The following is a 50,212-nucleotide window of genomic DNA, read 5'->3' on the forward strand; positions in this document are numbered from 1 at the left end:
TCACATAAGCCACTGCATTATTGGGTTTTAGCTTTATCGATTTATCAAAAGCCTCAATGGCCTCATCAAGCATATTCAATGCAAATAAAGAATAGCCCTTTTCAAAATACACTTCGGCATAAGTTGGGTCGAGGGCCAGTGCCAGGTCATAATCTTTGATGGCTTCGGCATTCTTTTGCAACTGCGATTTACAAACCCCAAGCAAATAAAAAATTTCAGGATTCTTCTGATCTTTATCAGCGGCCTTATTTAAATAATCAATGGCCTCCTGATATTCACCGAGCTCATAATTTCTATGGCCGATGTCTATCAGCTCCTGAGTGGTTTGACCATAGCAGAATGTTGAAATACTAATAAGTAGCAGAGAGTAAATTGTACGCATGGCTCAAAACTAGCTTAAATATTCAAAACTCTAAATCCACTCTTGATTTTCAACAGCTCGTTCAAATGCTACTTCACCTGTATGCTTGGTGGCTGCAGGTTCGAAAAGCATTACCCAAACCTCTTCCCCATTCAGCGTATGCGGATTATGCTCAACTCCTTTGGGTACAATGATAATTTCTCCTTCATTAACAATTTCTTTCCTGTCCCTGAATTCCATAACCAATGACCCTTTCATTACCATGAAAAATTCATCCTCGTTTTCATGACTATGCCACACAAAGTCATCTTTCAACTTTGCCAGCTTTACCAATTGACCGTTAAGTTCTCCCAAAATTCTGGGTGACCAGTGATCATTAAACAACCCGAATTTCTCTTTTATATTAATCACATTCATGATTTCATCATTTTATATTGTCTCCTTACTTTAAACTGTGACAAGCGATTGGAGATTTCTCTAAAGTTAAATCTGATATTCAATCGCTTGTTGACGAAAAATTTTGTAAACAGAAATTTTTGTCAAGTTTAATCCAGACATCCGCCTTTTAGCGGATCGTCTGCCCAAAGGGCAAATTATTAATAATTTGGATTAAAATAACATCAATTCAGTCAGATACAGTAGCCCAGTGCCGATTAAATAATTTAATTGGAAACTTATCAATATTTGATCGTCCGGCTGTTAATTTTTTCACAAATTGAATGCTACAAACCTAAATTACTTGAATATGTCCTTTAACCGAGTTTTCAGAATAGTTGTTGCACTTTTAGTGCTATTAGTAGGTGTTAATATTACCAATGCACAAAAGCTGACAGAAGAAAAACTGGATGCAATGGCTGCCAAATATGCACTGCAGTCCTTCCCCATGCTTAAAGACCTATTGAGTATCCCCAACGATGCCATATACCCTGAGGATATAGAAAAGAACATAAAGTGGTGTGAAAAAGCATTTGGCGACAGGGATTTCACTACTACCCGAATAGAGACTTCTACCGTACCCTTGCTACTTGCAGAACGCAAAGTAAAGAAGCCTAAAAAGACCGTGCTTATCTATTTGCAGATTGACGGGCAGCCTGTTGATACCTCAAGATGGTTTCAGAAAGACCCTTACATTCCAGCTTTAAAAATGAAAAATGCTGAAGGTGAGTGGGAAGAAATGGATTGGAGCAAAATCGGGAATTATGATGATGACTGGCGTGTATTTGCCAGATCAACTTCTGATGCTAAAGGACCAGCGGCAATGTTTTTAGCGGCTATCGATGCCATTGATGACAATAAGATCAGTACGAATTTTGATATGAAAGTGATCATGGATTTTGAAGAAGAGCTGGGATCTCCAAGGTTGCCTCAAGCAGTAATTGATAACAAGGAACTCTTGAAATCAGACATGCTAGTGATATTTGACGGGCCAATGCACATCACCAACAAACCAACATTAGTGTTTGGTGCCAGAGGCATAGCTACTATTCAGCTGACCACCTACGGACCAATAGCGCCACAGCACAGCGGGCATTATGGTAACTATGCACCAAACCCCGCTTTCAGACTGTCACAGATTTTGGCTTCTATGAAAGATGATGATGGCAGAGTAACGATACCCGGCTATTATGACGGCATCACTATAGATGCTGAGACCGAGAAAATATTAAGAGCAGTGCCTGATAATGAAAAGGAGATTCAGGACAGGCTGCAAATAGGGAGTACTGATAAAGTTGGCAGGTATTATCAGGAGTCTATTCAGTATCCTTCATTAAACATCAGAGGGATGCAGTCGGGCTGGATTAATGAAAAAGCCAGGACTATAGTTCCTGACTGGGCACGTGCTGAGCTTGACTTACGACTGGTGTTGGAGTCAGACCCTGAAAGACTGATCAGTCTGGTGAAAAAGCACATTGAAGGCCTTGGATATTACGTTACAGAGGATACCCCAACCAAAGAAGAGCGCATGAGCCATGAAAAAGTGGCCTCGTTTACTTATGAAATCTCCTACCAGTCTTTCAGAACGGATTACAATACAGAGATTGGTATCTGGTTGAAAGAAGCACTTAAAAATGCCTATGGTGCAGACCCGATTATGGAAAGAATGGCTGGTGGCTCCATCCCTATCTCTCCGTTTGTGACCACTTTGGACATCCCTGCGGTATCAGTACCAACAGTAAACCGAGACAACAACCAGCACAGCCCGAATGAGAACATCAGGCTGGGAAATTACAGGGATGGTATTAAAACAATGATTGCTATATTGGGGCAGAAGCTTTGATTTATTATTTAAAGAAATCTATTTTCATTCTTCAAAAGAATTATTTTCAACTTATTAATAAACAACGAACTCGGTTGATATTAGTCGGGTGCTTACTTTTTTATTAACATTTCAAATGACGAATAACCCTTATGTAAACATCTGGTTCAATACAAATGAGACAATTGAAAAAATTCTAAAGAATGAAATTAGATTTAATTATCACATTCCTGTTTTATTAACAGTTATAGGAGGCTCAGTAGCTAGCGCCAAGGATATCTACTTCGTGGTTGAAGATATGTTCTTGACAGTAATTGTATCTATAATATTTATTTTTTTAGCTTATTTAGCTCTTCTTAGACTTTTCCCTTGGCTAATAAAGAAAACAGGTGGAATATGGAATGGTAAGAGCGACATTAATGAATTAAGAATAGTAATAGGACTAGCTCAAATTCCGGCACTAATTCTTTTGGCTGAACAAATAATATTTTTAGGATTCGGCCAGCTCGTTCCCGAAATGGAAACAAATATAATTCTACAATGGCTGGTCTGGATTTTCTATATGCGAATTTTAATTCTTGGAACAGCAAAAGTTCAAGGATTTAGTATCATGGTAACATTTTTGAATTTGGTTATTTCTGTGCTACCATTATTTTTATTACGAATGATTTTTATATAACTATAGCATTCTAGTCATTCCAGATTTACAATCTACCCCCAGCTAGCGCTCGTTTCAAAAACGAGTGCATTCACTATAATCAATCATTAGACAATTCCAGATTCACAACCTGATATCATTATAATATGATCTGTGATCCTGGCTTATAAATGAATTAAAAATATTTCATATTTTTTTCAACATTGAAAAACCTACTGACATAGGGTTGTCACTATGCCCATCTAGATTTATAAAAAAACCATAATTCAAAAGAATCGAAAATGAGCAAGATTAATTTAAGAGGTGTGGCAACCATTAGTTTTTATGCCGATAATCATGAAGCAGCAAAAAAGTGGTATAGTGAGGTTTTAGGCACTGATCCATATTTCAATGCTCCGGGTTATGCGGAGTTTCGTCTTGGGGACTACCAACACGAACTGGGCATTATTGATAGCAAGTACGCTCCTGAAGGTGCTTCCGGGCAAGTTGGCGGAGCTATAATCTACTGGCATGTTGATGATCTGGAGGCCACATTTGAACTATTCACTTCCAAAGGCGCCAGGTTATATGAACCTATCACGGACAGAAGTGGTGGCAAAATGGCCTTTGTCACAGCATCCCTGGTTGATCCCTTTGGCAATATTCTAGGCATCATGACTAATTCACATTATATGGAAACCCTTAACCGCAAAACCTCTTCATAATGGAAATGAAAGATGGAAAACCAGCAATCTATTGCAAAACAAGGCATGAATGGCGCAACTGGCTAAGTGCAAACTGCGAAGCAGAAAAGTCTGTTTGGCTCATTCTTCATAAGAAAAACAGCAAAGCAAAATGTGTAAGTCTTATTGAAGCCACAGAAGAAGCATTATGTTTTGGCTGGATTGATAGCTTGTGCAAAAAGCGGGATGTGGAAAGTTTTTACCTAACCTTCTCACAGCGCAACATAAAAAAGAGCAACTGGAGCGCCAGAAACATAGAGCGTGCAGAACGGATGATTCAAGAGGGACTGATGACCCAGTTTGGGCAAAAACATATTGACATGGCCAAGGCAAAAGGTAAATGGAATGAGGCCATTCTGGAATATATTTAAAGAAGTAGTGAGTGAAATTTTGCTCTCCAAAATTCGCAAGCTGTAAGTACTATAATTACTTCAAATCACGATTTATCAGAAATCCCCTTATTACGAGTGGGAGACTTCTCATCCGATAGCTATCGGATCGTGCCTCCCTAGAAGTGACGATGCTTTTTAGTTTTTAGTCGCCTCGAATCCCTTTTGGGTGAGAGGTCTCATAATTGGTAACAACCAAGCATTAGGTCTCCTTTATCGATGAGGAGACTTCTCATTCCGCTGCGCTTCATATCGAAGTGACGTTAGATTTGTCCGCTACCGACATATAGACCGAAAAGCGCTGCAAGCCAGCACCTTGCTTCGAATATTATTGTAATTTTTGCCCATTAACAGAAATCACAACACTCATTCTCCATGACGAGCAAAGACCAGCTAATCGCCTATGTACAAAACTTTGTGACCCTAACTCCCGAAGAGGCTGAGCAGTTTGCATCTTACTTCGAAGAGGTCAGAGTGCGAAAGCGCCAGTTTATCGTGCAGCCTAACTTCACCAACAAGCATCGTTCATTTGTTATAAAAGGTGCTTTCAGGTCTTATGCCGTGACTGATGATGGCCAGGACCATACCGTGCAGTTCGCAATAGAAAACTGGTGGGTGTCTGACTTTAACAGCTACATCTATCAGCACCCGGCTACACTTTTTATTGTGGCCATTGAAGACAGCATTTTACTGCAGATCGAGTACAACAAAGAGCAAGAGCTCAAGCAGGCGAACCATAAGTTCGAGACCTTTTTCAGGATCATAGCCGAGAAGGGGCTGGCCTTTGAGCACCGCAGAATCCTCTTTAACCTCACCCACTCTGCCGAGGCGCGTTATGAAAATTTCCTCCTCAACTTCCCCAACTTCGTGCAGCGCGTACCGCAATACGCCCTGGCCTCCTATCTGGGCATGACCACAGAATTCCTTTCCAGAATAAGAAACCGCAAGGCCCGAAAAAGTTGATCTAGTTCAACCTCCTTTCTTAAACTACATCATATTTATCGGCTGCCGATTGCTGGACTTTTGCATTGTTAATTTTTTAAAAACAAGTAAAAATGGAACAATCATTAAATGAGATCTTTTCCGCCAAAAACGAGATGGTGAAGAAAGGACAAATTGTGGAAGCCACTGAAAAGTACTTCGCACCCAATGTCAGGACCATAGATTTTGATGGTACTGTAGCTAACGGCAAAGCAGCAATGCTTGCCAAGATGGAGGGCTTTGCCGGAGCCATTGCCAAGGTCAATAACATAGAGCTGCACAACACTGCCCTTAGTGGCGATGTGTCTTTTGCCGAGTTCACCTTTGACTTTGACATGAAAGATGGCAGTAAAATCTTATGGCACGAGACCCTCAGAACCGTTTGGGAAAAAGGCCTGATAGTAGAAGAACAATACTTCAAAGCTTAAAAAAACAATCATGAAATTCGTAACTAAAACAATACACGCTTATCTGGACTACCCCGTGGCCGTGGCGCTAATGGCCATGCCTTTTATCCTCGGGCTGGGCACCAGCAACATTATGGCGCTAAGGCTATCTGTATTCACCGGAGTGGCTGCATTTATCCTCACCATTTTGACTGACCACCACCTAGGGATTTTTAAAATCATACCCTATGCGGGGCACCTTATTGTAGATGCCATGGTGGGTTTTGTATTCGTACTTGCACCGTTTGTACTCGGGTTTGAAGGCATAGACGCCTACTACTACTGGGTAAACGGGGCCGCAGTGCTTACCGTGGTGAGCCTGCACAAACCAGAAGAAAGTAATATTAAAGTAAACGCTAATTAAAAATTTAAAACAATGAACAAGTTAATTCAACTAACCGTAATACTATTCGCATTTTTGGGCACTAACGCAATGGCTCAAAACAAAGCAGCCAACAACATTGATGACAGCAAAATAGCCCTGCAGGGTTACAGCCCCGTATCGTACCTCGATTTGGGCCTTGCCCAAAAAGGAGTGAAAGAATACAAAGCCACCTATGATGGCATTGCGTACTACTTCACTAGTGCTGATCAGAAAAAGACCTTTGAAGCCAACCCTAAAAAGTACTTGCCGCAGTATGGTGGCTACTGTGCCTTTGGTGTTTATGTTGGTGCCAAGTTTAGGGTTGACCCTAACAAGTTTGTGGTGAAAGATGGTAAATACTTCCTGTACCTGTACGACTTGGAAGTGGACGCGCAGCAGCTATGGCTGGATGGCAACCACAAAGAGCTGGTAAAAAAGGCCGATGACAACTGGACCTCGCTAAGCAAAAAGTAAAGGTTGGTTTTCCTGTAAATCAAAAGCACCTGGAGCATCGCTTCAGGTGCTTTTTTATGTATTCAAAATAATCTTGTATTTATTATATAAAATGAGGTATATTCATGGCGCTTTGTAAAATATTAATTGTGTTACTGTTAATTCACATTTCACAACACTCAAAATAGCCCAGTTAATCCCTAAAATCACTTTAAATGAGGAAATCAATACCAGTACTATTATTCAGTTCCATCTTCTTAACTGCTTTCTTACAAACAAAGGAAGTTATTTTCAAGTCGGTATTTCAACCAAATAAAGTTTATGTAACCAAGATGGAATCCATCTCAAAATCCGAGATTGATTTTACAGGACCAGAAGATAAAATTCAACAACTCAAGTCAAGTGGTTTGGAGCTTCCTATGATAATTGAAGGTTCAAACGCAGTAACTACTGTCACTCAAACTTTTGATTTAAATCCTGATGGTACCTTCCAAGCAAAGATTGCGTATGGCAATGTTCAAGCTTATCAAGTTCAAAATGGGAAAAAAACGAAAAGTGAAAGCCCAATTTCGGGAATGCTAATTGAAGGTATATATGACTCCGAAAATAAGTTTAAAGTTAATAACCTAGTTAGTAATAAAGTTGATGAAACCGTTAAAAAGACATTAAGGTACACTCTTGAAAATGCTCAAGAAAACATAAATTTTCCTGATCGCCCTTTAAAAATTGGAGACTCTTTCGAGCAAGAGATTCCAATGACAATTCCAGTTGCAGGCATTAGCAATGTGGAGATCATCATCAACACAACCTACAAACTAAAAGACATTAATGGTGATATGGCTAAATTTGACATGAACCAATCCATAAAACTTAATATGAATGTGAAGGAGGTTAAGATGTCTGCAACTGGTGGAGGTAAAGGAGAATCTATATTTGATATTTCAGAAAAGTTATTAACGAAATATGAATCTGATCTAACAATTAAGCTAAATATGAAAGTTGAGGATATGGTGATTGATGCTAAAATAAATGCGAAATCGTCTCAAAACATAACAGTAAAATAAAACCTGCTATTCCAGATTTATAATCTGGAATTACTATCGTAGGATCTGTGATCCGCAAACAAAAAACGGATTGAAAATCCTACGATCATCCCTTTGTAATTACAAATTCCGAAGAGCATTGGTATTAACAGCAATTAGTTGATATGAGAATAATTATTATACTATTACTACTTATTGGCCTTCAATCAATAAGTTCTGCTCAATCAGAATTTCTTGAGAAGCTCAAGTCAATTGGCCCGGGTAGTAAAATACCGCAAGAATTTGCAGAGGAATTCTTAGGAGCATCCAAGAACTCCTATAGAGATTATGACACCTATAGACTACAATATATTGGAACTAAATGCGGTGATTCGATTCTATTTATTTACACACATGGACATCCCGTTGGATCACTTAGTTATCTTACCGTAATGAAAATTGATGGTAGTAAAGAATATAATTCATATGTTATTGATGAACAATCAGACCATGATGGAGCAATTGCGGTTTATAAATCCACGTCATACGAACGTATTGGTAAACAAATTATTGAACTAAGTCATTTGACGGAATCTGTAATAGACAAATCAAAATTTGAACCCGATACCTATTGGTTATTTGATGGTGAATCATTTTGGGATTTAGAGACAGAAACAACCTTTAAATATGAATACTTAAAAATTGATGGTTGTTCAATTAAAAGGCTATCCACAAAAGAAAATATCGATTCAAACAGAGAATTTCCAATTGCCTCAGAAAGGCTATTAACTAATCTAGATTTAAAAAAATTCTCCAGTGAACAACTAAGGCTAATGCGAAATGAAATTTTTGCTGCCTATGGATATAGATTCAAATCGCCTGACTTATCGAATCATTTTAAAGATAAGGAATGGTATAGCCCTGAATATGATGATGTAACTGACCAACTTACAGACATTGAAAAGTTGAATGTGCAACTAATACTCAAGAACGAAAAAAGTAATTAAGAACCCACTATCCCGCTTTTCCAGATTTGTAATCTGGCATTACTATCGTAGGATCTGTGATCCGTAAACAAATAAACGGATTAAAAATCCTATGATAAGTGCTTCGGAATTACAAATTCCGAAGAGCATTAGGTTGGTGGACTTCCGTTAACCAATAGACAAAACGAAACTGCGTCTATTTAAAATCCTGCAATCAAAACAGTCTTGTATTTATTATATAAAATGAGGTATTTTAATCGGGCTTTGCAGAAGCAGTATTTGATAGTAAGACACAATGAGAAAAATAATTGCAGCATTAAATATGACACTTGATGGGGTTTGCGACCATAATGCTGGCCTACCCGATGAAGAAATACATCAACATTATACAGAATTATTAGGGCAAGGTGACGCCATTCTTTATGGCAGAACTACCTATCAACTCATGGAGTTTTGGCGAACGATTTTAGAAAATCCTTCCGAACAAAAAACAATGAACGACTTTGCTGTGGCCATAGACAAAATCCAAAAAATCGTTTTCTCCCATACACTTGATGCTACAGACTGGGGTAGTGCAACCATTGCAAAACATGACTTAAAAAGTGAAGTTCTTGCGCTTAAGCAGCAAACAGGTAAAGACATTTTTGTTGGCAGCCGCAGTTTGATCATACAACTTCTGAAGCTTAACTTAATTGATGAATTTCAACTTTGCATCTATCCAATGGTGGAAGGCAAGGGTTTGGCGTTCTTTGAAGGTATAAGCGATAGGATTATATTCAACCTGGTTAAAACTAAAATTTTTAAAAACGGTTCTTTACTGCTTTATTATCAATTGAAAAATGATCACCCCCCAACTTAATTCCTACTGGCACAGATTTTTCAAATTTGACTGGAAGTTTGGATTATTTCTTATTCTGCTGGTCTGCATTCCTCGCTTTGTTTTAGTGCTGCTGGCCAACCAAACCGGCAACTATGCCTCTATTGGCACCATCATGTTTATCTCAGCGGCCATTCCGTTTATCTTTTTAAGCAGAATAAGTTTAAGCAGCATCGGCATTTGCGGTACCCGGAAATTTAAAGCACTGTTTATCGCATTTGTTTCAGGCATAATATTAAGCCTCCTCCTATATTTCATCGGCACAGTGTTGTTCGGCAATACCTATCAAAACTGGTATGTGTATATAGGTAAGTCTTACAACATTCCTGAAGTGATTTCACCAGAAGCCAAAATGACCATGTTCATTATCATGGCCACTGTGGGAATGATCTTTAGTCCTATTGGAGAAGAGCTGTACTTCCGCGGTATTGTGCATGGCAGCTTTGCCCAATCATTGGGAGATAAAAAGGCTTCTTATGTAGATAGCGCTGCTTTTGCCATCACTCATATCGCACACTTTGGTTTGGTATTCGTTAACGGCACGTGGGATTTTTACTTCCTCCCCACCCTGCTCTGGGTAGCAGGTATGTTTTTTACCAGCGTGGTCTTTTTCAAAATGAAGCAACTCAGTGGCTCCTTGTTGGGCGCAATATTATGTCACGCAGGCTTTAATTTGGGCATGATTTATAGTATCTTTTACTTGTTGTAAAGCAATAAAATCGCTCATTTTACTTTTCAAAACAAGAGTTATGAATCAAAGAATCTCCTATATCGCCCTGGTAGTAAAAGACTATGATGAGGCCATTGAGTTTTACACCAGAAAGCTTGATTTCATCCTTCTGGAAGACACCAAACTAGACGAAAAGAAAAGGTGGGTGATGGTAGCTCCGCCCGGAGCTAAGGAATGTTGCCTGTTGCTCGCCAAAGCGGCCAATGAGAAGCAGCTGGCCAGCGTGGGCAACCAGACAGGCGGCAGAGTAGGTTTCTTTCTGTTTACCGATGATGTGTGGCGAGATTATAATAAAATGGTTGAGCGCAAGATCAATTTTGTGAGAATACCTACTGAATTTGACTATGGCACCGTGGCTGTTTTTGAAGACTTGTATGGCAACCTGTGGGATTTGATACAGCCCAGTGAAAACAATAAAGGGTTGAAAGGGTGACATGAGAATAACATTAACCATATTGATAGCACTCCATGGCGCTATTCACCTGCTGGGTTTTGTAAAGGCGTTTGGTTTAGCTGAAGTTGAGAACCTTAAGCTGCCAATCTCCAAGCCCTTGGGTATGATGTGGCTGGCTGTTTTTGTGCTGTTTTCTATTGCCATTGTTCAGCGTATCATCCACTCCGATTACTGGTGGCTGGCCGCTGGTGTTGCTGTAGTTTTATCGCAGGTATTGATTGTTATCAGTTGGCAGGATGCTAAATATGGCACCCTGTTAAATGTGGTCATACTCATTGCTGTAGTTATAGCATATTCTGCATACAGCTTCAACAAAACAGTAAATACCGAAATTGATGGTTTATTTGCCAAAACAAAAACTCCTGATAAAACTATCTTAACCAATGGTATGATTTCAGACCTGCCTCCTGCCGTGCAAAAGTGGCTAAATAAAAGCGGAGCCATTGGTAAGGAAGTGGTTTATAACGTCCACCTCACACAGGAGCTGCAAATGCTGATGAAGCTTGAGCAAACAGACTGGACCAGCGCCACTGCAAAACAGTATTTCTCCATAGACCCTCCTGCCTTTAACTGGTCAGTAGATTTACAAATGAATCCGCTAATGCCTGTGGCAGGACGTGATAAATTTGAAGACGGCAAGGGTGCCATGACCATAAAGCTGTTCTCCATGCTCCCGATGGTTGATGTGAGTGACAATGCAAAAGTGGACCAGGCGGCATTGCAACGCTACCTGTCTGAAATTGTGTGGTTTCCCTCAGCGGCTATAAGTCCTTATATCAGCTGGAAGGGGATTGATGAACATTCGGTAGAAGCCACATTAGCCTATGGTGGCACTACGGGATCAGCCACTTTTCATTTTGATGATGCAGGCAATTTTAACAAGGTGGTAGCTATGCGCTATAAAGGCGCTGATGATGCTGAACCATCTGAATGGACAGTACGCGCTCTAAAAACCGAAGCATTGAACGGCATTAAAGTGCCTGTAGCGTGCGAGGTAGACTGGGCAATGGAAAACGGCACCTGGACCTGGTTAAAGCTGAGGGTGACTGGGGTTGAGTATAATCTCAAAGAATGGTAATTCTATTAACTTGGTTATAAGTTTAAGTAAACTCTCATGATCACATTAAGACCTGCTACGATCAACGACCTGGAATTGGTAAAGTATTGGGACACCCAGCAGCATGTTATCGACTGCGATCCGGATGATGACTGGAACTGGGAAGAAGAGCTGACCCAAGACCCCGAGTGGCGGGAGCAGTTGATTGCTGAACTCAATGGCGAGCCACTTGGTTTTATCCAGATCATTGACCCTTACCTGGAAGAAAGTCATTACTGGGGAGATGTTGCTAAAAGTAAAAGAGCCATTGATATATGGATAGGTGAAGCAAAAAACCTGAACAAGGGCTATGGCACTACCATGATGAAAATGGCCATTGAAAGATGTTTTGAAAACCCAGCAGTTGATGCTATTCTGATTGACCCGCTAAAATCTAACATTCAGGCACACCGATTTTATGAAAGGCTTGGTTTCACGTTCATTGAAGAAAGACAATTTGATGAGTCGCTTTGCTATGTGTATGAGCAGAGAAGGAACATTTAAGCAATGCCATTTCGATCCCCCAGTTGGCGGAGAGGAATCTCCTTAGCCGATAAGGAGACTCCTCAGTCGTACCTCCTTCGGAGTGACGATACTAATTATTGCTTTTTAAACCTCTCCAAAAAGTCAAGCACTTGCTTATAGGCTATAGGTGAAGTGTGAAATGCAAACACCGTTTCCACATCCAGTTTATATTTATCAACTGCTGATTTTACTTCAGTCAAATATTGTGGTGAAAAGAATTCCTTATTCCTTCCTGAATACTGCACCAAATCACTGGCATAAAGCACCCTGGTTTTAGGGAAATATAACATAATCATTCGCTCCCCACCCTCGCCATTCACGGGTATTATCCTTACCGGATTGGTCTTATCTGTTATTTCCATAGGCTCATTGATCAGATTAAACTTTGGATTTGGTCTAGACTTCTCATAAGCATCTGGCATCATGGAGTAGTCTGCTGCCAATAGCTTTTTTAATAATGGTTCATTCAGTTGGTGTGTGTAAATGGGGATGTTACGTGCAGCATAGGCCCTTGCTCCACCTATATGCGGCCATGCGTCTGAGGTGACAAAAACTCCCTTGATCGGTTTGCTTGGGTATTTCTTTTCCAAGAAGGCAATGTGCTGCTCGCTATAATCAGAAGATATTGGACTTTCAATTATTAAAATACCATCATCCTGCACCACATGGGCCGTGTACCACGAGCCAGGAATGGTAAAGATATTATCAGCTATAGTCTCAATCTTGTCAACAGCCAATGGCATGTCCTTCACCAGAGTAGCCTTTGGTGGTGAAGTCATTGACTCTGGTATAGCAAACAGCGCCCGATCAACTTCAGGCTTAAAGTCTATATCAAAAATAGTTACCGACCTGAACGGCTTGCCCAGTTTGTAAACATCCCATTGAGCAGGATAACGCACCTTGGCAGGATATAACCACTGCAAAGAGTATTTTATGGTAGTGGTGAATTTTCCCCACGGATAATTGAAGATATCATAAGGAGAAAATGTCTCAATATCTGCCTGATAGAGCAAATGGGTATTGGTATTAATATAAAGCGTGTGTTTTAACTCATTTTTTACATAACTCACGACCCAGTGGTTCGTGCCTTCCAAAACCTGATCCGTTTCCTTTCTGATTGGAAACTTCAGTGCATCCAAAACCAATTTCTCCGGAGCATAACGCATCCATTCATCATGTACCTGTCTGTATCCTGAAGGCAAGGGCATGACCCTGTCGCCAAATTTCATAGTGCCAAATTCTCCATTGATCATCATCTCCATCTTCATTTCATTGGCAGACTGAAACATCCTGGAGGCTTCCTTTCTACTCATCTGATCTCGCCATACCCCATGAACTTCATCTACCACTTCATAGGACGTGATATAAGGTCCGTTCGGGTTTTCTGACTGCTCCAGCCAGTACTTATGTCCAGCCATTTTCAGATTGATATAGTCAATGGATTTCCATTTTTCGAGGCCACCCATAGCCTCAATGGTATGGTTAATAATCTCCTTTGGCTGCTGAGCAATGGATTTGGCAAAAACCATTGTCATGATAAAAATAGCTGCATATCTGGTAGTTCTCATACCGCAAATAAAACGCTCCGATCTTTTTTTAGCTGAAATTTTAGACAAGCCGTTGCCTATAATCTGCCTATCATACCATCTGAACTACATCCTCAGGTTGTCGATCAAAAAGGTTATTATGTCGATTATTCAGTGAAAGCGGATCAATAAGCAGGTTTAATCTATGAGACTCCTTATTTTTAGCGTGTGAAATTTTCCTTCTTACGTAACAGGATCTTCTGGCTGAATTTCAGCTTTTGGGCGCTCTTTTTCAGCTACAAAATCTATGATTTCACGGCTTTTATGGATTTTAAGGTGGCCTTTCTTAGGATCACCGTCCCCATGTTCTTCCATATTATACTGAGCTACACTCACTATTTTTTCATCTTACCAGATCTGCTCAGAACGAAAAGATTAAAAAGGTACTTTCTCAGATTAGTACCGGCCATTGCCATAGTCATGTTCTTTCAGGTGATTACAGAAAATGCCACGCTAACCAGCCTTGGTAACTCAAATTACTTCGAATCTTTTGGTTGGATCAGGTTTGTTAGCACATTGTGGGATGAGATGAGCTTCATGATTTTTACCGGTATGATAAAATTTGCCGTAGACTGGTTTGAGATGGAGAATAAAAAGAAAACGCTGGAAAATGAAAAACTGGCAGTAGAGCTCAAATACTTGAAATCGCAAATCAATCCACATTTTCTATTCAACACTTTGCACAACCTCAACTATCTCACACAGATAAAGAGCGATCAGGCTTCCGAAGTTATTGTGATGCTTTCTAACATCATGCGTTATATGATTTATGATTCCAATAAATCCAGCGTAACCCTGCGTAAGGAGATAGATTACATTCAGGATTATCTTGCCCTTGAAGCCATTAGGCTCAATAACAAGTTTGACCTTAAATTTGATGTAACAGAGGCGAATGACCAATTGGAAATTGCCCCACTAATATTTATCCCTTTTGTTGAAAATGCTTTTAAACATGGCATTACTGATAAGGATGAAAAAAGCTGGATTGATATCAGACTTTCTACCAAAGAAAATATCATGTATTTAGTTGTTGAAAATAGTATTGGAGAAAAAGGTGATCATGAGTCATCAGGTGTTGGGTTGGACAATGTTAAGAAGCGACTGGCACTTGGATATCCTGGCAAATACACCTTGAATATTGATGAAAGTGAGAAAAAATTTCATGTATCACTAACCCTCGACTTAACATGAAATTAAGGTGTATCATCATAGAAGATGAGCCGATGGCCAGAAAGCTCTTGCTGGATTACTGCAGCCGGGTTTCAGAAATTGAAGTGCTTAAGGAATTTACCAATGGGCTCGATGCCCTTCCCTACCTCAACAGTCACCCGATAGATTTGCTTTTTATTGACATCAAGATGCCGGGGATTACAGGAATTGACCTGGTAAAAACCTTGCAGCATAAGCCTAAAATAATTTTCACCACGGCCTTTGCCGAATATGCGGTTGATGGTTTCGAGCTTGATGCTACTGACTATTTGTTAAAGCCATTTAACTTTCCCAGATTCATAAAAGCAGTTAATAAAGTGTTATCTCACGTTCAAGGCATTCAACCAGAGGCTGGCCATATTAAAAATGCTGGTGAGGATTATATTTTTATTAAGGATGGTAGAGACATGGTCAAAGTACCTCTGGCGGACATCTTTTATATCAAAGGGCAAAAGGATTATGTAAAATTCAACCTGAGAAGCAGAAAAATCATGAGCCTAATGAACATGAAGGACCTGGAGAATAACCTTGCTGAAAAAGGCTTTTTGCGCATCCATCAATCCTACATTGTCAATACGGCACAAATTGATGTAGTCTCCAGCAATTCAATAAAGATCAACGGAGAGTTTTTACCTATTAGCCAGACTTACAAACAAGGATTTAAAAAGTATATTGACAAACACCAGCATTAGGTAGCAGCTCAACGAGCCACCACCTGATCTTCTGCTATTTTCGGTTTTAAAAACTTCAATCTTATATTAACTATTAATATACCGGACAGGATCAACAGCATTCCAAATACCATGGTGCTGGTAATCACCTCATCTAAAAATATGGTGCCAAGGGCAATTCCAAAAATAGGCATGATATAAGTGACCAGCGAAACAAATGATGCCGGAGCTCTTTCTATCAGGTTGAAATAAACTACAAATGCCACTGCAGTACCAAAAAAGCTAAGCACAAATATTGATACCCATGCGGGAGTGCCAATTTGTGAAAACACGGTTTGTGAATCAAAAATAAACGCCAATGGCACCATGTAAATTGAACAAGCCAACAACTGCCCTGCCGGTGCGTGCATAGGTTTTGCTTTGCTCAAATACTTACGAGAATAAACCAACCCAATGGCATAGCTGACAGCACCGAGTGTCACTGCTACTATTCCTAAGAAAGCTGCATCAAAGCCGTTGGTGAGCTTTGGCAAGCTTAATACTACCAAACCCGTAAAGCCGAGTGCTACACCTACCAGCTTTTTAGCTGATAGTCGCTCTGCAGATATAGTAAAATGAGCTAAAACCACCGTGCTCAATGGAGTGAGGCCATTAATTATTGATGCCAGTCCACTATCAATATATTGCTCTCCCCAATTGATAAGAATAAACGGCAAAGCCTGTGCAAAGAACCCAGCCAGTGCCACATGCTTCCAGAAGGTTTTGTCTTTTGGAAGTTTTATCCGTCTCATCAGTAAAAATACATTCAGAAATATTGCCGCAAAGCCAATGCGCATGGCGGCCATCATAATGGGTGAAATATCCACCACTGCAATTTTTATAAACAGAAATGATGGTCCCCAAAGTGCGGCCAGTAGTATCAATAAAAAGTAGTTCTTTAATTTCATAGGCGTTATTTGGTAAAAGCTGCTAATCCTATTGGGTGGCCATTGACCCTGCGCAGGTACTGAATCATCTCAGTTTTAGTTGGTCCGGCAGAGGTTCTGGTGGTTTTTTCTTTTTTTGAAAAAGAAGTTACAAGGTCGAAAGGGTGTAGTGTTTGGGATTTCATAACATGTGTTGATTTGGTTATGCCGAATGTAACGGTTCGAAAAATTTGCCGTTCTATTAATTGGATGAATTTATTTTGTTAAATTCATGAATAAAACTAATACTACATGGAGATTCGTCACCTCAGACTTGTAAAAGAAGTAGCTTCAAAAGGCAGCCTTACCAAAGCCATGGACGCACTTTTTCTATCTCAATCCGCTTTAAGCCATCAATTGAAGGAAATTGAAACCCAACTTGGTGCGCCATTATTTCACAGAATCAATAAAAGGTTGGTGCTCACAGGAGCGGGTAAAATTGTGCTTGATTCTGCTGAAAAAATTTTATGCGAGCTGGAGCAAACCGAGCTATCGGTAAAAAAATATGTGGGTGGAGACACTGGAACCATTAGGTTGACCACCCAATGCTACACTACTTATCATTGGCTGCCATCGCTCATGATAGACTTCAACAAGGAGTTTCCTAAAATCGAAATCGAGATTTATCCTGACGATACTGACCATACAGAAAAACTGCTGCTTAACGGCAAAATTGACATCGCCATAGTGAGTGAAAAACGCAACTATCCCAACCTGCACTATCATGATCTTTTTGAAGATGAAATGGTAGCCATTGTACCTTCCTCTCATAAACTCGCCAAAAAGAAATATCTAAATGCCAAAGACTTTGCTGATGAAACGCTCATCATTCACTCCTACCCCCTGCATTCAGTAGAGGTGATCAGAAGTGTGTTGATGCCCGCTGGTGTGCAGCCTAAGAAAGTGATGTCAATACAGGTGACAGAGGCCGTAATAGAAATGGTAAAGGCCGGACTGGGTGTAAAAGTAATGGCGCAATGGATGGCCACTCCCTATCTCAAAGACAGATCGCTTACTGCTATCCCTATCACAAAAAAAGGCCTTTTTAGAAACTGGTATGCAGTTATGTTCGATAAGCAAGAATCACAACAGTACCTGTTGAATTTCATTGATCACCTCAAATGCAACATTGCGGGTATCTGCGAAGTAAAATAGTTTACTCCTTGTCTTTTCCTGTCAACTTATTTTTGATGTATATCAAACCAGTTATCACAAAGACCAGCACTGCAGCATAAATGATCATATCAGTCATTGCATTTGATAGATGTTGTTCAACTAAAGTTAATTATTAAAAATTTAAAATTGCACGGGGTTTAGAGCGGAAGATGGCAATAAACAATGGCTAAAAACCCCGATCACAACATCTGATTTGCAATTGTTGGTTTAAGTTAATTACTTACTTCCCGTAACGACTCACAACATGAAATCAATCCATTATTTACTCCTGGCCAGCGCAGCCATATTTTTCACTTGTAATTCGCCTGAAAAGACAAACGATACTGCCAAAGAAGAAAATACCGAACAAAAAGTTTATGACAACTCGGTAAGCTTTGTGAAAACCAAAGGCAAAGAATTGGTCAATGAGCAAGGTGAGGCCATCATTCTGAAAGGTACTAACCTTGGCAACTGGCTGGTGCCTGAAGGTTATATGTTCAAAATGGAGCAGGTGAATGCTCCAAGAAAAATTGACGAATTACTTTATGAGCTTATAGGGCCAGATAGTCTGGCAGCTTTTTGGGATGGTTTTCTTGACAATTATATAACGCAGGAAGACATCAAATACCTCAAACGTATTGGCTCCAACCATATCAGACTGCCCTTTCATTACAAACTGTTTACCGAAGACCTTTATATGGGCAAGCGCAATGCGGGCTTTACCTATTTCGACAGGGTGATAGAATGGTGCCGACAAGAGAAGTTGTATGTTTTGCTTGATATGCACTGCGCCCCGGGCGGACAAACAGGAGATAATATTGATGACAGCTACGGCTACCCTTACCTGCTCAAAAGCCAATCATCACAAGATCTGATGACCGACATCTGGGTGAAAATTGCCGAGCGTTATGTGGGTGACCCTATCATTATCGGGTATGATCTGGTCAATGAGCCAGTGGCACATTACTTTCAGGATGAGCTGCCGGAGCTAAATCCTGCACTTTTTAATCTCTACAAGCGGATCACAACTGAGATCAGGAAAGTAGATAAAGACCATACTATCTTTCTGAATGGCTCCATCTGGGCGGGAAATTTTGATATTTTTGAATCCATTTTCGATGACAATGTGGTTTATGAATTTCATAAATACTGGTTTGATGTCAATCAGGAGGCGGTGCAGACTTATGTGGATTTCAGCAATAAGCACAATGTGCCTATCTACATTGGCGAGACTGGTGAAAATTCTGATGAATGGGTCAATGATTTCAGAACGCTGCTGGATGAAAACAAGATCAGCTGGGCATTTTGGCCTTACAAGAAAATGAACAACACCGCTGGTATTATGAACTTCGAGCAGCCTGAAGATTATCACCTGATTACAGAATATGCCAAAAGCGACCGGTCTTCCTATGCCAAAATGCGCGAGAACCGACCTGACGTGGTAAAAGTACAAAAGGCATTGAATCAGTTTCTGGAGAACTCATTGTACAAAAACAACTTCCAGAACAAAGGGTATATTGAGGGATTGGGTTTTACGATAGATAAATAAGCTATGGCCTCTGACCAAAAATTTGTTGACTTTGTAGCCGACCAGGTTAAAAACGCTGGGGAAGTAACCACCCGTAAAATGTTTGGGGAGTATGCTATTTTTAGTGATAAGAAGATTTTCGGGCTCATCTGTGACAACAAGCTTTTTATTAAGCCAACGCAGGCGGGTCGTGCATTTATTAAAGATGTTGTGGAAGCTCCACCCTACCCAGGAGCCAAAAACAGTTTTTTGATAGAAGATAAGTTAGAAGACAGTGAATGGTTGAGTGAGTTGGTGCGTATTACGCTCAAAGAACTGCCAGAACCAAAACCAAAAAAGAAGAAGAAATGAACACCCAGATCGCACTTTTAAGAGGCATTAATGTTGGGGGCAAGCACATTGTTCCTATGAAAGAACTCACAAAACTCTTGGAAGATGCCGGCTACACCAATGTGAAAACCTATATCCAAAGTGGCAATGTGGTTTTTCAAAGCACCACTGAAAGCGGGAATGATATTGGGCAACTTATTGAAGGCAAATGGGGCTTCAAGCCCCATATTTTTATTTTGAGTAAAGAAGACCTTGAAAAAGCTGCGGCAGACAACCCTTACGAGACTGACGAGGGCAAGACCGTGCATTTCTTCTTTTTTGATATAGAGCCGCAGTCACCGGACTTTGAACTGCTCGACTCGCTTAAGGCAGACTCAGAGGAGTACAAGCTCATAGGCAAGGTATTTTACCTTTATGCACCTGATGGTATTGGTCGCTCGAAACTGGTGGAGAAAGTAGGCAAAGCTTTCAAGGGCGTAACCATGACCGCCAGAAACCTCAACACCATAAACAAACTGCTTGAAATGGTGTCATGATATTTTAAGACAACCGCTCTGACCTTTCCTTCATCCATCATCTGAAATTTGGCTCGCTTTTATAAAAATGCCAATATTAAATTTAATATATTAGTTGTTGTTATTAGTGTATAGTAGCAATTGTTAGTATGCGCTTGTTGTGCACAACCATAAAAGACAAGACGCTGAATGAAAGAAAGAATAGACGAATTGATATCTCAAGGTCAAACATACTCATTTGCTAACAATAGCTATAGAAGTCAGTATGGAGTTTATAGCAAACCATCTGATGAATTTTTAGCTTGGATAGCTACGGTTGAAGATTTTATTATTCAAAATTTTGGAGAAAACAGTTCTGTATTCAGACTTTACAAAAAATTTGATGACAGATTTATATCGGGATATAAACAAGACGATTTTGAAAGACATCATACAAAACTAATTGCAGCCCTTAAAGCTTGTTACACCGCAACACCTATCAAAACAAATAAGCCTTTAACTCAAGCTGATTTGCTTAAAGTGATTTTTGACAGGTTTCATTCCGTAGTTGTTCAGTTAAGGAAGAGATACAATTCAAAACCAACATTAGATGTTCAAGACGAATATGATGTTCAAGACCTTTTACATTGTTTGCTAAAACTTCACTTTGATGATATAAGAAAAGAAGAATGGACACCAAGTTATGCTGGTGGTTCTTCCAGAATGGACTTTTTATTGAAAAATGAACAACTTGTCATAGAAGTTAAAATGACAAGACAGGGATTAGCAGACAAGGATTTAGGAAAACAACTTATTGAAGACAAAGCTAAATACAAAGCCCATCCAGACTGTAAAAGACTTATATGTTTTACCTATGACCCGGAAGGACGAATTACAAACCCAAAAGGTATTCAGAACGACTTAAATCAAGAAGATGAAGACTTTATTGTTGAAATAATAATTAAACCCGACAACTAATGGCAGTGCATAACAGCACCTACCCAAAAGTGGCGGTTCATTGTTTAAATAAAGCTTTGTGCTTCTATCAAAGTTTGTGCTTGATTGAAGTGAAGTGCTTCGAAATCGCCACCCTCGGGTAGCTGCAAAACGTTGTGTGTCATTCCATGGAGACCTGCTTATTTCAAATTGACTAACAAGAGATGAAATCATTTACCGATCTTTCAATAATCAGTAACAATGCTTACAAATTAGCTGAGCTCATTGAAAATGGACATTACAATAATATTTTTTATTACGAGTTTCACGAAGAAGTCAACCCTGAAGGAATTTGGAATTGTTTAGAAGGACTTGAAGAATTTCAAAAACGAGCGGATGACTCCTACAAAATATTTTTCTCTTACGGTTATGTTGATGAATTACCAGCGGTGATTCATATCGCTGTAAATATTGCCGATGAGTGGTTTATTGCTAAAGACTGTGGTTCAAACTACTATTTGGGTTTTGGACCTACCGGAATTCTGCGAATGCGAAACGCATGTTTAAACAAAGGCATAATGGGTTTCGTGTCTGACGAAAATTTTGATGACTGGTTACAGAATAAATTCGGGAAAACACCAAAGCCATTAGTAACTGACGGGAAAAACCAAGATGCAAATCAATTCAAAAGAATATGCGCTAAACTGGAGCACTTAACAGTTGACATGCAAAACCAACCACAAGAGTATCAAGGATTGAATGAGGAAAATATTCGTGCAAAAATAAAAACACCTTTGAATGTAATCTTTCAAGGACGAGTTTTTGCGGAAGCGAAAAATTATAAAGGCAAAACTGACATTCTTATCAAAACGAAAGACGGGCTTAACGAACACATCTTTGAGTTAAAAGTTTGGGATGGTATAAAGACTTTAAAAGATGCGATAGATCAAGTTGGAGGCTATTTAGGCTGGCATAACAACTTTTGTGGCATAATTGTATTCAGCTATCATAAGAATTTAACCACCATCTTAGACAAAACGGAAGAATATTTGCAAGAAAATTTCAGTTCAGTAAATAGAAACAAAGAAAACGAGTTTCGTTTTAGAATGCCGCATCAAAATGATGATAAGAAAAATGTTGAAACTCACTTAGTGTTTATCAATTTAAAATACAACAAAACAAAACACGATACAAAATCTGCCAAGAATTAATAACAAACGCACAATACCCAGCTTGCGCTCGTTTCCAAAACGAGTGCATTCCAACACTCAAAGTCATGATATTTTGAGTCCTTTTTGTAGATATCCCGAAGCTCTTCAAATCTGTTTCTGAATCTATCAGAAAACCCTATTCCTTAAGTCTATGAAGCAGATCATTTTCAGCCTTGCATATTCTTATCTCAACTCATTGCTTAAATAAACGCTGCTTTATTATACTTGGCCTTATAAGTCAATGGCGACATTCCCGTTATTCTTCTGAATACTTCACGAAACGCCTTAACATCTGAATATCCAACGTCAAACATCACCTCGTTCACTGTCTTCCTTGTGTTTTCCAAAGATTTTTTGGCTGCTTCTATTTTTACGCGCTGTAGATATTCCAGTGGGGTAATGCCTGTTGCTTTATTAAAACGCCTGTCAAAACTCCTTCTGCCAATACTAAGCTGATCGGTAAGATCGCTAATCGAAATCTTATCCTGGTAGTTGGATTCAAAATAAGTCTGCGCTTCAATGACCTCCTCATCACCATGATTTTTATACCCATTAAAAATCCTGAACTCCGACTGCATATTTCTGTCCACATCAATCTGAAAAATCTTAACACAATGCAACGCAGTTACTCTATCAAAATATTTTTCAACGAGATAAATGATCAAATTCAAAAATGAAAAGGCTCCCCCATTGGTATAGATGCCATCTTCATCGGTTATCAATTTATCTGTTTTGAGATCAATCTTAGGAAATCTATGCCTGAATGCTGCATCTACTGACCAATGTGTAGAGCAACTTTTGCCATCAAGCAAGCCTGTGGATGCCAGTAAAAATGCGCCCGTACAAATACTGGCAACAGAAGCACCCTCCTTATATTGTTTAACCAGCCAATGGGCAAGCTCGTCATTTTCAAGAAGGGCTAGTTCATAATTGTGATTGAGGGAAGGAATAATGATCAGATCAGTCTTATTAGTCCTCGCTAAGTTGGTGTGTGTTTTCACTGAAAAGATACCCCCATGAAAATCAATATTTTCGGCAGTGCCCACAAGTTCAATTTTAAAGCGTTCTTCCTGATTTTTGTTTTTCCAGATCTCATTGGCGCGGGTAAATATCTTATAAGTACCAACAATGCTGCTCAGGTTATTTTCGCCATTAGGCACAATGATCGATAGATGCTTCATCTCAGCGTAATTTTGATTCAAAATTAAACATACACCATGTCCAAATCAACCCATAACAATGTCTATATAGCCCATTTTAAAAGGCATATCAAGACCATAGCTTTGTATTATCAAGCAGAATCCAATGTTTAATAACCAAACCAATAAGTGATGACAACACATACCAAAAATCCAATAACCGACAGCTTTACCTATCACTTCGAAACTTCAAAATCGGCAGAAGAGATGTGCAAATTACTGCTTGATGTTAGGCAGTGGTGGGTAGGATTTTATGAAGAGACCATTACCGGAGAGAGCAAAAAGCTCAATGACGAGTTCACCTTTCTGGCCGGTAACGGGATGCATTTTACAAGAATGAAACTTATCGCCCTTGAACCATCATCGAGAATAGAATGGATTGTGACTGAAAGTAAGCTTACCTTTCTTTCTGACCCTGAAGAATGGATCGATACAACGATAAGTTTTGATATTAAAAGTAAGGGATCTAAAACAGAAGTAACCTTTACACACCGTGGCCTGGTTCCGCAAATTGAATGCTATAACAATTGTTCAAAGGCTTGGACGGAATATCTGAATGCCTTTAAAAAAATTGTAAATGAGCCCATAACCGCCTGATCCCATGAAACAGATAATTATTCTTATATCCTGCTTGTTAGCCATTATGCATACCAGCTATGGCCAGCAAACAACAACTCAACCTATTGACAACAATCAAAATCAAATCATTATGAACAATCAAGATTATACCGCTAACATCGTTGTGGAGGCTTCTCCTGCAAAGGCCTATAATGCTATCAAAAATTTCCGTGCCTGGTGGTCAGAAGAAATAGATGGCCCAACTGATCAGCTCAATGAAGCGTTTTTCTACCATTATAAAGACATTCACTTGTGTAAAATGAAATTGGTGGAGATGGTGGAAAATAAAAGGCTTGTTTATCAAGTGTTAGAAAATGAATTTAATTTCATTAGCGACAAAACCGAGTGGGTTGATACTCAGCTGATTTTTGAGATAATTGAAGAATCAGGCAAAACCAAGGTCAGGTTTACACACAAAGGTTTGGTACCAACTTATGAATGCTATGAGGTTTGTAATGACGCCTGGACTGGTTACATTACTAGCAGCCTTTATAAACTTATAGAAACTGGCAAAGGAGAGCCTAATCCCAAAGATAAGGATGGGTTTAATGCTGAACTGGCAGAGAAATGGCATCTGAATTAATATTACCAATTAGATATAGCGATTTAGAATTCTAAACTGCTATACCTTCAGTCACACCCCCAGCGCAAGCTTGCGTCTTTGCGATTCATACGACAATCAGGAGAAGCAATCTTTTTACGTGGCGACTGCCGCACTATGCCCATAGTGATAACCATATTTTATTTCTTCATCTCAAATGTAGGGCATAGGAAGTCAGGAATTCCCAAAACAAAACCCCAGATTTTGCTGCCTAAAAGAATGATTTTAGTTGATAATTATCATGTTATGCGCTGCTGACCAATCGTAACTTTACGATATCATTAAAACAGGGAAATCATGACAAAGTCTATTAAAATATTAGGTACAGGGTGTGCAAGATGCCAGTCTCTAACCGGGTTGGTAAAAGATGTAGTTTCTGAAAATCACATTGACGCAACTATTGAGAAAGTTGAAGACATTGAGGAGATCATGAAATTTAATGTAATGGCTACCCCGGCATTGGTTATTGACAACGAGATAAAAACCAAAGGCAGAATACCTTCTAAAGAGGAAATATTAGCCCTCTTAAATTAACTAGTTATGTTTGATTGGGCACAGGCCATCGCAGATTGGCTGGTATATGATGTATTTCATTTAGATAAAGGAGAGCATTTAGCTGAAGCTTTGAACTTCTTTATCTATGATGTCACTAAAATCTCCATTCTACTGGTAGCTGTTATCTTCTTTATGGGGGTAGTCAACAGTTATTTCCCAATTGACAGGGTCAAAAACTTCCTTTCAAGAAATAAGCTTTACGGATTGGAATACTTAATGGCCAGTCTTTTTGGGGTGGTTACTCCGTTCTGCTCATGCTCCTCAGTGCCACTATTTATTGGATTTGTAAAGGGTGGTATTCCGCTGGGTGTCACCTTTGCTTTCCTAATTACTTCCCCACTAGTAAATGAAGTAGCCATAGGTCTGTTTGTAGGCCTGTTTGGCATAAAGACCACCATCATCTACGTGGTAAGTGGCGTGATGCTGGGCACTATATCGGGCATTATTCTTCAAAAGCTGAAATTGGAAAACCTGTTAACGCCATGGGTAAAGGAGATCCTGGCCAATTCTCAAAGAGAACAGGATAAATTCAAAAATGAGCAACTTACCCTCAGGAAGCGGCTGCCCATAATTTGGTCAGAAGTGACCACGATTCTAAAAGGAGTAATGCCTTATGTGATCATAGGCATTGCCATAGGCGGATTGATGCACGGATATGTACCTGAAGGTTTTTTTGAGCAGTACATGGATAAAGACAATCTGTTTGCAGTGCCCATAGCTACTATTTTCGCCATTCCTATGTACTCCAATGCGGCTGGCATCCTTCCCGTTGTTCAGGTGTTGGTGGCCAAAGGAATTCCCCTAGGTACTGCAATTGCCTTTATGATGGGTGTTGTAGGCTTATCACTGCCCGAGGCAATGCTTTTAAAGAAGATAATGACCTTTAAGCTGATAGCCACCTTTTTTGGGGTGGTAACATTATGCATTATCATATCTGGTTATTTGTTTAATATGCTATTGTAGGAAAGCACCAATTTCTAAATGATTAGACGACTGCGCTGCTTTAGGCATCAAAAATCAGTTTTCAAATTTCTGCAACTCAATAGTGATCGGCACCCTAAATGATAAATTCATTGTTTAGTCTGTATTTTGTAAAAAACCAATATCTAATTTAATATATTAGTTGTCGTTATTAGTGTATAGCAGTAATTGTGACTATTCGCTTGTTGTGCCCAACTGCCCCTGGACAAATTCTCCAACTTAGAACAAGATGAAAGGAACCCTAGACGACTTAATTGTAAAGTTCAATAACGATACTTCTGCCAAGCTGACGGAAAGCTGGACTTGGCTAATCGGGACAGACAAAGAGGTATTACTAGTTTCGACAATTGGCGACATGTTCTTAACTGACAATAACAAAAGAGTTTATTGGCTTGACGTTGGAGGTGGCGAACTCAAATTAGTAGCTAACACAATTGAGGACTTTGAAGAGAAACTAAAAAACGTTGAACAAGTAAATGAGTGGTTCATGATTGACTTGACAACCGAGTTAAGACTTTCAAACAAAAAATTAAAGGACGGACAACTTTACTCGTACTATAAACTACCTATCATCGGTGGTGGCTATACGGTAGACAATTTTGCACCGTTAAGCATTAAAAAGCATTTCAGTTACCTTGGAGACGTCCATAGACAAATTAAAGATCTGCCAGACGGGACGAAAGTAGAAATAAAGATTGTGGACTAGGGGCAACAGCCTCAGCTGGCGCTCGTTTCCAAAACGAGTGCATTAACCCCTAGCGCAATTAGAATCGAATAAATAAATGCATAGGAGATGTTAGAAACTGTCGCGGCCATTATCTTTACCATATTAACCGTGATTGTAATCATTTTTCAGGGTTGTCTGGCAGCAGGTGTTCCATGGGGCAAAGCATCGATGGGCGGAAAATATCCAGGTAGATATCCCCCTAAAATGAGAATCGTTGCTGTGTTGAATATGCTTATTCTAGCCTTTATTGCAGCAGTTGTATTATCCGAAGCTAACTTGATGTTTCCCCAACTAAATGCAATTTCCGGAATTGGTATTTGGGTTGTTGTCGTATTTTTTGTGATCGGAACAATAATGAATACAATTACTCCCAGTAAGATAGAACGTATTTGGGCACCTGTAGCTTTAATTCAACTGATCACGAGCTTAATTGTGGCCATTAGCTAATTTCAATGACACCAACGAAACAAAATATTTCAGAAATAGCCGAGCTACTGGATTGCGGGCATGTCTGCTTTTTTCACAAACCCACTGGAAGGATAGAATACTATCCTGATCCTGAAGGTGAATACTTTGAGCCTGATTCTTTTCAACAAATTATTGACCAAATTGAAGCAGACCCTGACAACTATCAACGGTTTGTAAAGATGGATTCGCTACAAGGATTTCAGGTAATGGAGGATTTTGCAAATTCTTTAACCGACAGCAAATTTAGAGATAGGTTACTAGAACTTCTTTCTGAACGCAAACCATTCAGTAAATTCAAATGGGCCATTGACGACTCAAAGTATCGCCAGAATTGGTTTGACTTCAAACAGCAGGCAAACATTGATTGGGTTTACGAACAACTTGGTTAACTAATGCCGTCACGTGTTCCATTAGTGTCCGTATTCCTACAATGGGAATCACCCACAACGGACTCTGATTATAGTTATCTCAGAGTCCTCTGCGCCTGATAGTGATAAGCTTAAGCCTCCCTTTTTAAAAAAAACAATAGGTCATTTATTGTTATAAACACGTTGGTAAGTAAGGCTGAACTAAGAAATTTCGTAAATTTAAATATGGAATGGAGAAAACATATAGTAGCGGATGAAGCTGTACTGTTGGGTAAACCGACAATAAAAGGCACTCGCGTATCCGTTGAACATATCATTGGACTACTGGCTCAAGGATGGACAGAACAACAAATTCTTGAAAATTATCCTCGGGTAAACCAGGAATCACTAAAGGCTGTTTTCTCCTATATTCAAGAATGCTTAAAGGACGGACTTTTATACACTAATTCTTAAATTTAACCTACTTGAAGTACCTAGCCAATGAGAATGTTCCATTCTCCAGTATCACCTATCTCAAATCAAAAGGTTATGACGTTAAGGCAATTGGAGTTGACGATCCCGGTATTACGGACGAACAGGTTATGCATATTGCTATTGATGAGAACAGGACAATTATAACTTATGATAGCGATTACGGTGAATTAATTTTCAAACATGGATACAAGCCGCAAGCCGTTGTCGTTTTCATCAGAGTTCAGCCAACCGAACCATTAGAGACTGCAAAGATTTTAGAAGAGCTCCTTTCTAAAAAGACTGTTTCACTTGAACATACTTTAACCGTTATCGACTCCAACACGATTAGACAGAAAAAATATTAACCCTCCAGCTAATTGCATTCCTCCCCAGTTGAAAGTAAATTTAGTAGTTGATAATAGGCCTTTGGAGTGAGTTCAAAGGTTTGCACTACTAAAAAAGCAGTATGTCTAAAAATTTAAGTGAATTATCCGGTCGTAAAGGAGTTGTCGATAACCTGTTTGAGAAAATGGGGCAACTGGCTTCTGAAACAGGAACGCCTAAAAAGGCTGATCTTGATGCTCTGGCCAAAGAATTTCTGATTGGCAAGTCTTCCACTTACGGCACTACCACTTTCTATGATTTTATGAAGCCCGAAAATCAGGGTAAGAAAGTCTATGTGTGCAATGGCTCGGCTTGCCTTTGTGCTGGCACGCAAAAGGAAGTTCACGATACGCTGTCAAAGAAATTTAAAGCCGATGAAATTGGCCATATGACCTGCCTTGGTCGATGCCATGAGAATGGAGCATTTCATTACAATGGGACTAACTACTCAGCTAAGTCTGCTTTAGAAATTGAAAATATCATCAACACAAAAGCACCTGCCAAGGACACTTATAATGTGGTGAGTGACAACCCTGTGCTTACAGCTCCATATGAAGGTTTCGATGCACATTATGCCGTGTTGAAAGCGGCATTAGCAAAATCACGCGAAGCAATATTAGAAGAAATTAAAACCTCGTCCATTCGTGGTCGTGGTGGTGCAGGCTTCCCAATGGGATTCAAATTAGAAAGCTGCAAAAACGAAGAAAACGATACTAAATTTATTATCTGTAATGCCGATGAAGGTGATCCGGGAGCTTATTCCGATCGCTATTTAATGGAAGAACGGCCACATTCTGTATTGTTTGGGATGATCATATCCGGCTATGTTACCGGAGCATCATGGGGCATTGTATACATCCGTGGTGAATATCCTGAATCGGTAACCATTGTGGAAGCTGCCATTCAAGAGCTTCGGGATCATGGTTATTTGGGTGAGAATATACTGGGTGCAAATTTCAATTTTGATCTGAAAGTTATTCGTGCGCAAGGTGCTTACATCTGCGGTGAAGAAACAGCATTAATCAACTCTATAGAAGGACAACGCCCGGAAGTGCGTACCCGTCCGCCCTTCCCTACCACGCAAGGTTTGTTCAACAAACCCACCGTAGTTAACAATGTAGAGACATTAGCGGCATTGCACTTCATCATCAAAAATGGTGGCAAGGCTTACAAAAAATTAGGAACGGAAAAATCATCCGGAACGAAGCTCATTTGCTGTGATAGTTTCTTCAATAACCCCGGTATCTACGAAGTAGAAATGGGCACTCCTCTGGCCAAGGTGGTATATGAAATGGCTGGCGGTTTTAAGAAGGAAGTGAAGGCATTGCACATTGGTGGTCCATTAGGCGGCATTGTGCCCGTAGATAAAATCAAAGATTTGAATGTTGATTTTGAGTCTTTTGCCAGCAATGGCTTTTTGTTAGGTCATGCGTCTGTGGTAAGTATTCCGGAAGACTTCCAAATGATTAAGTATTTAGAACATCTGTTTGAGTTCGCTTCTTTTGAAAGCTGTGGAAAGTGCTTCCCATGCCGATTAGGCACGAAAAGGGCACATGAAATGTTAAAGAAGTCAGCGGATAGTGATTATAAAATATCGAGAGAATTATTTGACGATTTATTGTCTACCCTACAACAGGGAAGTTTGTGCGCACATGGCGGTGGCATTCCGCTTCCGGCAAAAAATGCACTCCAGTATTTTGGCGATGAATTGAATAAACATTTTGAAAAATAGGATATGAGTAAGGTAGCATACATCAACGACAAGGCTTATCCCATTCATGAAGGTGAAACCATGCTTTCGTTCCTTCGCAGGCACAACGGCAAAAAATCTGTACCTACTTTATGTGACGCTCCTAACCTGGAGCCTTTTGGTAGCTGTAGGGTGTGCAGTGTGGATGTAGCGTTGCAAAAAGAGGGTAAAACCAAAGCCATGGCCAGCTGCCACAGCCCGATGCAAGAGGGAATGTACCTCTATCCTGACTCGCCCAATATCCAGAAGCTTAGAAAAAACATAATAGAATTAGTACTTACAGATCATCCGCTGGACTGCCTTACTTGTGAGGTAAATGGCAATTGCGAATTGCAGGATGTAGCAGCCAGTGTGGGCATCAGGGATGTGCGCTACCCTGAAGGTGAAACACACCTCCACCGAGAAAAAGACCTTTCTCACCCTTACATGACTTCCGATTTATCGAAGTGCATCAATTGCTACCGCTGTGTACGTGCATGCGATGAAGTGCAGGGTGAGTTTGTATTGAACATGGCCGGCCGTGGGTTTGACAGTCACATTATCAAAGGGCATGACCAGTCTTTTAAAGAATCGGATTGTGTAAGCTGCGGTGCTTGTGCGCAGGCCTGTCCAACTTCAGCTATTAGCGATGTATTTGAATCCAAGTCGGTAGCTAAAGCTGAGAAAACCAGAACGGTATGTACCTATTGTGGTGTTGGTTGTAACCTGGAGGTTTCTACCAGAAATGGAGAGATACTATCCATTCAGGCACCTTATGATGCTGCCGCCAATGGTGGACATACATGCCTTAAGGGAAGATATGCGTTCAAATTCTATAACCACCCTGATAGGCTGAGAACGCCATTGATTAAACGTAATGGTGAGTTTGAAGAAGCTACCTGGGATGAGGCGTATGATTTCATCACCGACAAATTCAAACAGCTTATCGCTGATCATGGCCCGGATTCCATAGCAGGAATATCTTCTGCACGTACACCTAATGAAGAGAACTATCTGATGCAGAAGTTTATGCGTGCGGTAGTAGGTACAAATAACATCGACTGCTGTGCGAGGGTATGCCACTCTCCTACGGCTTTGGGCATGCAGCGTGCCTTTGGTACAGGTGCTGCTACTAACTCCATTGATGATCTGAAGTATACCGATTGTATTCTTGTGATTGGTGCGAACCCAACAGACGCTCACCCGGTAACAGGTGCTAAGATCAAGCAGAAGTTGATGAAGGGCACAATGGGTATCGTTATTGATCCTAGAAAAATAGAATTGGCCAAGTACGCCAAGTATCATTTGCAGCTTCGTCCGGGTACGAATGTCGCGCTATTGAACATGATGCTGTATTACATCATCAATGAAGATGTGATGGACAAAGACTTTGTGGCGAAGAGAACGGAAGGGTTTGAAGAGTTTAAACAAGAAATCCTGAAACTCGATATGGATGAGCTGGCAGCCATTACGGGTGTTGATAAAGACTTGGTGAAAGAAGCGAGTTTGGCCTATGCTAAAGCGAATGCCGCTATGGAATTCCATGGTCTAGGCGTTACTGAGCACAGCCAAGGTACATTTACCGTGCAGCTTATTGCTGATTTAGCCATGATTACCGGAAATATTGGTAAGAAAGGAGCCGGAATGAACCCATTAAGAGGTCAGAACAATGTACAGGGTGCAGCGGATATGGGGGCGCAGCCACATCAGGGTGCCGGTTATTTAGATGTGACCAATCCGGAGATCAATGCACGATACAATACCTTCTACAATGCGAATGTGCCCAGCCATATCGGTTATAAAATTCCTGAAATGTTTGATGCTGCCATCAAAGGTGACTTGAAAGCCCTTTGGCTCATTGGTGAGGATGTGGTACAAACCGACCCCAATACTCAAAAGGTAATGAAGGCCATGGACAGCCTGGAATTGCTTGTTGTTCAGGAGATATTTATGACCGAGACCGCCAAGCATGCTACAGTCATTTTACCGGGGGCATCATTTTTAGAAAAGAACGGCACATTCACCAATGGTGAGCGCAGAGTGCAGCGTGTTAAGAAAGTAGTAGAACCATTGGAAGGGACCAAATCAGATGGTGAAATCATAGTGGACTTAATGAACCGCATGGGTTATCCGCAACCCCCATACACACCCGAGGGAATGCTGGAAGAAATCTCACAGATTGTACCATTCTTTATGGGCATTACCTGGGACAATTTAGGTGATAATGGATTGCAGTGGCCGGTATTTGAGGGTGGCAAGGATACACCAATGCTGCACATCACTGAGTTTAAAAGAGGATTAGGCAAGTTCACTTTCCAGAACTTCAAAGAATCTACCGAAGTAGAAACGCATGGTAAGGATTACCCTTACATCATCACCACTAACAGAGAGTTGGAGCATTACAACTGTGGCACCATGACGCGAAGAACAGGCAATGTGGATATTTTGACTGAAGACGTGCTTATGATTAACCCTAAAGATGCCGCTGACAACCTGATTGAGGATGGTCAGATGGTATGTGTGGAATCACCAAGAGGTAAGGTAGATATTAAAGCGTTTATAACTGATGAAGTGAAGCCTCGAGTAATGAGCTCTACCTTTCATTTCCCTGAAATTATGCTCAATAACATTACCAGCGATGTGCATGACAGCGAAGCCATGTGCCCGGAATATAAAGTGGTGATGTGCAGAGTAAGGAAGAGTAAAGGGAAGTATAAGCAGCTAGTTTAATTAGTTCAATGTTCTCAGTTCAAAGTTGTGACTTTTCGTTCCTTTGCTGTTTACTATATTAAATGAAGAAAGTCTCAAACATCAATCTGGCATTTTCGTGTACAGAAAACATCGATTTCAATGGAGAGGAATCATTCTGCTCCAAATGTCAAAATAAAGTTCACGACTTCAGAAAGTTCACAAAAAGTGCTTTAGAAGAAAAGCTGTCTAATTCAGACACTCCAATATGTGGAATATTTAAGAAATCACAACTCGATAAAAAATTTATAAAGTATGCAGCTTCAACTGCCATTACCTTAGCTAGCATATCGGGGGCTGTCCAAGCACAAGATATTAAATTACAGAGAATCGATTCTGTCGAAGTTTATTTAAATGACTCTATTGAATCTGAAGAAGAGATATTTGTTGGGATAATACTGGAAGAACAAGCGACTCCAATTGGTGGATATGAAAAATTCTATAATTCAATTCTAAATGAATTAAGAATACCAAAAAACCTTACAAGTAAGGCCAAAGCTTATGTGTCAATTGAAATTGACACAGCAGGAAATATTTCAAAACCAAAAATAGTAAAGAGTACTAATCCAGTTGTCAATGATGAAGCGTTAAGAGTTATAAATCAACTTCAATTCAAATTTGATCCTGCCAAACAAAGAGGAAGACCCATTAAATCCAAACTCATCCTACCCTTAATTTTCAATCCTTCTCACAAAGAAGAGTAGATATTGATAATTGCCATTTGTTAATTGTCAACTGCCCTCGGATTAGCATACAAATCACTCTCATCTTCCTTTCTCGGGATAAGGCATTGAAAATCTTTCTCCACTAATAAAGAAAGGTTTTGTCCGTTGGGATAAACGATCTCACTATCAAAACCAACCTGTTCTGTTTCAGCCCAGCCATTGACAATGCTCTCTGGCACATTTACGGAGATTACACCTCTCACAAAATCAACCGAAAAATCATCTTTAGGATGTCTGATCAGCTGATAGACTAAGGCTGAACTTCCAAATTCAACTTTGTCTTTGACTTCACCAAGTTCTGCAAAGTCGCTAACCTCCTGTTTGGTCAATCTGAACCTGATTGTATTTCCCTGAATTCTAATCTTCATTACTACTTATTATAAGTTTAAAGTTCTATGTTCCAAGTTTCAATTACAATGTTATTAGTGCGATACTCCTCAACTTTAAACATTGAACTAAGAACTTTGAACTCGCTGCACACCACAATAAATATTAAAACTATTGTTCCTTACAAAACCCAGCAAGGTCATATTCATTTTTTTTGCCAAGTCCACCGCCAAACTGGAGGGTGCACCTACTGCGGCCAATACCGGAATACTGGCCATAGCTGCCTTCTGAATCAATTCAAAACTGGCCCTGCCACTAACCAGCACAAAACCATGACTTAAGTCCTTCTCCATTTCAATACCAGCACCTATCAATTTATCTAAGGCATTATGCCTGCCCACATCTTCACGCATCATCTCCAATTCACCCATCAAATTAAAAAAGCCCGCTGCATGAAGTCCACCCGTATATTCAAACACCTTTTGAGCAGCCCTTAGTTTATCAGGTGCCTCATGCATCATCTTTTCAGTAAACACATCCTGATTGATAATCACCCGACAACCTGTTTCCACTGACTCAATAGAAGCCTTACCACAAACACCACAGCTGGAGTTGGTATAGAAATGCCGCGCCAACTGCTTTATATCAAATTCAACTTCAGGGTGCAAAGCTACCTTAACTACATTACCACGCTCTTCCTCTTTTACACTTTCACAATGCGAGATGCTTACTATTTCACCTTTCGACTTTACAATCCCTTCAGTAGATAAGAACCCTAACGCCAGCTCATGGTCATGGCCGGGTGTGCGCATAGTTACCGCTATGGCCTTCTCCTGCCTTGACTCCAAGGGCCCATAGTTTAACCTGATTTCCAAAGGCTCTTCAACAGCCAAAAGATCCGGTTGCTGATTCCTTTGTTTACCTGAAACCTTGATAACTTCAGTTGCTCCAACGGTTGTATTTACCATAGTTTAAATTTACGAAATTCGCAGAAGAGATGAACGGATAAGCTGAGCACTTCAGATGAAGTCACAAGTTGTTATGGCATAAAAAATAATTTTATAACATTGTAAACAGTATGTTGTTAATCAGGAGATTAGCGAAAAGAGATGGCAAATTATTCTATTAAGGAACTTGAGGCGTTGACGGGTATAAAAGCCCATACCATAAGAATTTGGGAAAAGAGACACAATCTTATCAGTCCTGAAAGGTCAGACACCAACATAAGATTTTATTCAGACAAAGACCTGAAGCAAATCCTTAATGTCTCCATTCTCTATAATCAGGGTTTAAAAATTTCGAAAATTGCCAGCCTGACCGAGGCGGAGCTTTGCGCGAAGATTCAGGATCTCGCCAATGATGTAAAACCTGAAAATGAAATTTTCATCGATCAGCTTACCATATGCATGGTTGATCTTGATGAGGATAAATTTGAAAAGACCCTTTCGAGCTGCATCCTAAAAAAAGGATTTGAGGAGACAATCAATCACATCGTGTATCCCTTCTTGCGCAAAATTGGTGTGCTTTGGCTCTCCAATAAGATCAACCCCGTGCAGGAACACTTCATTTCCAATCTCATTCGCCAGAAGATGATTGTAGCCATTGATGGGCTGATTGAATCGGCTACCAAAGAAGAAAAGATCGTATTATTCCTTCCTGAAAATGAGCTTCATGAACTAGGCTTGCTATTCATCCATTACCTTGTTAAAAAGAGGGGTTATAAAACCTATTATCTGGGTCAGGATGTGCCGTTTCCCGATCTAAAAAAGGTATGCGACAAGATAAACCCTGACATACTCATAAGTTCTGTTGCCTATGTTGGCTCTGAAAAAAAATTCATAGAATACCTTGCCGTAGTAGAAGAAACCTTCAAAGACAAACGCATTTACATGACCGGGCAACCGATGTTCAATAAGAAAGGTGTCATCCCTGAAGGCATCACACTATTTGAACAACCTGCCGATTTGTTAAACTTATTGACCTAATAAGTTTTGTTTAATACAATTTGAATTTAGTTAAACATTAGTTTGCATTTTAATTTCATATGGTTAAATTTGTTTAACGTTTTTAAATAAACATTAAACATTATGACTGCATTAGAATTCAACCACCAAATAGCTTCACTTACAAGCACGTTGGAGCTGTTCACAAAAAAATTTACAAGTGACAAAATGGAGTCTGAGGATCTGGTGCAGGACACCGTATTGAAAGCCCTGACTTACCGCGATAAGTTCAGACAAAATACGAACCTTAAAGGATGGCTCTTCACCATCATGCGCAATACCTTTATCAATAACTATAGAAAGGTTCAGCGCAATAAAACAAGCCATGATGATACCAAGGAGTTGTATTTCCTTAATGTGGCAGACGACTATACATTCAACACTCCTGATGGAAGCTATGAGTATAAGGACATTCAGAAGTGCGTGCATGAAATAAAAGAGGATTTATTGACTCCGTTTGAAATGCATACTGAAGGTTTTAAATACCATGAAATTGCAGAACAACTTAATATTCCTATTGGTACTGTAAAGAACAGGATTTTCCATGCGCGAAAAGAAATCCAAAAAAAGTTAGTAGCTTATTCCCAATAAGCGATTTATGGTAAAAAAGATAGCAGTCATCGGTTCTGGATTTGCAGGCATGTCAGCCGCAAGTTTTCTGGCCAAAGGAGGATGCGATGTAACAGTTTTTGAGAAGAACGATACAGTCGGTGGTAGAGCACGCAAGTTTTCTGCAGAAGGTTTCACCTTTGATATGGGGCCTAGCTGGTACTGGATGCCAGATGTTTTCGAAGGATACTTTAAAGCATTTGGTCACAAAGTAGAAGATTTCTACAAGCTTAAAAGGCTTGATCCCTCTTACAAGGTATATTTTGAAGATAAGAAAGGTGTGGACATACCTGCAGACTTATCTGCATTTTATGCCCTTTTTGAAGAAATAGAAAAAGGTAGCAGTGCTTACCTGAAGCAATTTTTAGAAGAAGCCGCCTATAAGTACGAGGTAGGGATTAATGACCTGGTTTACAAACCTGGAAGATCCATCACAGAATTTATAGACAAACGACTAATGCTTGGAGTTTTTAAGCTCCATGTGTTCAAGTCCATTTCTTCTTATATAAGAAAGCATTTTAAAGACAGTCGGTTGGTTCAACTTCTGGAATTTCCGGTTTTGTTTCTTGGTGCTAAGCCTCAGGAGACACCTGCGCTTTACAGCTTAATGAACTATGCAGATATCTGCCTTGGCACATGGTACCCTGAAGGCGGCATGCACAAGATTGTAGAGGCCATGGAAAAAGTGGCCCTTGAGCAGGGTGTTAAATTTAAAACCTCGCAGACTGTTGAGCAGATAACTGTGGAAAACAAAAAAGCTACTGGCATTGTGGTCAATGGTAATTTCGAGGCCTTTGATTATGTTGTTGGTGGGGCGGATTATCATCATGTGGAGCAACATCTGCTGGAAGAAAAATATCGTATGTACGATGAGCAATATTGGGACAGCCGCAAGCTGGCCCCATCTAGTCTCATTTTTTATGTTGGGCTAAATAAGAAAATCGAAAATTTGAGACATCATAACCTGTTCTTTGATGAGTCATTTGATGATCATGCCAAGGAAATTTATGATAACCCGAAATGGCCGTCTAAACCCCTATTCTATGTGAGCTGTACTTCAAAGACTGATGCTGATGCTGCTCCTGAGGGTATGGAGAATGTTTTTATTCTTATTCCGGTGGCCACCAATCTTGAAGATAACGATTCGGACAGGGAAAAATATTTCGATATGGTAATGGCAAGAATGGAGACGCTTACCGGGGAAAAAATCAAGGAAAATGTGGTGTATAAGCGCAGCTATGCCCATCAGGATTTTATAAAAGATTACAACAGCTACAAAGGCAATGCTTACGGTTTGGCCAACACACTTAATCAAACTGCCATTTTAAAACCTTCCATTGTAAACAAAAAGGTTAATAATTTGTATTATACAGGTCAGCTTACTGTTCCAGGGCCGGGTGTTCCCCCTTCCCTGATTTCGGGTCAGGTGACTGCAAGGGAAATTCTCAAAGACATTAAAAACAACTGATGAAGGAACTATTTGACAAAGTATCTCTTAAATGTAGTCGGTATGTAACTACCTCTTACAGCACCTCATTCTCATTGGGGATTAAGTGCCTTGAAAAACCTTTGCGTGACCCTATTTGCTCCATCTATGGTTTTGTGCGCTTTGCTGATGAAATAGTGGACACTTTTCATGACTATGATAAGCAAGATTTACTTGACAGGTTCAAAGCAGATACTTATAAAGCTATAGATGAAAAAATAAGTCTGAATCCCATTCTCAATAGCTTTCAGCACACTGTTAATCGATATAACATTGACCTCGACCTGATAGAAAAGTTTCTATACAGTATGGAGATGGACCTTACCAAAACACAGTACAATCAATCAAAATATGAGGAGTATATTTTAGGTTCGGCAGAGGTTGTAGGGCTGATGTGCCTCAAGGTTTTTTGTAATGGCGAATTAGCCCAATATGAAAGGTTAAAGCCTTATGCCATGAAGCTGGGGTCTGCCTTTCAGAAGATCAATTTCCTTAGGGACCTGAATGCCGATTATGTAGAAATGGGCAGAACTTACTTCCCGGGTGTTGAACTGAACAACTTTGATGAAAAGGAAAAGCTGGAAATAGAGAAAGACATTCAGGAAGACTTTAGTATGGGATTGGAGGGTATTAAAAAACTTCCAAAATCATCAAGATTTGGTGTTTATTTGGCTTATGTATATTATTATGCCCTGTTCAATAAAATAAGAAGAACACCATCATCCAGTGTGCTGAATAAAAGGATCAGGATACCTAATCAGGTGAAATTTTCTATTTTATTTTACACATATTTGAAACACCGCCTTAATATCATTTAATTATGAGTGAAGTAATTCTGGTAAACTCAAAAGATGAAGTGTTGGGGGTTCTTGATAAAATGGAAGCCCATCACAATGGTATACTTCACCGTGCTTTCTCTGTGTTGGTTTATAATTCCAAAGGCGAAATGCTTATTCAAAAAAGAGCCTCTGACAAGTATCATTCAGGCGGCTTATGGACCAACGCCTGTTGCAGTCACCAGCAAATGGGAGAGTCAAGCGAAGAGGCTGCTAAACGCAGATTAAAAGAAGAAATTGGCATTGACGCAAATCCTGAATTCCTATACAAATTCATTTATAAAGCCGAGCTTGACAATAATCTTACAGAATTTGAATATGACCATGTGCTTACCTGCACTACGGATCAAAAGCCTATGCTGAACCCTGAAGAGGTTGAAGATTTTAAATATGTCAATGTCAAATCTTTAATGCTGGACATACAGCAAAACCCTGATGATTACACCTTTTGGTTTAAGCAGATTATGGAAAATCTTCAGAGTAAAATGATGCTTGAAGTTGAGTCATAACTTATTCACGGCATAGTTGTTATAGGTAATAAAACCCTCAGACTATGTTTTCATTTCTCAAATCAGATCCGATAAAAAAATTACAAAAGAAGAAGTCAGCTCTTTTGGAAAAGGCTATGCACATCCAGCGCTCCGGGGACTTAAAGTTATATGCTTCTAAAATGGAAGAAATTGAGAATCTGGAAAAAGAAATAGAAACTTTAAAAGCCAGTGAGTAAACCCAAAGTCAATATATTTTGGTTTAGACGGGATTTACGTCTTGAAGATAACACTGGTCTCAACGTGGCCTTAAAAAGTGACAGGCCAGTATTACCCATTTTTATATTTGATAGCAATATTCTTGATGATCTGGATGACAAGCATGACGCCCGGGTCACCTTCATTCATGATCAGCTCACTGCTATCAACAAGCAATTACACTCCAAAAAAAGTGCTGTCAAGGTCTACCGTGGCGACCCAAAAAAAATATGGACTGAGCTAACTGAAACTTTTGATATAGGGGAAGTTTTTACCAACAGGGATTATGAACCTTATGCCAGAAGCCGGGACAAAGCCATTTACGAGTTTTTGAATGCTAAAAACATCCCTTTCAACACCTATAAAGACCATGTAATCTTTGAGAAGAAGGAAGTGGTAAAAGAAGATGGAAGTCCGTATGTAGTATTTACACCCTACAGTAAAGTATGGAAGAAAAGGCTGCAAGAGCACCCCTTTCATATTGCTTCCAGCATTATGGGTTATGACAATTTCCATCAACTGACAGCTGATGTTCCAACATTAGAGGCACTGGGTTTTAAACGATCAACTATTGAAATTCCGCCAAACGATTTAGATGAAGCTTTAATCAGCAAGTACGGTGAAACCAGGGACTACCCAGCCATCAACGGCACTTCCCGATTGGGTGTTCATTTAAGGTTTGGTACGGTCAGCATCAGAAAAGTAGCGCAGATGGCCATGGCTAAAAATGAGACTTTTCTCAATGAACTGATATGGCGTGAGTTTTACCAGATGATACTTTTTCACTTTCCTAAAGTGGTTGACAATAACTTTCGCTCAAAATATGATCATGTGGAATGGCGGAATAATGAAGAGGAATTTGAAGCATGGTGTCAGGGTAAAACCGGATATCCTATTGTAGATGCCGGCATGCGTGAGCTTAATACTACCGGCCATATGCACAACAGGGTGCGAATGATTGTGGCTAGTTTTTTGACCAAGCACCTGCTTATAGACTGGCGTTGGGGTGAGGCTTATTTCGCAAAGAAGCTTCTTGACTTTGAACTCGCTAGTAATAATGGCGGCTGGCAATGGGCAGCCGGAACAGGTACAGACGCACAACCCTATTTCAGGATATTCAACCCTGAGTCGCAAACCAAAAAGTTTGACCCTGAATTACAATACATTAAAAAGTGGGTGCCTGAGTTTCAGGAACTCTCCTATCCAAAACCTATTGTAGATCATAAATTTGCCCGTGAACGCTGTCTCGATACATTCAAACAAGCACTAGGGGCATGAGAATCTTACTCACAGGCTCAACAGGTTATATTGGCCGAAGGCTGTTGCCAATATTAGTACAGGCAGGACATCATGTTATTTGTTTGGTCAGAGACAAACGCAGGTTCGATTGGGATGATTTTGATACCGATTTCCTCAGTCATGTAGCAGTTATTGAAGGCGATCTGTCAATGCCGGAAACGCTGAAAGACATTGAGCTGGATATAGATGCAGCTTACTACATGGTGCATTCATTATCCAATTCCTATTCCAAATTCTCTGACATAGAGCAAGTTACAGCCCAGAGTTTTGCTGACCTTATTGGTAAAACAAAAGCCAAACAGATCATATACCTCAGTGGCATCTCCAATGATGATGAACTGTCAGAGCATCTTCAGTCCCGCAAAGATGTGGAATCGGTACTGAAAAGCTCAGGTGTACCCGTCACTGTGTTAAGAGCAGCCATTATTATTGGTTCCGGCAGTGCCTCTTTTGAGATCATCAGGGATTTGGTAGAGAAACTTCCAGTTATGGTTGCCCCAAAATGGCTAAAGAGCAAATGTCAGCCACTGGCGGTGAGAAATGTGATCGAATACCTGGCTGCAGTATTGAACAATGAAAAGACCTTTGGCAAAACCTTTGACATTGGAGGGCCTGATATTCTCACTTATAAACAGATGTTGCTTCAATATGCCAAGTCGAGAAAATTGAGAAGGTTTATCATTTCGGTGCCAGTGCTTTCCCCAAAACTGTCCTCCTTATGGTTATATTTCGTGACCTCCACTTCATACACGTTGGGTCGTAACCTGGTAGACAGCATGAAAAATGATGTGGTAGTAAAAGAGGGTGACATCACCTCGATTATTCCTTTGAAGCTTTACAGCTATAGTGAAGCACTGGACATGGCCTTTAGTAAGATCAGTCAGAAAAATGTGATCTCCAGCTGGAAAGATGCGGTGGTGAATGACACTATACAAAATAACTTTCTCGACTTTATAGATGTGCCCAATCATGGCTGCTTCCATGATGTCAGAAATGTGGCTTTTACCAGAGCGATACCAGAAGTACGTAAAAACATCTGGGAAATTGGCGGTGACCGTGGGTGGTACTATGGCAACTGGATGTGGAAGATTCGTGGATTTATGGATCTGATGGTAGGTGGTGTTGGACTAAGACGTGGAAGAAGAAGCCCTAGTGATCTGAAAGCAGGTGACTCGCTTGATTTCTGGCGGGTGCTGTTGGCAGATGAAAAAGAAAACAGGCTATTGCTCTATGCAGAAATGAAACTGCCCGGTGAAGCATGGCTTGAGTTTAAAATAAAAGAGCAGGACGGGCAAAACGTCCTGCATCAAAAAGCTACCTTCAGGCCACTAGGCTTATGGGGCAGATTGTATTGGTATCTGGTGCTACCTTTTCATTTTCTTATCTTCCCTATGATGGCCAAGAATATTATTAAATACTAAGGTCAATATAAGTTCGAATTATATGATCCATTCATCACGTCACTGCGGAAATTTTCTTCATTCCCTTTTTCAAAATGAAGAAAATTGTCCGTAATCTCATATAAATATTATCTAGATACCGGATAAATAAAGGTTTTTAAAATGTAAACCTTAATTTTCCGGCCCGCCTCCAGAAGTTGTACGGAGGGCAGGCATGACAATCCTAATCCAGAACATCTAATCAAACACAACCTCCGCCTCAATTCTATTGCCCCAACCCCCATAGCCACCAACTGTGCCTACATAATCCAACAGCTCAGCCTCAGAGTACGGACAACCATCATAAATTTCAATTCCCATTTCCACTAGTTCCCATTCATCTTCTATAAAATGCCAATTAAATTCATGATTACCATTAAAATTATAGCCCCCACTACCAGCGGCTATTTTACCCAAAGGAAATAATGTTCTCTCTTCTGCAGACAATGCCAACTGATCCGTACACTGCTTAATAACCACAGGGTCAGAAGTAGCCGCAATAAAACTTTCATTCCGTGGGTCATCAGTGTGATCACACGCACTAAACCTGAAATATCTAAGGTCGCTATCTAAATCCTGCTTAGGCTCATCATCCTCAGAACAACTAAGAAACAGAACCATTAAACTCACTCCTATAAACCAAAATTTCCTCATCCTTCTTTCATTTTTATTTGTTCACTTCTAATGACACTGGTCATTTAATATAGGTTGGAAGTTAATGTCAATTTGAGTGATATTTTTTTACCCTGCATCAAACCTTAGGTCATTTTGTTTGTTACTAAATCAATGAAAATATACAACCTAACGGTCAAGCAGTTTTTGCCGATTTCTATAGAAGAAGCCTGGGAATTCTTCTCTTCACCGAAGAACTTAAAGGACATCACTCCTGCACACATGAAGTTCGATATCCGCTACATATCTGGTGGTGAGAAAATGTATCCTGGTCAGGTGATAACCTACAAGCTACAGCCAGTACCAGGCATTCCGGTTTCGTGGACTACTGAAATCACCCATGTCAATGAGCCTCATTATTTTGTGGACGAACAGCGTTTCGGTCCTTATGCTTTATGGCACCATCAGCACAGGTTTAAAGCTGTAGAAGGTGGTGTGGAAATGGAAGACGAAGTAAATTATGCCATTCCGTTAGGGATATTAGGCCAACTGGCCAACTGGCTCTTTGTAGGAAAAAAGGTAAAGGGTATCTTTGATCATAGATTTAGTGTGTTAGAAGCTAGATTTGGAAAATAAATGGATTTAATAACTATTCTTCTTTGTGCATTAATAACCATAGGCACTTTCCTGTTTATGGAAGGTGTGGCTTGGTTTACCCACAAATACATCATGCATGGTTTTTTATGGACATGGCATAAGTCGCACCACAAGGCGCATGACCATACGTTAGAGCGCAATGATCTTTTTGCTTTAGTGTTTAGTATTCCCAGTATTTTACTGTTATACTTTTCGCTTGGTATTAATCCTTACCTTACTGCTATGGGCATAGGCATCTTTTTATATGGCCTTTTCTATTTTATATTTCATGATGTTATTGTGCATCAAAGAATAAAGTGGAGACCTAAAAAAAGAAGTCATTATCTCAACAGAATGATCCATGCCCATTATATCCACCATGTAAAAAGATCTAAAGAAGATGGTGAAGCATTTGGGTTTCTCTATGCGCCCAAAAAATTCGAAAAAAGAAAATTAGGTTCTACTGCTGAATAGTTCAAAATTGTCTTAAACATATCTGCCTTCTTGCGGTTATTTTGGCTGAAGATAGCATATGAAAAAGGCAATTGTTATAGGCTCAGGCATCGCGGGCATTGCCACTGCCCTGCGGCTAAATAAGAAAGGGTACGATGTAAGTGTTTTTGAGGCCAATAGCTATGCTGGTGGCAAACTCCACGCATTTAAGAGTAATGGGTACCGATACGATATGGGGCCATCTCTTTTTACCATGCCGCATTTGGTAGACGAACTTTTTACGCTTCATAATAAGAATCCCAAAGACTATTTTGACTATTCTAAAAAAGAAGTGGTCTGCAATTATTTTTGGGATGATGGGAAAAAATTTTCAGCACCGGCAGACCAGCAAGTTTTTATTAAAAAAGCTTCAGCTGAATTTGATACTGATGAGAATGCATTGAAAAACTACCTGTCAAGGAATAAAGAAAAATATGACTTGACAGAAAATGTGTTTCTCAAAAAGTCATTGCATAAATGGGATACATACCTTTCATTTAATACTATCAAATCATTAGTTCAGGCTTATAAGCTTCATATTAACAAGAGCTTAGATGATGTGAATAGCCAATATTTTGATGACCCTCATCTGCGTCAACTCTTTAACCGGTACGCAACCTATAACGGGTCCTCACCCTATAAGACTCCCGGCATAATGTCGATGATACCGCACCTGGAAATGCATTATGGCACCTTTTACCCTAAAGGTGGTATGCATGAAATCTCTCAAAGTCTTTACAAGCTTGCTAAAGATGTTGGTATTAATTTTCAATTTGAAGAACCAGTCACATCGATCAATATTAAAAATAACATGGCGGTAGGCGTCACTACAAAAAAGGGTGATTACAGAGCAGAACTGGTCATTTCAAATATGGATGTTTTCAGCACTTACCAGCAGTTGTTAAAAGAAAAAAAACAGCCAAAGAAAATATTGCAGCAAGAGCGATCGAGTTCAGCTATTATCTTCTACTGGGGTATAAAAAGAAAATTCCAAGAATTAGACCTCCACAATATCTTGTTTTCAAATAATTACAATGAAGAATTTAAGAAGATATTCGATGAAAAAGACCTTGCAAATGACTTAACAGTGTATATCAACATAACAAGTAAAGAAGACCCGAGTGATGCACCTGAAGGATGTGAAAATTGGTTTGTGATGATCAATGCTCCGGGAAACTTCGGTCAAGACTGGTCAGGTTTAATTACACGGGCACGCATTGGTATCATTAACAAAATCAATAAGATACTGAATACTAACATTGAGCATTTCATAGAGAGTGAAGAAATATTAGATCCTATAACCATAGAGACTAAAACCAGTTCACATCGCGGGTCGCTCTATGGCACCTCAAGTAATTCGAAATTTTCAGCCTTTCTTCGTCATGCCAACTTTTCATCTTCTTATAAAAATCTATTCTTCTGTGGTGGTTCAGTGCACCCTGGCGGAGGAATTCCCCTTTGCTTATTGTCTGCAAAAATAACAGCTGAATTGTGTGCTAAATCATGAAACGATTGTTGATCGAATTTCTCCAAAAAAATCTTAAACCCATTGTAATTATTATTCTATGGGTTTTTCATATTACAGCGGTAATTGGTGTTACACTGGGCTTTAAAGATTGGTTTATCTCAAAAACCCCTATCACCCTGACATTAATGTTCATTTCCCTCATTATCTACTACCCAATCAAACAAATCAGGTATTGGTTCATAGGGTTCATTTTGTTTGCAGGTGGTTTTATAGCAGAATGGATTGGAGTTCATTATGGCATATTATTCGGTGACTATCATTATGGCAATAATTTGGGCTTCAAACTGGACGGTATACCGCTAATGATTGGGGTTAATTGGTCAATTTTAGTGCTTATTACAGGAGTAATTAGTAACCACATTAGCAGTAGAATAGTAACCAGGGCCACTACTGGCGCAGTATTAATGGTCTTTCTTGACTTTTTCATGGAGACCTCTGCTCCTATTTTTGATTTTTGGATTTGGGATATTGGTTATGCTCCGCTACAAAATTATATCGCCTGGTTTGGTGTGGCTTTATTGCTTCAATTCATCTTTCAAATTTCAAAGATCACTGGTGATCTTGCCATTTCTTTACATCTTTATGGCGCGCAACTGATCTTCTTTATATATTTCTATGGCTTCTATAGTATATGATTTTGCAATAATTGGTACCGGTGCAGCGGGCTTACATCTCGCTCTGGCCATGAAGCAAGACCCCTACTTTGATGATAAAAAAATACTTTTAATAGATAAAAGCAAGAAAGACGTTAATGATAAAACCTGGTGCTTTTGGGAAAAAGGTGACGGCAAATGGGATGATATAACCACCAAAACTTGGAGAAATTGCCAGTTTATAAATTCATTTGAGAAGCTTGATATTTCATTTGCGCCATACAACTACAAAATGGTTCAAGCATTGGATTTTTATAATCACGCTAAACGGGAAATTAATCAAACTGATATTTTTGAGATAATTACTGATGAAGTTGAAAGCATTAAGTGTCAAGAAAATGTAACCATTGAAACTAGCGGAAATGTGTTTTTGGCCAAGCATATATTTGATAGCCGCATTAGTCAGGATTTTTATTCCTACAAAGACAATTATACCAGACTATTACAGCATTTTAAAGGTTGGATTATAGAGACAAATGAAGACCAGTTTGATGATTCATCATTCACCATGATGGACTTCAGTGTTAAATGGCCTTCTACAACTAGTTTTATGTATGTGCTTCCCACATCAAAAACGAGCGCACTATTGGAATACACCTTCTTTTCTAAAACTTTAGCCAATGAGGAGGACTATGACAAAATGCTTAAAAACTATGTAGAAGAAATATTAGGTGTAAAAAAGTATACAATTAAAGATGTTGAAAAGGGCGTAATCCCTATGAGTAATTACCCTTTTCACAAACATAATACTGATCAAATAACCAAAATAGGAACTGCCGGAGGTTGGGTTAAGCCTTCATCCGGATACTCATTTAAAAATGCTGAAAGATCGAGCCTTAAAGTAGTTGATAACATCAAAAAGGGGATTAAACCATCTTCTAACATTATTAACAAACGATTCTTATTTTATGATTCGATTTTTCTTAAAGTACTGAATGATCAAAACTATTTAGGCGAGTCCATTTTTAGTGACATGTATAAAAAGAACGATATCAGTTCCATTCTTTCATTTCTTGATGAGCAAACTAGTATAGTCGAAGAAATTAGAATCATTAATAAGTTTCAGAAAGCTCCTTTTATCAAAGCCTTACTAAAAAATATTTTCTCCTAAGGTTTTAAATGGCTTAAACCTTGCAAACAGTTCTTCTTTATACCATTTCACTTCCTTCGTCATTTTTATTGCTGTCCGGTGCTCTTTGCTTTGATAAGCAAACTGCTTCATCGCTTCAGAATTTTTCCATTGGCTGATGGTAGCCATTTGCACCATAGGCCATTCTCCCACCCCCTTTGAATATACAAGCCCACTATTTCCCTTCAAAGGAAGGTATGAAGTAGGCACATATTTCCAGAACTTGTACAGGTGCCTCCACTTTATAGTCGCTCGGGTTAATACCAATATTGGAGACACATCATCGTCCAACTCTGGGTTTTGCACAAATGGATTTTGTTCATTCCAAAAACCATGGGAAGATATGCTTCTACAAAATATCGTATATTTTTTTTCTGATCTGCGTTGATAATCTTTAATAATCTTAGCTGTTTCGAAAAATTCATCAGCTGATTTTTCTGTATCCCAAACCTGTAGCAGGGCATAAACAGAGAAATCTGGCCAAATACTAAAGCCATTACCTCTACCACTACCCATTAGCTTATAAAACAATTGACCATTTACCTTTTCCAGAAATCTATGAGCAAACTGCATTTGAGACAGCGCCCAAAATTTGGAGCTAAAAGAATTAAATTTAAAAAAGGTAATAGTGGTAATTTGATTACTCATAGAAATGTCAGAGACAACTAAACAACAACTATTAGATAAGTAATGTTAAATATCATGGACAAATGATGAGTTTAGATCAAATGAAATTTAAAAATAGAAAAGCAAACCTATTGTCGGGTATACTGTTTGACTATAGAACTGCACAACTATGAAAAAGTACACTCCCTATTTCCCGATTGCGGGCATGGCGCTTTACCTGATTTTATTCACCTACACCACTACACTATATCCTGGAGGGTCAATAAACGAACCATCGGCTTCTTCACATAGTTACTTTCATAACTTTCTTTGCGACTTGATGAATCCTACTGCAGCTCATGGGGTCATCAATCCGGCAAGGCCTTTGGCTATTTTAGCACATTTGATATTGAGCTTCACCATGATTTCATTCTTCTATATTTTACCGGAAATATTTGAAGCTGAAAACAGGAATACTAAACTCATGAGAGGCTTTGGCATGTTTACCATGACGGTGTTTATTTTAATGTATACCCCTTATCATGACTTAATAGTAACCCTCACAGGAATATTTGGCACTGTAGCACTGGTACCCTTCTTTATAGAATTATACAAATACCAGGGCAAACGACTCAAGCAACTGGCTTATGCATGCTATGCCATGAGCATTATTGTTTTTATAAGCTTTCAGACCAAAATTGGGTTCTATTACCTTCCCTTTCTTCAGAAAATTACTTTTGTGCTAGATGCCATTTGGGTGATATGGGTGAGTATGATTGTGTTGAAAAAGTACAGACTACCTGCCAGCACAAACCCTGTTTAACATGAGTTCGATACAAAATACTTAAACCAGAGCGTCATTGCGGAATTTTTCTTCCAATCATTTTTAAATGGAAGAAAAATATCCGCAATCTCACAAGTATGCGTTTGAGCTACCGGATAAAATAAGCTTTACAAAAAAATTAAAGCTGATTTTTCCGACCCGCCTACCGAAGTTGTACGGAGGGCAGGCAAGACAACCCGTATTACATCGAACCCACTTTATTTAGGTTATCCTTCTTGCTGTTTTAGAAAGTTAATTTGGATAACTCGGGCTTGCGTATAATTTTGCCCTATGAAAATACTCATCAATATAGGAACAGCCTTCCTGCTTTTATTCTGGCCTATGGTGCTTTTCACATCTGTAATGATGTTTGATGCACCTGGTTCAACAGAAAACCTCTCAACCATTATTACAGTAATACTGGTAGTAGCCTATCCTATTTATATTTTCAGTATTTATCACTTTCTGAATGCCAAGTTCTTCGGGCTATCTGCTTTGCTATGCCTAAAGATTGTAACCGTGCTAGTATTACTGGCGATGTCCGTTTTTGGGTATTTTGGGTTGTTGTGGGAGGCTGTGGTTAATTAGCTACTGATATAGCTTAAGCTATGAATCTTATTAAAAATCCATTAGATTAACATTCGGATATAAAAGATATAAGGGACATATGTCCCTTAGCCAATTGTTACAGACCACTGGGTGACGTCAGATAGCAGATTTACATGATTAAAACTTCCCAAGACTTCTACAACTACTTTATGATGGCTTTGAACCTCCTTCTAGCCTCATCTCAGGTATTAATCTACTTAACTAACTACCCGAACGACTTACTTGAAATCAAAAACAACGAACTCTTTCACATTCAAACACCTGAATACTTTATTCCCGAACTAACTCTTGGATTTGGTGGATTTTTTCTAATTATGTCAATTGTTTTTTATGTGCTACGAACAGAAGGCAACAAAAAGCAAGGAAAAGAACAATATCAAATTGCTTTCATCTACATCATAATGGGAGGCTTAATGG

61 protein-coding genes (1 of these 61 running past the window's edge) are annotated in these 50,212 nt (G+C 39.5%); 51 read left to right on the forward strand and 10 right to left on the reverse strand.

Translation table 11 applies throughout. From position 1 onward, the window contains the following. On the reverse strand, positions 1-382 hold the 5' portion of the coding sequence (locus RIB54_RS16095) for a tetratricopeptide repeat protein (RefSeq protein ID WP_350101833.1). The gene continues 110 nt to the left of window position 1, outside the view; only the first 382 of its 492 coding nucleotides appear in the window; its start codon is at positions 380-382; the stop codon falls past the left edge of the window. Positions 383-412: 30 nt separating this feature from the next. Next, complete coding sequence (locus RIB54_RS16100; protein WP_350101834.1) at positions 413-778, reverse strand: cupin domain-containing protein; 366 nt, start codon at positions 776-778, stop codon at positions 413-415. Positions 779-1,106: 328 nt separating this feature from the next. Between RIB54_RS16100 and RIB54_RS16105 the strand changes: the two genes are divergently transcribed. The 15 genes from RIB54_RS16105 to RIB54_RS16175 all read left to right on the forward strand — a co-directional run bounded on the left by RIB54_RS16105 (position 1,107) and on the right by RIB54_RS16175 (position 12,300). Continuing rightward, a complete protein-coding gene (locus tag RIB54_RS16105) occupies positions 1,107-2,639 on the forward strand; it encodes a M20/M25/M40 family metallo-hydrolase (RefSeq protein WP_350101835.1) in 1,533 nt (510 codons plus the stop codon). 115 nt (positions 2,640-2,754) lie between these two features. After that, positions 2,755-3,297 (forward strand): hypothetical protein, encoded by a 543-nt coding sequence (locus RIB54_RS16110; protein WP_350101836.1) that lies wholly within the window; start codon positions 2,755-2,757, stop codon positions 3,295-3,297. Positions 3,298-3,557: 260 nt separating this feature from the next. Continuing rightward, positions 3,558-3,980: a VOC family protein gene (locus RIB54_RS16115; protein ID WP_350101837.1), complete on the forward strand. Its 423-nt coding sequence runs from the start codon at positions 3,558-3,560 to the stop codon at positions 3,978-3,980. Then, on the forward strand, positions 3,980-4,369 hold the full coding sequence (locus tag RIB54_RS16120) for a YdeI/OmpD-associated family protein (RefSeq protein ID WP_350101838.1): 390 nt from the start codon (positions 3,980-3,982) through the stop codon (positions 4,367-4,369). The genes RIB54_RS16115 and RIB54_RS16120 overlap by 1 nt, the downstream gene beginning before the upstream one ends. Positions 4,370-4,762: 393 nt before the next feature. Continuing rightward, positions 4,763-5,350: a Crp/Fnr family transcriptional regulator gene (locus RIB54_RS16125; protein WP_350101839.1), complete on the forward strand. Its 588-nt coding sequence runs from the start codon at positions 4,763-4,765 to the stop codon at positions 5,348-5,350. Between the two features lie 92 nt (positions 5,351-5,442). After that, positions 5,443-5,796, forward strand: coding sequence for a Cif family virulence factor (locus RIB54_RS16130; RefSeq protein ID WP_350101840.1), 354 nt, complete (start codon positions 5,443-5,445; stop codon positions 5,794-5,796). Between the two features lie 76 nt (positions 5,797-5,872). Beyond that, complete coding sequence (locus RIB54_RS16135) at positions 5,873-6,178, forward strand: hypothetical protein (protein WP_350101841.1); 306 nt, start codon at positions 5,873-5,875, stop codon at positions 6,176-6,178. A 12-nt stretch (positions 6,179-6,190) separates the two neighbouring features. Next, the gene (locus RIB54_RS16140; protein WP_350101842.1) at positions 6,191-6,652 is read left to right on the forward strand and encodes a YHS domain-containing (seleno)protein; all 462 of its coding nucleotides are present in this window, start codon (positions 6,191-6,193) and stop codon (positions 6,650-6,652) included. Between the two features lie 194 nt (positions 6,653-6,846). Then, positions 6,847-7,695 (forward strand): hypothetical protein, encoded by an 849-nt coding sequence (locus RIB54_RS16145; RefSeq protein ID WP_350101843.1) that lies wholly within the window; start codon positions 6,847-6,849, stop codon positions 7,693-7,695. A 143-nt stretch (positions 7,696-7,838) separates the two neighbouring features. Further along, entirely contained in the window at positions 7,839-8,660 is an 822-nt protein-coding gene (locus tag RIB54_RS16150; RefSeq protein WP_350101844.1) for a YARHG domain-containing protein, read from the forward strand. A gap of 274 nt (positions 8,661-8,934) precedes the next feature. After that, complete coding sequence (locus RIB54_RS16155) at positions 8,935-9,498, forward strand: dihydrofolate reductase family protein (RefSeq protein WP_350101845.1); 564 nt, start codon at positions 8,935-8,937, stop codon at positions 9,496-9,498. Then, the gene (locus RIB54_RS16160) at positions 9,479-10,225 is read left to right on the forward strand and encodes a CPBP family intramembrane glutamic endopeptidase (protein ID WP_350101846.1); all 747 of its coding nucleotides are present in this window, start codon (positions 9,479-9,481) and stop codon (positions 10,223-10,225) included. Before RIB54_RS16155 ends, RIB54_RS16160 begins: the two co-directional genes overlap by 20 nt. A gap of 40 nt (positions 10,226-10,265) precedes the next feature. Continuing rightward, positions 10,266-10,679 (forward strand): VOC family protein, encoded by a 414-nt coding sequence (locus tag RIB54_RS16165; protein ID WP_350101848.1) that lies wholly within the window; start codon positions 10,266-10,268, stop codon positions 10,677-10,679. 1 nt (position 10,680) lies between these two features. Next, positions 10,681-11,778 carry a DUF6920 family protein gene (locus tag RIB54_RS16170; protein WP_350101849.1) on the forward strand — a complete coding sequence of 366 codons (1,098 nt, stop codon included), beginning with the start codon at positions 10,681-10,683 and terminating at the stop codon, positions 11,776-11,778. A gap of 36 nt (positions 11,779-11,814) precedes the next feature. Beyond that, positions 11,815-12,300 (forward strand): GNAT family N-acetyltransferase, encoded by a 486-nt coding sequence (locus RIB54_RS16175; protein ID WP_350101850.1) that lies wholly within the window; start codon positions 11,815-11,817, stop codon positions 12,298-12,300. A 95-nt stretch (positions 12,301-12,395) separates the two neighbouring features. On the opposite strand, the gene RIB54_RS16180 is transcribed toward RIB54_RS16175, so the two are convergent. Beyond that, positions 12,396-13,889, reverse strand: coding sequence for an MBL fold metallo-hydrolase (locus RIB54_RS16180; RefSeq protein ID WP_350101852.1), 1,494 nt, complete (start codon positions 13,887-13,889; stop codon positions 12,396-12,398). Between the two features lie 186 nt (positions 13,890-14,075). Between RIB54_RS16180 and RIB54_RS16185 the strand changes: the two genes are divergently transcribed. After that, positions 14,076-15,098, forward strand: a complete 1,023-nt coding sequence (locus RIB54_RS16185) for a sensor histidine kinase (RefSeq protein ID WP_350101853.1) — start codon at positions 14,076-14,078, stop codon at positions 15,096-15,098. Further along, complete coding sequence (locus tag RIB54_RS16190) at positions 15,095-15,808, forward strand: LytR/AlgR family response regulator transcription factor (RefSeq protein WP_350101854.1); 714 nt, start codon at positions 15,095-15,097, stop codon at positions 15,806-15,808. Before RIB54_RS16185 ends, RIB54_RS16190 begins: the two co-directional genes overlap by 4 nt. 8 nt (positions 15,809-15,816) lie before the next feature. Here the strand turns inward: RIB54_RS16190 and RIB54_RS16195 are convergent, their stop codons facing one another. Next, a complete protein-coding gene (locus RIB54_RS16195; RefSeq protein ID WP_350101855.1) occupies positions 15,817-16,734 on the reverse strand; it encodes a DMT family transporter in 918 nt (305 codons plus the stop codon). 5 nt (positions 16,735-16,739) lie between these two features. Beyond that, positions 16,740-16,898, reverse strand: coding sequence for a hypothetical protein (locus RIB54_RS16200; protein ID WP_350101856.1), 159 nt, complete (start codon positions 16,896-16,898; stop codon positions 16,740-16,742). Between the two features lie 106 nt (positions 16,899-17,004). On the opposite strand from RIB54_RS16200, the gene RIB54_RS16205 reads away from it, so the two are divergent. From RIB54_RS16205 to RIB54_RS16230, 6 genes are all read left to right on the forward strand, one after another. Continuing rightward, positions 17,005-17,907: a LysR family transcriptional regulator gene (locus tag RIB54_RS16205; RefSeq protein ID WP_350101857.1), complete on the forward strand. Its 903-nt coding sequence runs from the start codon at positions 17,005-17,007 to the stop codon at positions 17,905-17,907. Positions 17,908-18,172: 265 nt separating this feature from the next. Next, on the forward strand, positions 18,173-19,456 hold the full coding sequence (locus RIB54_RS16210) for a glycoside hydrolase family 5 protein (RefSeq protein WP_350101858.1): 1,284 nt from the start codon (positions 18,173-18,175) through the stop codon (positions 19,454-19,456). Between the two features lie 3 nt (positions 19,457-19,459). After that, a complete protein-coding gene (locus tag RIB54_RS16215) occupies positions 19,460-19,786 on the forward strand; it encodes a TfoX/Sxy family protein (protein WP_350101859.1) in 327 nt (108 codons plus the stop codon). Then, positions 19,783-20,301, forward strand: a complete 519-nt coding sequence (locus RIB54_RS16220) for a DUF1697 domain-containing protein (RefSeq protein WP_350101860.1) — start codon at positions 19,783-19,785, stop codon at positions 20,299-20,301. The genes RIB54_RS16215 and RIB54_RS16220 overlap by 4 nt, the downstream gene beginning before the upstream one ends. A gap of 168 nt (positions 20,302-20,469) precedes the next feature. Continuing rightward, on the forward strand, positions 20,470-21,237 hold the full coding sequence (locus RIB54_RS16225; RefSeq protein WP_350101861.1) for a PD-(D/E)XK nuclease domain-containing protein: 768 nt from the start codon (positions 20,470-20,472) through the stop codon (positions 21,235-21,237). Positions 21,238-21,419: 182 nt separating this feature from the next. Then, the gene (locus RIB54_RS16230) at positions 21,420-22,406 is read left to right on the forward strand and encodes a hypothetical protein (RefSeq protein ID WP_350101862.1); all 987 of its coding nucleotides are present in this window, start codon (positions 21,420-21,422) and stop codon (positions 22,404-22,406) included. Between the two features lie 200 nt (positions 22,407-22,606). Here the strand turns inward: RIB54_RS16230 and RIB54_RS16235 are convergent, their stop codons facing one another. Beyond that, positions 22,607-23,587, reverse strand: a complete 981-nt coding sequence (locus tag RIB54_RS16235) for a GlxA family transcriptional regulator (RefSeq protein WP_350101863.1) — start codon at positions 23,585-23,587, stop codon at positions 22,607-22,609. A 150-nt stretch (positions 23,588-23,737) separates the two neighbouring features. Between RIB54_RS16235 and RIB54_RS16240 the strand changes: the two genes are divergently transcribed. The 12 genes from RIB54_RS16240 (at position 23,738) to RIB54_RS16295 (ending at position 33,941) form a co-directional block, all read left to right on the forward strand. Continuing rightward, positions 23,738-24,202, forward strand: coding sequence for an SRPBCC family protein (locus RIB54_RS16240; RefSeq protein WP_350101864.1), 465 nt, complete (start codon positions 23,738-23,740; stop codon positions 24,200-24,202). A gap of 4 nt (positions 24,203-24,206) precedes the next feature. Then, a complete protein-coding gene (locus tag RIB54_RS16245) occupies positions 24,207-24,806 on the forward strand; it encodes an SRPBCC family protein (RefSeq protein ID WP_350101865.1) in 600 nt (199 codons plus the stop codon). Between the two features lie 315 nt (positions 24,807-25,121). Then, positions 25,122-25,358 carry a thioredoxin family protein gene (locus RIB54_RS16250; protein ID WP_350101866.1) on the forward strand — a complete coding sequence of 79 codons (237 nt, stop codon included), beginning with the start codon at positions 25,122-25,124 and terminating at the stop codon, positions 25,356-25,358. A 6-nt stretch (positions 25,359-25,364) separates the two neighbouring features. Further along, positions 25,365-26,342 carry a permease gene (locus RIB54_RS16255; protein WP_350101868.1) on the forward strand — a complete coding sequence of 326 codons (978 nt, stop codon included), beginning with the start codon at positions 25,365-25,367 and terminating at the stop codon, positions 26,340-26,342. 247 nt (positions 26,343-26,589) lie between these two features. Continuing rightward, on the forward strand, positions 26,590-27,066 hold the full coding sequence (locus tag RIB54_RS16260; RefSeq protein ID WP_350101869.1) for a T6SS immunity protein Tdi1 domain-containing protein: 477 nt from the start codon (positions 26,590-26,592) through the stop codon (positions 27,064-27,066). A gap of 87 nt (positions 27,067-27,153) precedes the next feature. Next, positions 27,154-27,534: a hypothetical protein gene (locus tag RIB54_RS16265; protein ID WP_350101870.1), complete on the forward strand. Its 381-nt coding sequence runs from the start codon at positions 27,154-27,156 to the stop codon at positions 27,532-27,534. A gap of 5 nt (positions 27,535-27,539) precedes the next feature. Beyond that, the gene (locus RIB54_RS16270) at positions 27,540-27,944 is read left to right on the forward strand and encodes a UPF0158 family protein (protein WP_350101871.1); all 405 of its coding nucleotides are present in this window, start codon (positions 27,540-27,542) and stop codon (positions 27,942-27,944) included. 204 nt (positions 27,945-28,148) lie between these two features. Beyond that, positions 28,149-28,376, forward strand: coding sequence for a DUF433 domain-containing protein (locus RIB54_RS16275; protein WP_350101872.1), 228 nt, complete (start codon positions 28,149-28,151; stop codon positions 28,374-28,376). Positions 28,377-28,387: 11 nt separating this feature from the next. After that, positions 28,388-28,741, forward strand: a complete 354-nt coding sequence (locus tag RIB54_RS16280) for a DUF5615 family PIN-like protein (RefSeq protein ID WP_350101873.1) — start codon at positions 28,388-28,390, stop codon at positions 28,739-28,741. 101 nt (positions 28,742-28,842) lie between these two features. Then, positions 28,843-30,492, forward strand: coding sequence for an NADH-ubiquinone oxidoreductase-F iron-sulfur binding region domain-containing protein (locus RIB54_RS16285; protein WP_350101874.1), 1,650 nt, complete (start codon positions 28,843-28,845; stop codon positions 30,490-30,492). A gap of 3 nt (positions 30,493-30,495) precedes the next feature. Further along, entirely contained in the window at positions 30,496-33,219 is a 2,724-nt protein-coding gene (fdhF, locus tag RIB54_RS16290) for a formate dehydrogenase subunit alpha (RefSeq protein WP_350101875.1), read from the forward strand. Positions 33,220-33,281: 62 nt separating this feature from the next. Next, entirely contained in the window at positions 33,282-33,941 is a 660-nt protein-coding gene (locus tag RIB54_RS16295; RefSeq protein ID WP_350101876.1) for an energy transducer TonB, read from the forward strand. 20 nt (positions 33,942-33,961) lie between these two features. Here RIB54_RS16295 and RIB54_RS16300 read toward each other — a convergent pair whose 3' ends face one another. Beyond that, positions 33,962-34,330 carry a DUF7009 family protein gene (locus RIB54_RS16300; RefSeq protein WP_350101877.1) on the reverse strand — a complete coding sequence of 123 codons (369 nt, stop codon included), beginning with the start codon at positions 34,328-34,330 and terminating at the stop codon, positions 33,962-33,964. 87 nt (positions 34,331-34,417) lie between these two features. Next, the gene (gene fdhD, locus RIB54_RS16305) at positions 34,418-35,257 is read right to left on the reverse strand and encodes a formate dehydrogenase accessory sulfurtransferase FdhD (protein ID WP_350101878.1); all 840 of its coding nucleotides are present in this window, start codon (positions 35,255-35,257) and stop codon (positions 34,418-34,420) included. A gap of 141 nt (positions 35,258-35,398) precedes the next feature. On the opposite strand from fdhD, the gene RIB54_RS16310 reads away from it, so the two are divergent. From RIB54_RS16310 to RIB54_RS16345, 8 genes are all read left to right on the forward strand, one after another. Further along, positions 35,399-36,274: a MerR family transcriptional regulator gene (locus RIB54_RS16310; protein WP_350101879.1), complete on the forward strand. Its 876-nt coding sequence runs from the start codon at positions 35,399-35,401 to the stop codon at positions 36,272-36,274. A gap of 102 nt (positions 36,275-36,376) precedes the next feature. Continuing rightward, entirely contained in the window at positions 36,377-36,883 is a 507-nt protein-coding gene (locus RIB54_RS16315) for an RNA polymerase sigma factor (protein WP_350101880.1), read from the forward strand. Positions 36,884-36,890: 7 nt separating this feature from the next. Then, positions 36,891-38,369 (forward strand): bifunctional phytoene desaturase/3,4-desaturase, encoded by a 1,479-nt coding sequence (gene crtID, locus RIB54_RS16320; protein ID WP_350101881.1) that lies wholly within the window; start codon positions 36,891-36,893, stop codon positions 38,367-38,369. Beyond that, positions 38,369-39,205, forward strand: coding sequence for a phytoene/squalene synthase family protein (locus RIB54_RS16325; RefSeq protein ID WP_350063278.1), 837 nt, complete (start codon positions 38,369-38,371; stop codon positions 39,203-39,205). The genes crtID and RIB54_RS16325 overlap by 1 nt, the downstream gene beginning before the upstream one ends. Positions 39,206-39,207: 2 nt before the next feature. Then, positions 39,208-39,732, forward strand: a complete 525-nt coding sequence (gene idi / locus RIB54_RS16330) for an isopentenyl-diphosphate Delta-isomerase (protein ID WP_350101883.1) — start codon at positions 39,208-39,210, stop codon at positions 39,730-39,732. 44 nt (positions 39,733-39,776) lie between these two features. Beyond that, a complete protein-coding gene (locus RIB54_RS16335) occupies positions 39,777-39,950 on the forward strand; it encodes a DUF6435 family protein (protein ID WP_350101884.1) in 174 nt (57 codons plus the stop codon). Then, positions 39,943-41,247 carry a cryptochrome/photolyase family protein gene (locus RIB54_RS16340; RefSeq protein WP_350101886.1) on the forward strand — a complete coding sequence of 435 codons (1,305 nt, stop codon included), beginning with the start codon at positions 39,943-39,945 and terminating at the stop codon, positions 41,245-41,247. Before RIB54_RS16335 ends, RIB54_RS16340 begins: the two co-directional genes overlap by 8 nt. Then, positions 41,244-42,689 carry an SDR family oxidoreductase gene (locus tag RIB54_RS16345; RefSeq protein ID WP_350101887.1) on the forward strand — a complete coding sequence of 482 codons (1,446 nt, stop codon included), beginning with the start codon at positions 41,244-41,246 and terminating at the stop codon, positions 42,687-42,689. Before RIB54_RS16340 ends, RIB54_RS16345 begins: the two co-directional genes overlap by 4 nt. A 216-nt stretch (positions 42,690-42,905) precedes the next feature. Here RIB54_RS16345 and RIB54_RS16350 read toward each other — a convergent pair whose 3' ends face one another. Further along, complete coding sequence (locus RIB54_RS16350) at positions 42,906-43,361, reverse strand: BP74-related protein (RefSeq protein ID WP_350101888.1); 456 nt, start codon at positions 43,359-43,361, stop codon at positions 42,906-42,908. 132 nt (positions 43,362-43,493) lie between these two features. Here RIB54_RS16350 and RIB54_RS16355 point away from each other — a divergent pair, with 132 nt between their 5' ends. From RIB54_RS16355 to RIB54_RS16375, 5 genes are read left to right on the forward strand one after another with little or no spacing between them, the layout of a single operon-like run. Beyond that, a complete protein-coding gene (locus RIB54_RS16355; protein ID WP_350101889.1) occupies positions 43,494-43,955 on the forward strand; it encodes an SRPBCC family protein in 462 nt (153 codons plus the stop codon). Beyond that, positions 43,956-44,429 (forward strand): sterol desaturase family protein, encoded by a 474-nt coding sequence (locus tag RIB54_RS16360; protein WP_350063271.1) that lies wholly within the window; start codon positions 43,956-43,958, stop codon positions 44,427-44,429. A gap of 58 nt (positions 44,430-44,487) precedes the next feature. After that, positions 44,488-45,954, forward strand: coding sequence for a 1-hydroxycarotenoid 3,4-desaturase CrtD (gene crtD / locus RIB54_RS16365; protein WP_350101890.1), 1,467 nt, complete (start codon positions 44,488-44,490; stop codon positions 45,952-45,954). Beyond that, the gene (locus tag RIB54_RS16370) at positions 45,951-46,610 is read left to right on the forward strand and encodes a carotenoid biosynthesis protein (protein ID WP_350101891.1); all 660 of its coding nucleotides are present in this window, start codon (positions 45,951-45,953) and stop codon (positions 46,608-46,610) included. Before crtD ends, RIB54_RS16370 begins: the two co-directional genes overlap by 4 nt. Then, positions 46,591-47,739, forward strand: coding sequence for a lycopene cyclase family protein (locus tag RIB54_RS16375; RefSeq protein ID WP_350101892.1), 1,149 nt, complete (start codon positions 46,591-46,593; stop codon positions 47,737-47,739). Before RIB54_RS16370 ends, RIB54_RS16375 begins: the two co-directional genes overlap by 20 nt. Here the strand turns inward: RIB54_RS16375 and RIB54_RS16380 are convergent. Further along, positions 47,719-48,405 (reverse strand): spheroidene monooxygenase, encoded by a 687-nt coding sequence (locus RIB54_RS16380; protein WP_350101893.1) that lies wholly within the window; start codon positions 48,403-48,405, stop codon positions 47,719-47,721. The genes RIB54_RS16375 and RIB54_RS16380 overlap by 21 nt on opposite strands. A gap of 148 nt (positions 48,406-48,553) precedes the next feature. Between RIB54_RS16380 and RIB54_RS16385 the strand changes: the two genes are divergently transcribed. From RIB54_RS16385 to RIB54_RS16395, 3 genes are all read left to right on the forward strand, one after another. Then, a complete protein-coding gene (locus RIB54_RS16385; protein ID WP_350101894.1) occupies positions 48,554-49,186 on the forward strand; it encodes a hypothetical protein in 633 nt (210 codons plus the stop codon). Positions 49,187-49,477: 291 nt separating this feature from the next. Then, positions 49,478-49,774 (forward strand): hypothetical protein, encoded by a 297-nt coding sequence (locus RIB54_RS16390; protein WP_350101895.1) that lies wholly within the window; start codon positions 49,478-49,480, stop codon positions 49,772-49,774. Between the two features lie 134 nt (positions 49,775-49,908). After that, the coding region (locus RIB54_RS16395; protein WP_350101896.1) for a hypothetical protein at positions 49,909-50,212 on the forward strand (304 nt) is incomplete at its 3' end.

The organism is Fulvivirga sp., from assembly GCF_040218215.1.
In the GTDB taxonomy this organism is placed as follows: Bacteria; Bacteroidota; Bacteroidia; order Cytophagales; family Cyclobacteriaceae; genus Fulvivirga.

What these genes read in the sequence shown, in the direction of transcription:
- RIB54_RS16100 (WP_350101834.1), bottom strand. Translation starts at nt 778, where the DNA reads ATGAATGTGATTAATATAAAAGAGAAATTCGGGTTGTTTAATGATCAC.
- RIB54_RS16105 (WP_350101835.1), top strand. Translation starts at nt 1,107, where the DNA reads ATGTCCTTTAACCGAGTTTTCAGAATAGTTGTTGCACTTTTAGTGCTA.
- RIB54_RS16110 (WP_350101836.1), top strand. Translation starts at nt 2,755, where the DNA reads ATGACGAATAACCCTTATGTAAACATCTGGTTCAATACAAATGAGACA.
- RIB54_RS16115 (WP_350101837.1), top strand. Translation starts at nt 3,558, where the DNA reads ATGAGCAAGATTAATTTAAGAGGTGTGGCAACCATTAGTTTTTATGCC.
- RIB54_RS16120 (WP_350101838.1), top strand. Translation starts at nt 3,980, where the DNA reads ATGGAAATGAAAGATGGAAAACCAGCAATCTATTGCAAAACAAGGCAT.
- RIB54_RS16125 (WP_350101839.1), top strand. Translation starts at nt 4,763, where the DNA reads ATGACGAGCAAAGACCAGCTAATCGCCTATGTACAAAACTTTGTGACC.
- RIB54_RS16130 (WP_350101840.1), top strand. Translation starts at nt 5,443, where the DNA reads ATGGAACAATCATTAAATGAGATCTTTTCCGCCAAAAACGAGATGGTG.
- RIB54_RS16135 (WP_350101841.1), top strand. Translation starts at nt 5,873, where the DNA reads ATGCCTTTTATCCTCGGGCTGGGCACCAGCAACATTATGGCGCTAAGG.
- RIB54_RS16140 (WP_350101842.1), top strand. Translation starts at nt 6,191, where the DNA reads ATGAACAAGTTAATTCAACTAACCGTAATACTATTCGCATTTTTGGGC.
- RIB54_RS16145 (WP_350101843.1), top strand. Translation starts at nt 6,847, where the DNA reads ATGAGGAAATCAATACCAGTACTATTATTCAGTTCCATCTTCTTAACT.
- RIB54_RS16150 (WP_350101844.1), top strand. Translation starts at nt 7,839, where the DNA reads ATGAGAATAATTATTATACTATTACTACTTATTGGCCTTCAATCAATA.
- RIB54_RS16155 (WP_350101845.1), top strand. Translation starts at nt 8,935, where the DNA reads ATGAGAAAAATAATTGCAGCATTAAATATGACACTTGATGGGGTTTGC.
- RIB54_RS16160 (WP_350101846.1), top strand. Translation starts at nt 9,479, where the DNA reads ATGATCACCCCCCAACTTAATTCCTACTGGCACAGATTTTTCAAATTT.
- RIB54_RS16165 (WP_350101848.1), top strand. Translation starts at nt 10,266, where the DNA reads ATGAATCAAAGAATCTCCTATATCGCCCTGGTAGTAAAAGACTATGAT.
- RIB54_RS16170 (WP_350101849.1), top strand. Translation starts at nt 10,681, where the DNA reads ATGAGAATAACATTAACCATATTGATAGCACTCCATGGCGCTATTCAC.
- RIB54_RS16175 (WP_350101850.1), top strand. Translation starts at nt 11,815, where the DNA reads ATGATCACATTAAGACCTGCTACGATCAACGACCTGGAATTGGTAAAG.
- RIB54_RS16180 (WP_350101852.1), bottom strand. Translation starts at nt 13,889, where the DNA reads ATGAGAACTACCAGATATGCAGCTATTTTTATCATGACAATGGTTTTT.
- RIB54_RS16190 (WP_350101854.1), top strand. Translation starts at nt 15,095, where the DNA reads ATGAAATTAAGGTGTATCATCATAGAAGATGAGCCGATGGCCAGAAAG.
- RIB54_RS16195 (WP_350101855.1), bottom strand. Translation starts at nt 16,734, where the DNA reads ATGAAATTAAAGAACTACTTTTTATTGATACTACTGGCCGCACTTTGG.
- RIB54_RS16200 (WP_350101856.1), bottom strand. Translation starts at nt 16,898, where the DNA reads ATGAAATCCCAAACACTACACCCTTTCGACCTTGTAACTTCTTTTTCA.
- RIB54_RS16205 (WP_350101857.1), top strand. Translation starts at nt 17,005, where the DNA reads ATGGAGATTCGTCACCTCAGACTTGTAAAAGAAGTAGCTTCAAAAGGC.
- RIB54_RS16210 (WP_350101858.1), top strand. Translation starts at nt 18,173, where the DNA reads ATGAAATCAATCCATTATTTACTCCTGGCCAGCGCAGCCATATTTTTC.
- RIB54_RS16215 (WP_350101859.1), top strand. Translation starts at nt 19,460, where the DNA reads ATGGCCTCTGACCAAAAATTTGTTGACTTTGTAGCCGACCAGGTTAAA.
- RIB54_RS16220 (WP_350101860.1), top strand. Translation starts at nt 19,783, where the DNA reads ATGAACACCCAGATCGCACTTTTAAGAGGCATTAATGTTGGGGGCAAG.
- RIB54_RS16225 (WP_350101861.1), top strand. Translation starts at nt 20,470, where the DNA reads ATGAAAGAAAGAATAGACGAATTGATATCTCAAGGTCAAACATACTCA.
- RIB54_RS16230 (WP_350101862.1), top strand. Translation starts at nt 21,420, where the DNA reads ATGAAATCATTTACCGATCTTTCAATAATCAGTAACAATGCTTACAAA.
- RIB54_RS16235 (WP_350101863.1), bottom strand. Translation starts at nt 23,587, where the DNA reads ATGAAGCATCTATCGATCATTGTGCCTAATGGCGAAAATAACCTGAGC.
- RIB54_RS16240 (WP_350101864.1), top strand. Translation starts at nt 23,738, where the DNA reads ATGACAACACATACCAAAAATCCAATAACCGACAGCTTTACCTATCAC.
- RIB54_RS16245 (WP_350101865.1), top strand. Translation starts at nt 24,207, where the DNA reads ATGAAACAGATAATTATTCTTATATCCTGCTTGTTAGCCATTATGCAT.
- RIB54_RS16250 (WP_350101866.1), top strand. Translation starts at nt 25,122, where the DNA reads ATGACAAAGTCTATTAAAATATTAGGTACAGGGTGTGCAAGATGCCAG.
- RIB54_RS16255 (WP_350101868.1), top strand. Translation starts at nt 25,365, where the DNA reads ATGTTTGATTGGGCACAGGCCATCGCAGATTGGCTGGTATATGATGTA.
- RIB54_RS16260 (WP_350101869.1), top strand. Translation starts at nt 26,590, where the DNA reads ATGAAAGGAACCCTAGACGACTTAATTGTAAAGTTCAATAACGATACT.
- RIB54_RS16265 (WP_350101870.1), top strand. Translation starts at nt 27,154, where the DNA reads ATGTTAGAAACTGTCGCGGCCATTATCTTTACCATATTAACCGTGATT.
- RIB54_RS16270 (WP_350101871.1), top strand. Translation starts at nt 27,540, where the DNA reads ATGACACCAACGAAACAAAATATTTCAGAAATAGCCGAGCTACTGGAT.
- RIB54_RS16275 (WP_350101872.1), top strand. Translation starts at nt 28,149, where the DNA reads ATGGAATGGAGAAAACATATAGTAGCGGATGAAGCTGTACTGTTGGGT.
- RIB54_RS16285 (WP_350101874.1), top strand. Translation starts at nt 28,843, where the DNA reads ATGTCTAAAAATTTAAGTGAATTATCCGGTCGTAAAGGAGTTGTCGAT.
- fdhF (WP_350101875.1), top strand. Translation starts at nt 30,496, where the DNA reads ATGAGTAAGGTAGCATACATCAACGACAAGGCTTATCCCATTCATGAA.
- RIB54_RS16295 (WP_350101876.1), top strand. Translation starts at nt 33,282, where the DNA reads ATGAAGAAAGTCTCAAACATCAATCTGGCATTTTCGTGTACAGAAAAC.
- RIB54_RS16300 (WP_350101877.1), bottom strand. Translation starts at nt 34,330, where the DNA reads ATGAAGATTAGAATTCAGGGAAATACAATCAGGTTCAGATTGACCAAA.
- fdhD (WP_350101878.1), bottom strand. Translation starts at nt 35,257, where the DNA reads ATGGTAAATACAACCGTTGGAGCAACTGAAGTTATCAAGGTTTCAGGT.
- RIB54_RS16310 (WP_350101879.1), top strand. Translation starts at nt 35,399, where the DNA reads ATGGCAAATTATTCTATTAAGGAACTTGAGGCGTTGACGGGTATAAAA.
- RIB54_RS16315 (WP_350101880.1), top strand. Translation starts at nt 36,377, where the DNA reads ATGACTGCATTAGAATTCAACCACCAAATAGCTTCACTTACAAGCACG.
- crtID (WP_350101881.1), top strand. Translation starts at nt 36,891, where the DNA reads ATGGTAAAAAAGATAGCAGTCATCGGTTCTGGATTTGCAGGCATGTCA.
- RIB54_RS16325 (WP_350063278.1), top strand. Translation starts at nt 38,369, where the DNA reads ATGAAGGAACTATTTGACAAAGTATCTCTTAAATGTAGTCGGTATGTA.
- idi (WP_350101883.1), top strand. Translation starts at nt 39,208, where the DNA reads ATGAGTGAAGTAATTCTGGTAAACTCAAAAGATGAAGTGTTGGGGGTT.
- RIB54_RS16335 (WP_350101884.1), top strand. Translation starts at nt 39,777, where the DNA reads ATGTTTTCATTTCTCAAATCAGATCCGATAAAAAAATTACAAAAGAAG.
- RIB54_RS16345 (WP_350101887.1), top strand. Translation starts at nt 41,244, where the DNA reads ATGAGAATCTTACTCACAGGCTCAACAGGTTATATTGGCCGAAGGCTG.
- RIB54_RS16350 (WP_350101888.1), bottom strand. Translation starts at nt 43,361, where the DNA reads ATGAGGAAATTTTGGTTTATAGGAGTGAGTTTAATGGTTCTGTTTCTT.
- RIB54_RS16355 (WP_350101889.1), top strand. Translation starts at nt 43,494, where the DNA reads ATGAAAATATACAACCTAACGGTCAAGCAGTTTTTGCCGATTTCTATA.
- RIB54_RS16360 (WP_350063271.1), top strand. Translation starts at nt 43,956, where the DNA reads ATGGATTTAATAACTATTCTTCTTTGTGCATTAATAACCATAGGCACT.
- crtD (WP_350101890.1), top strand. Translation starts at nt 44,488, where the DNA reads ATGAAAAAGGCAATTGTTATAGGCTCAGGCATCGCGGGCATTGCCACT.
- RIB54_RS16370 (WP_350101891.1), top strand. Translation starts at nt 45,951, where the DNA reads ATGAAACGATTGTTGATCGAATTTCTCCAAAAAAATCTTAAACCCATT.
- RIB54_RS16375 (WP_350101892.1), top strand. Translation starts at nt 46,591, where the DNA reads ATGGCTTCTATAGTATATGATTTTGCAATAATTGGTACCGGTGCAGCG.
- RIB54_RS16380 (WP_350101893.1), bottom strand. Translation starts at nt 48,405, where the DNA reads ATGAGTAATCAAATTACCACTATTACCTTTTTTAAATTTAATTCTTTT.
- RIB54_RS16385 (WP_350101894.1), top strand. Translation starts at nt 48,554, where the DNA reads ATGAAAAAGTACACTCCCTATTTCCCGATTGCGGGCATGGCGCTTTAC.
- RIB54_RS16390 (WP_350101895.1), top strand. Translation starts at nt 49,478, where the DNA reads ATGAAAATACTCATCAATATAGGAACAGCCTTCCTGCTTTTATTCTGG.